We start from the raw sequence: 56919 nt of genomic DNA on the forward strand, positions 1-56919 counted from the left end.
CCGTCGCCCGGTTTGCTGGCTTTGCGTTGAAGCATTACTATCCGGCGCGGGCTTTTCGGTAACTGCGGCCCTTCCGGGCGCAGGCCGCCTGGCTGGTTCAGGCTGGTATCGATGCCCCATTCCACACAAAACGCCGCCAGGTTCTGGCTGGTGGACTCGCCTGGCTGACTTAAATACATGGCGGTATCAAAACCAATGCCGCCGCAGCCGATAATCGCCACCCGCTCGCCCACCGGCGCTTTGTCGCGCAACACATCGAGATAGGTCAGCACGCTCGGGTGATCGATGCCGGCAATCAACGGCACGCGTGGGGCGATGCCGCTTGCGAGGATAACCTCGTCGTAGCCGGTGAGCATTTCACCGTTTACCCGCTCGTTAAGCCGCAGCGCAACGCCGGTGACCTGCAACATGCGGCGGTAGTAGCGCAACGTTTCGTAAAACTCTTCTTTGCCGGGGATTTGCTTTGCGATATTGAACTGTCCGCCAATTTCGGCGGCGGCGTCGAAAAGCGTAACGCGGTGGCCGCGCTGCGCGGCGTTTACCGCAAACGCCAGCCCCGCCGGACCTGCACCCACCACCGCCAGGTTTTTCGGCTGCGCGGCGGGCGTCATCACCATCAGGGTTTCGTGACAGGCGCGCGGGTTGACGAGGCAGGAGGTCACCTTGCCTGCAAAGATCTGGTCCAGGCACGCCTGGTTGCAGCCGATGCAGGTGTTGATTTCATCCTCGCGCCCCTGCGCCGCCTTGCTAAGGAGTTCTGCATCCGCCAGAAATGGTCGCGCCATCGAGACCATATCGGCGTCGCCCGTTGCCAGAATCTGCTCCGCGACGGCGGGGTCGTTGATGCGGTTAGTGGTGACTAAGGGCAGCTTCACATGGCCGCGAAGCTTACGCGTCACCCAACTGAACGCCCCGCGCGGCACAGGCGTGGCGATAGTGGGAATGCGCGCTTCGTGCCAGCCGATGCCGGTGTTGATAAGCGTAGCGCCTGCCGCTTCGATAGCCTGCGCCAGCTGCGCGGTCTCTCCAAAAGTGGAACCGCCCTCAACCAGGTCGAGCATGGAAAGACGATAAATAATGATGAAGTCCTCGCCCGCCCGCTCACGCACCGCCCGCACCACTTCAACGGCGAAGCGCATCCGGCGCGCGTAGTCGCCGCCCCATTCATCCTCGCGTTGGTTCGTGCGCGCAGCGAGAAACTGGTTTATCAGATAGCCTTCAGAACCCATGATCTCCACGCCGTCATAACCCGCCTCGCGGGCCAGCAGCGCACACTGCGCAAAATCGTTAATCAGCGTCAGAATGTCGTCGTGCGTCAGCGCATGGGGTTTAAAGCGGTTGATAGGCGCCTGTAAGGCGGAAGGGGCGACCGGATGGGGCTGATAGCTGTAGCGGCCAGTGTGGAGAATTTGCAGGGCGATCTTTCCCCCTTCGCGATGCACCGCTTCCGTCACTACGCGGTGCGGCGCAAGCTGACTTGCATCGTTCAGCATCGCGCCGCCCTCCAGCGCTACGCCGCAAGCGGAAGGCGCCACGCCGCCGGTGACAATCAGCGCCACGCCGTGACGCGCGCGCTCGGCGTAAAAGGCCGCCAGCCGTTCGGCGCCGTCCGGGCGCTCTTCCAGACCGGTGTGCATGGAGCCCATCAGCACGCGATTTTTCAGCTGCGTAAAGCCAAGATCCAACGGGGCGAACAGCGAAGGGTAGCTCATCATTGCGCTCACTAATGTAAAATAATTGTTATGTGGTCGGATGAGTTAATGAATAATCGATCGTTGGATAAAAGGGAAAAGGGCGATCGAATCATTGTGATGGGATTCAAATTTCATCGCAAAGCGCTTGCCATGCAGGAAAGCATATAGACGGTGCGGTGAAGTGTTCCGTTCGCCTGCAAGTGCTCGAACAAGGGCATCTTCGCTTACGCGAACGTGCAAAGGGGCGCGACGCCGCCCCCTATGCAATCGTGGCGCGCGGCGGAAAAGCCGCCGCAGAAAAACGGTTCCCGGTTGCGTTATTTTTTGATTTTTAAAGGGCGGGTTAGCGAAGCGCCGCCCGCCATTCCTGCAAACGTTACGCCCGCGCCGCCGCCTGCTTCGGCGCCAGTCCCGGTGCGCGCCAGAGCGAGGTGGTAAGCCCGCTATCCACCAGCCCCAGCTGGTCGGCGTAGACTGCCTGCCACTTTCGCATCATCTGGTCGTAAAGGTCGCGATGCGCCGGGTTTGGCGTAAACTCGCGGCTCCACTGCACCAGCCGCTCGCCGGTGGCGGCAAGGTCGTCATACAGCCCGGCGCCCACGCCTGCGGCTATCGCGCAACCGAGCGCCGTCGCCTCTTTCACCTGGGGCACCCGCACCGGCAGGCCGGTCACGTCGCTTAAAATCTGGCTCCAGAGCGCGCCTTTTGCGCCGCCGCCGGCAAAGACCAGCGAATCAAACTTCACCCCGGAAAAGCCGGAGATCTGCGCGAGATTGCAGGCGGAAACGATCGCCGCGTTCTCTTCCAGCGCCCGGAACAGCGTGGCTTTGTTGCATTTCTCCGGGTCGATGGAAAGGTTAATGAACGACGGCGCGGCGTGGTACCACTCTTTAAAATGCATGGCGTCGGAGAATATCGGCATCACGCCGTGCGAGCCTGCCGGCACCCGGCTCGCCATCTCCTCCAGCAGGGCGTAAGTGTCTGTGCCGAGCCGCTCGGCAATCAGTTTTTCCTCGGCGCAGAAGGCGTCGCGGAACCAGCGCATGGTCAGCCCGGTGAAGAAACTTATCGATTCCGCCTGCACCATGCCGTGGATCACGTGCGGGTTGATGCGAATATTCATCTCCGGGTCGGTGCGGATGGCGGGCAGGTTGACCACCTGTTGCCAGAAGGTGCCACCAAGAATGGCCGTTTGCCCGGCGCGCACCACGCCCAGCCCCAGGCAGCCAAGCTGCACGTCGCCGCCGCCCATCACCACCGGTGTGCCTTCCCGCAGGCCGCTTTGCGCCGCTGCCTGCGCCGTGACGCGCCCAAGCACCGTGCCGGTCTCTTTTACCGGCGAGAGCATGTCCGCGCGCAACCCGGCCATATCGAGCAGGGCGGGGCGCCAGTCGCGGGTGTTGAGGTCGAGCATGCCGGTCGTGCCGGCATTGGAGGGGTCGACCGCCAGTTCGCCGGAAAGCTTCGCCGCCAGCCAGTCGCTTATCATGGTGACGGTGGCGGCCCGGCGATAAATGTCGGGGCGATGATGGGCAAGCCAGAGCAGGCGCGGCATGGCGCTTAAGGCGAGCGTCTGGCCGGAGACGTGATAAACCTCAGATTCAAACTGGTTATCGTGAAGCGCTTTCAGCTCCGCCACCTCCTGGCTTGCGCGGGCGTCGACGTTGGCGCAGGCCCAGATGGGCTCGCCGTTGCGGTCATAGAGCACAATGCCTTCACGCATGGAGCAGCAGGCGATAGAGGCGATATCGCTGGCGTTGAGGCCTGCCTGCTGCAACGCCTGGTGTACGCAGCGGCAGGCGAGCTGCCAGTTCGTGTCGAGGTCAAACTCCATGGAGCCCGGCACGTCCGCCACGCTCAGGTGCTTCCACTCCGCCTGACCGACCGCCACCTGGCGGCCTGAGAGGTCGAAAATTACGGCGCGGATGCTCCCTGTTCCGGCGTCTAACGCTAAAAGATAACTCATCGACTTGCCTCGCTGTTGTGGCGGCGCGGCAAGCCTCGGGCGTTTATTCCGCCAGGGCCAGCACAGCGCGCGCTGTCGCTTCTTCCGTCACCAGGCCGTTGATCCGCTGGCCTCGCAGTGCGGCGTAAATCGCTTCCGCTTTCTCTTCCCCGCCCGCCACGCCGATGATGGTGGGCAGCTGCGCCAGCTCGTCGAGCGTGACGCCGAGCAGTTCGCGGTGGATCTCAAGCCCCTCCACTTTCTGGCCGTCGGCCTGCAGGAAGTAGCCAAGAATGTCGCCCACCGCCCCTTTACGGGCGAACATCAGCTGTTCGCCTTCACTGATATAGCCCGAGCGTAAAATCGTGGCGTCGCGCTTCTGGTTGACCGAGCCGATGCCGACTACCGCCACATCCGCCGCCGTGGCCGCGAGGATCACGTCGCGCACGCTCGATTCGCGCTTGAGGATCCCGGCTACGTCGGCGGAAGAGACCCGCAGCGGCGCCGGGATCATGCTGACGCTGCAGGCAGCGTCGAGCTGGCCGATACCGGTCATATACGGCCCTACGCCGCCAGAGAGCGTCACCAGGCGGATCTGCTGCGATCCGATAAAGCCGCTTAGGTGCTGCAGGCAGCTCATGGTGGTTTCGCCAAAGCCCACCGCCAGCAGCTGGCCCGGCTGGAGCACGCCCATCAACGACTGCGCCGCGCCAATGCCGAGGCGAGTCGTCATCGGCGGCGTATTCAGCGCCGGCAGCACGCGGGCGAGCTTCAGCGCAAAGCGTTCCGCCAGCGCCGTTTCCAGCGCAAGGCAGCCCTCATAGCGCGAGTTTATCTGCACGCGGATCACGCCGGACTGCCGTCCTTTTTCCAGCAGGCGGGAGATCTTCAGCCTCGGCAAGCCAAGCCGCTCGCCGATGTCGTTTTGCGTCAGCCCGTCGTGGTAATAAGACCAGGCGACCCGCGCCAGCAGCTCTTCTTCCGCCATCGCCAGCCCGGCGAACTTTCCTTCTTCTGCTTTTTTCTCGCTCATAACTGAACTCTTATCAAAATTTAGATCATATGTTCGGCTCTGCCCGGTGAGAATTTGTGAAGCGCCCGGCAAAAAGATCATTTTGCTGGCGCGATTCCCGGAAGGCGATCTAATGCACGAAAGTGTGATCCCTGCACGGTTGTAAATATAGTTCACCGACTACGCTTTTGAACATTATTAAATTTAAAAATCTTTTGTTCAATGCGGAGCGAAGATGATCAATCCGATTCCCCTGCTTGAAGCGCGCGCCATCAGCAAGCAATTCTCCGGCGTTCCGGTGCTGAAAGGCATCGATTTTACGCTGCTGCCGGGACAGGTTCACGCGCTGCTTGGCGGCAACGGCGCCGGGAAGTCGACGCTGATGAAAATCATTGCCGGGGTGGAAACGCCGGATAGCGGCGAACTGGTGATTAACGGCAAAGCCTGGCCGCGACTGAAGCCTTCTCAGGCGCATGAGCAGGGCATTTATCTGGTGCCGCAGGAGCCAATGCTCTTTCCCAACCTCAGCGTAAAAGAGAACATTTTGTTTCGACTTTCGCAAAAGCCCGAGGTGATGACGCGCCTGAACGAGAAACTCGCGCAGCTTGACTGTCACCTGAACCTGCAGGCCAGCGCCAGCACGCTGGAGGTGGCGGACCAGCAGATGGTGGAGATCCTGCGCGGGCTGATGCGCGAGGCGAGAATCCTCATTCTCGACGAGCCCACCGCGTCGCTTACCCCGGGCGAAACCGAGCGGCTTTTCCGCCAGATCCGCGCCCTGCAGGGGCTTGGCGTCGGCATCGTCTTTATCTCCCACAAGCTTCCTGAAATTCGCGCGCTGGCAAGCCATATCTCAGTGATGCGCGACGGCGCGGTGGTGCTTGAGGGGGAAACCACCGCGCTCACCAATGAGCAACTGATTAACGCCATGACGCCCGTCAGCCGCGAGCGGCAGTTGAGCGACACGCAAAAGCTCTGGCTGGCGCTGCCCGGCAACCGCCGCACCCAGCCGCAGGATTTCCCTGTGCTGCGGGTGGAGTCGCTCACCGGCGAAGGGTTTCTCGACCTGAGCTTTGAGATTTACGCCGGCGAGATAGTCGGCCTGGCGGGCCTTGTGGGCTCCGGGCGCACTGAACTTGCCGAAACGCTCTACGGCCTGCGGCCCGCCCGCGCCGGGCGCATATGGCTTGAAAACCGCGAGCTTGGCCGCGACGCCACCAAAGCCCGCCTTGAGCGCGGGCTGGTCTATCTGCCGGAAGATCGTCAGGTCTCCGGGCTGTTTCTTGATGCGCCGGTGCGCTGGAACACCGTGGCGCTGAACGAACCTTCTCTCTGGCAGCAGCAGCAGCGCGAAGCGGCGGTGGTGGAGCGTTATCACCGCGCGCTCGGCATCAAGCTCAACCATGCCGACCAGCCGGTGCGCACGCTCTCCGGCGGCAACCAGCAGAAGGTGCTGCTGGCCCGCTGCCTGGAGGCGAACCCGCTGCTGCTGATTGTCGATGAGCCGACGCGCGGGGTGGATGTTGCCGCCCGCGCCGATATCTATCAGCTCATCAAAAGCGTCGCCGCGCAGAACGTGGCGGTGCTGATGATCTCAAGCGATCTCGATGAGTTTCCGGGGCTGGCGGACCGGGTGCTGGTAATGCATCAGGGGGCGCTCAGCGGGGAGCTTGCGAAATCGGCGGTGTCGGTAGAAAGGATGATGAAGCTCGCTTTTGGAGGAACTCACGCATGAAAACCCTGCTGCGCAACCGCGAGCTGAGCGCCTTTCTCGCCATCCTTGCGCTGTTTGTCGTACTGGTGGCGCTCAACCACAGCTACTTCAGCCTGCAAACGCTGTCGATGATTTTCAGCAGCGCGCAAATCCTGATTCTGCTGGCGATGGGCGCGGCGCTGGTGATGCTGACGCGCAATATTGATGTCTCTGTCGGCTCCACGCTTGGGCTGTGCGCTATCGCCGTCGGCGTGGCGCTCAATAATGGCTACAGCCTGCCGCTCGCCATGCTGTTCGCGCTTGGCATCGGCGCGCTGTGCGGCTTTTTTAACGGCGTGCTGGTGGTGGGGCTGCGCATCCCGGCGATTGTCGCCACTCTCGGCACGCTGGGGCTTTATCGTGGCGGCATGCTGCTGTGGACGGGTGGCAAATGGATAGAAGGGCTGCCGGCGAGCCTGAAATCGCTCTCTGAACCGCTCGCCTTCGGTATTTCGCCGCTCGGCGTGATGGTGCTGGCGCTGCTGGCCGTGGGCGCGTGGGCGCTCGCGAAAACCGCCTTTGGGCGCGATTTCTACGCCGTGGGCGATAACCTCGCCGCCGCGCGCCAGCTCGGCGTGGCGGTGAACCGCACCCGGCTGCTGGCCTTCACTTTCAACGGCATGCTGGCCGCGCTCGGCGGCATCCTCTTTGCCTCGCAGATTGGCTTTGTGCCAAACCAGACCGGCAGCGGACTGGAGATGAAAGCCATCGCCGCCTGCGTGCTTGGCGGCATTTCGCTGCTCGGCGGCACCGGCACGCTGATTGGCGCCTTTCTCGGCGCCTTCTTCCTCACGCAAATCGACACCGTGCTGGTGTTATTCAAGCTGCCCGCCTGGTGGAATGACTTTATCGCGGGCCTGGTGCTGCTCGGCGTGCTGGTGCTCGACGGCCGCCTGCGCCAGGCGCTGGCGCGCCATCAGCGGGCGCTGAAGTACAGCCGCTTTGTGCCGGGCAACACAGGGGTGAAAAACGTGACCCCGTTTCCCCGGCGCAAAAGCAAAAAGGAGGTGGCGTAAATGAAGCTTAACTGGGAAGGGGCGCTGCTCGCGCTGCTGGTGGTGGAGATCCTGCTGTTCGGCGCGTTCAACCCGCGCATGCTGGATCTCAACATGCTGCTTTTCAGCACCAGCGATTTCATCTGCATCGGCATTGTGGCGCTGCCGCTGACGCTGGTCATCATCAGCGGCGGCATCGATATTTCGCTTGGCTCCACCATCGGCCTGTGCGCCATCGCGCTCGGCGTGATGATGCAGGCGGGGTTGCCGATGATGGCGGCGGTGCCGTTAACGCTCGCGCTCGGCCTGCTCTGCGGGCTGCTGAACGCGGCGCTTATCCACTACACCGGCATCAGCCCGCTGGTGATAACCCTCGGCACGCTCTACCTCTACGGCGGCGGCGCGCTGCTGCTTTCGGGTTTCGCCGGGGCGACGGGCTTTGAGGGCATCGGCGGCTTCCCGGACGCCTTCACCGCCTTCGCCAACCTGACGCTGTTTGGCCTGCCGGTGCCGCTGGTGCTGTTCCTGATAATCACGCTGCTTTTCTGGGTGCTGGCGCATAAGGCGCGTTTCGGCCGCCATCTCTTTTTATTAGGGCAGAACCCGCGCGCGGCGCGCTACGCGGCGATGCCGGTGAACGGCATGCTGTATGGCGTCTATGGCCTGGTGGGGATTGCTTGCGCCGTCGCCGCGCTGGTGCTGGTCTCCTATTTCGGCTCGGCGCGCTCCGATCTGGGGCGCGATTTGCTGATGCCAGCGCTGACGGCGGCGGTGCTGGGCGGCGCGAATATTTACGGCGGTTCCGGCTCCGTCATCGGCACCGCGGTTGCGGCGCTGCTGGTGGGCTATTTGCAGCAGGGGCTGCAGATGGTGGGCATTCCCAATCAGGTGTCGAGCGCGTTGTCCGGCGCGTTGTTGATTGTGGTGGTGATTGGCCGTTCGGCGAGTTTGCACCGTGAAACCCTGCGTGCGGCCTGGCGCCGCTGGCTGGCGCGACGCGGTGCGGTTAACCAATCAGGAGCTTAATATGAAAACAGCAAAACGTGCCCTGCAACTGAGCGTGCTGGCGCTGGCGCTGGGCGTCGCCTCCGCGCAGGCGGCCGACCGCATCGCCTTTATCCCGAAACTGGTCGGGGTGGGTTTTTTCACTAGCGGCGGCAACGGCGCGATGGAAGCGGGCAAGGCGCTCGGCGTGCCGGTGACCTACGACGGGCCGACGGAGCCGAGCGTTTCCGGGCAGGTGCAGCTCATCAACAACTTCGTCAACCAGGGTTACAACGCGATTATCGTCTCCGCCGTGTCGCCGGACGGCCTCTGCCCGGCGCTCAAGCGCGCCATGCAGCGCGGCGTGAAGGTGCTGACGTGGGATTCAGACACCAAACCGGAGTGCCGCAGCATTTACATCAACCAGGGCACGCCGGAGCAGCTTGGCGGCATGCTGGTGGAGATGGCGCAACAGCAGGTGACGAAGCCGGACGCCAAAGTCGCGTTCTTCTATTCAAGCCCCACCGTGACAGACCAGAACCAGTGGGTGAAAGAGGCGAAGGCGAAAATCGCCAAAGATCATCCGCAGTGGCAAATCGTCACCACCCAGTTTGGCTATAACGACGCGACTAAATCGCTGCAAACCGCCGAGGGCATCCTGAAGGCTTACCCGGACCTCGACGCCATTATCGCGCCGGACGCCAACGCGCTGCCCGCCGCCGCGCAGGCCGCCGAAAACCTTAAGCGCACTAACGTGGCCATTGTCGGTTTCAGCACGCCGAATGTTATGCGCCCCTACGTTGAGCGCGGCACGGTGAAAGCCTTCGGCCTGTGGGACGTGGTGGAGCAGGGGAAAATTGCGGTCAACGTGGCGGATACGCTTCTGAAGAAAGGCGATCTGAACGTAGGCGACAGCATTGAGGTGAAAGATATCGGCACGCTGAAAGTCGAGCCTAACAAAGTGCAGGGCTACCAGTATGAGGCGAAGGGCAACGGCATCGTGCTGCTGCCGGAGCGCGTGGTCTTCACCAAAGAGAACATCAGCAAATACGATTTCTGAGGAGGGTGCATGGCGGATTTAGACGATATCAAAGACGGGAAAGATTTCGGCCTCGGGCGGCCGCAGCAGAACACGCCTTATACGCTTAAGGGCTGCGGGGCGCTGGACTGGGGCATGCAGTCGCGCCTGTCGCGCATCTTCAACCCGAAAAGCGGGCGCACCGTGATGCTGGCTTTCGACCACGGCTATTTTCAGGGGCCGACCACCGGCCTTGAGCGTATCGACCTCTCCATCGCGCCGCTCTTTGAAGAGACCGACGTGCTGATGTGCACGCGCGGCATTCTGCGAAGCCAGGTGCCGCCCGCCGCCAACCGGCCGGTGGTGCTGCGCGCCTCCGGCGGCAACTCTATTTTAAGCGAGCTTTCGCGTGAGAGCGTGGCGGTGGCGATGGAAGACGCGCTGCGCCTGAATGTTTGTGCGGTGGCGGCGCAGGTTTATATCGGCTCTGAATATGAGCACCAGTCAATCAATAACATCATTAAACTGGTGGATGAAGGTGCACGCTACGGCATGCCGACGCTTGCGGTGACGGGCGTGGGTAAAGAGATGACGCGCGACGCCCGCTATTTCTCGCTCGCCAGCCGCATCGCCGCCGAGATGGGGGCGCAGTTTATCAAGACTTACTTCGTGGAAGAGGGGTTCGAGAAGGTCACCGCGAGCTGCCCGGTGCCGATCGTTATCGCCGGCGGTAAAAAGCTGCCGGAGCACGAGGCGCTGGAGATGTGCTGGCGCGCTATCGATCAGGGCGCGTCAGGCGTGGACATGGGGCGCAATATTTTCCAGTCCGAAGCGCCGCTCGCCATGCTCAAGGCGGTGAAAAAGGTGGTGCATGAGAACCTGAGCGCCCGCGAAGCGTATCAGTTCTGGCAGGAAGAGAAAGCGCAGGGGGGAAGGGGATGAATGTGACGCTGGTGGAAATCAACATTAAACCCGAGCGGGTGGATGAGTTTCTGGCGGTGTTTCGCGCCAACCACGAAGGGGCGCTGAAAGAGCCTGGCAACCTGCGCTTCGACGTGTTGCAGGACCCGGAAACCCCGACGCGCTTTTTTATTTATGAAGCGTATAAAGACGAAGAGGCCGTACAGGCGCATAAAAAGACGCCGCACTATCTCGCCTGCGTGGAGAAGCTGGAGGCGTTAATGTCCGGTCCGCGCCAGAAGCGGAGTTTTATCGGGCTGCTGCCGGAGGTGGAGTAAGGAGAAGAGCAGGGCAGGTAAGCGAGGGGCGAACACGTGCGCGGAAAATAACCACTCTCTGAGGGCTTATGAGGCTCCGGCGGGTGGCGCTGCGCTAATCCGCCACACGGCGGCATCCGCCTGTTTGCCTAAGCGACACCCCAAAAACAAAGCCCCCTTAACGGGGGCTTTAACTTAGCGAGATGACTCAGAGGGATTCATTTTCTTCGGCGGTTGCCGCTTTGCTGCGGGCTACGCACAGACTCTCCATCGCCTTGCGCGCGGCGCTTAACACCTGTTCGCACTGCTCAATCGTTAGCGTAAGCGGCGGCTCGATGCGGATGGTTTTCGCGTTATTCAACGTGCCTGCCACCAGCACATGCTGGCGGAACATTTCGCTCGCGAACTGATAGCCGATTTCGTTATTGGTAAACTCAATCGCCATCAGCATCCCTTGCCCGCGCGCCTCCACGACCAGCTCCGGGAATTCCAGCGCCAGCTGGCGGAAGCCGTCGAGCAGCATGTTGCCTTTCTGCTCCGCCTGCTGCGGCAGGTTCTCTTCCAGCAGCACGTGAATGGTGGCGAGCGCCGCGGCGCAGGCCAGCGGGTTGCCGCCAAACGTAGTGGTATGCAGGAAGGGGTTATCGAACAGGACAGAGAAGACCTCTTCGGTTGCGACGGTCGCGCCAATCGGCATTACGCCGCCGCCCAGCGCTTTGGCAAGACAGAGAATGTCGGGATGCACATTCTCATGCTCGCAGGCGAACATCTTACCGGTGCGGCCCATGCCGGTTTGCACTTCGTCGAAAATCAGCAGCGCGCCGAATTCATCGCACAACTGGCGCACCGCAGGCAGGTAGCCCGGCGGCGGCAGGATCACGCCCCCTTCGCCCTGAATCGGCTCCAGGATCACGCCAGCGATGTCGTCTCCGGTTTTACGGCATTCGGTGAAAAGCTCGCGCATAGCCTCAATATCGCCGTAAGGCACATGGCGAAAGCCTGGCAGCAACGGCATAAAGGGCTTACGAAATGCCGCTTTCGCGGTGGCGGAAAGCGCGCCGAGCGATTTCCCGTGGAAGGCGCCGGTCGCGGCCACAAAGGTATATCTGCCGCGCGGGGCCTGGTACGCTTTGGCGAGCTTAAGCGCCGCCTCCACCGATTCCGTGCCGCTGTTGCAGAAGAAGCTATATTTCAGTTTGCCTGGCGTCAGCGTGGCGAGGGTTTTCGCGAGCATGGCGCGCAGTGGGTCGAGCAGCTCCTGACTATGCAGGGGTTGTTTGGCAAGTTGGTTCTGTACGGCGGAAACCACTGTTGGATTACGGTGCCCCACGTTAAAGATGCCGAATCCACCCAGACAATCGAGGAACTCCTGTCCCTGGGTGTCGACAAGCGTATTCAATCCTCCCGCTTGCCATTCTACGGCTCCGTAATCCCCGCCGGCGGTTACAGACTTGCGATATTCTAAGAACCCTGGATTGACGTGCTGCTGAAAGTAGTCGATGACCTCCCGGTTCAGTGCTTTCATCTCCTCATGCGAAAGCGTCTGCTTTTCGATGAGATTCAGTGCGTGCGCGGTACAGGCAAGAGCCGAGGCGCTGTTAGGTAACCTGTTCAAAATATGCTCCTGGGGATCGCGTATCACATGATACCGATTTAAGTATTGCAGTCTTTACGCCACATCGAAGGCGTTAACAAAAATCGGGATAAAAGCCAGGCGACGTCGCAAAAGTGCGAAACTTAATCGTCCCCATAAGCGATAAGCGAGCGTTAATGCTGCCCTTTGATTGACGAGGCGGCAGGAAAGCGTGGCGGGGGCGCATCATAAAAGCGCAGACTGCGCCAGGATGGTGCGTAATAACGCAGCGCGGCAATATATATTCACACATTGAATATTTGAGGATTAATTTAATTTCCATGTGAATTAATTATGCTGAAAATTGATTTCGTATATTTTCATCCCTGTATGGTGTCAGATGCGTTATTCTTTCCCTCTTCTTTATTTAATTAATACGCAGCGCTGTGAAAAAACGACGTGATGAAACGATGAATATTGCCGATTTGGATCTCGCTTTAATTGAATTAAGCACGGCGCAGAAAGCGCATTTTCAGTGGCTTGGAAAATTGCTGGAGCTTAGTTTGCTGGGCGGCGAGCCGGATGCAGAGCTCACCCATCCCCATGCGCATGAGCTGTGCCTCTTTAGCCACTGGCTGCGTCATGACCAGAACCGGCAGGCGCAGCACAGCGGCTACGTTTTTAACATCGAGTCTGCCCATAAAGTAATGCATGACCGCGCCCGCGAGTTGATGCTGGCTATCCATCAGCAGGCGGTTACCGCCAGCCTGCTGCGCCGTTTTCATCAGGCCCAGCAGGAATTTATGGGCCACATTGATAAATACCGTGAATGTTTGTTGGTGTTTCGCAATATGCACGACACCTTAACCGGCCTGCCGCTGCGCCATTTGCTTTATCAGGATTTTGATTTTATTCGCACCCGCTGTGAAAACAATCATCAGGCGTTATGGCTGCTTATGATGGATATCGATCGTTTTAAATCCATTAATGACAGCTGGGGACATAACGCCGGCGATGATGTATTACGCAGCGTGGCGGCAACATTTAAAACGTGCGCGCGGGAGAATGAACGTATTTATCGTTTCGGCGGCGAGGAGTTTATTATGCTGCTGGAAGTCACCGGTGAAAAAGAGGCGCAGCAGGCGGGCACGCGTATTTGCGATTATCTTTCACGTCATCCCATCATTATTAAAGAGAACGCTTTAACCGTCACCGTCACGGGAGGAATAACGCAGGTCGAAAGTAATGAAACGTTACATCAGGCCATCGGCCGCGCCGATAAAGCGATGTATTTTGGCAAAAATAATGGACGCAACCAGTGCGTGATGATTCGCCAGAATGGGGAGATGAGGCGGCTTGCGTAGACAAAACAGGGCCAGTTAAGCAGTAATAATAACTAACATAAATAATATACCTGCGTAATTATCCCGCTAATCCTCATGAAAAATGTGGCTGATAGCACAAATTGCGACCTGAAGCGGCCTTTATCGTTAAAGTAAATTTACGTCGCGCCGACATTACAAGGCAGAAAAATATATTAACAATTGGATAACCTGCCTAAGGACGCTGCTATGCCTTCACAGCCCTCCGTCACCCAGCGTGAGCTGATGCTGGATGACAATACCACCCTCATGTCCACCACCGATCTGCAAAGCTATATTACCCACGCTAACGATACCTTTGTGCAGGTGAGCGGCTACACGCTGCATGAACTGACCGGTAGCCCGCATAACCTGGTTCGCCATCCCGATATGCCGAAAGCGGCGTTCGCTGACATGTGGTACACCCTCAAACAGGGCGAGCCCTGGACCGGCATCGTGAAAAACCGCTGCAAAAATGGCGATCACTACTGGGTGCGCGCGAATGCGGCGCCGGTTGTGCGTAACGGGAAAACCACCGGCTATATGTCTATCCGCACGAAAGCCACGCCGGAGGAGATTGCCGCGGTCACGCCTTTATATAAAGCCTTAAACGAAGGCAAAGCGAACCGACGTCTTTATAAAGGGCTGGTGCTGCGCAAAGGCTGGCTCGGCAAGATGGCGACGCTGCCGCTGCGCTGGCGCGTGCGCGGCGTGATGAGCGGCATCTTTCTGGCATGGCTTGCCGCGATGCTGCTCGCCGGGCAGAGCGGCGGCGGCCTGCTGCTCTCCGGCATCGTCTGCGCGCTGGTGATGACGCTCGGCTGCGCCGCGTTTGAGTGGCAGATTGTCCGTCCGGTAAGCAACGTGGCGCGCCAGGCGCTGAGCGTAGCGACCGGCGAGCGCCAGAGCATCGACCAGCTTAACCGCGCCGACGAAATTGGCGTGACGCTGCGCGCCGTCGGGCAGCTTGGCCTGATGTGCCGCTGGCTGATTAACGATGTTTCAAGCCAGGTGATAAACGTGCGCAGCGGCAGCGAAACGCTGGCGCGCGGTAATGATGATTTAAACGAGCGTACCCGCCAGACGGTGGTCAACGTGCAGCAGACTGTCGCCACCATGAACCAGATGGCGGCCTCGGTGCAAAGCAACTCCGAAACGGCGGTTGCGGCGGATAAACTCTCCAGCGCCGCAAGCGAAGCGGCCCGCCACGGCGGGCAGGCGATGGAGACAGTGGTCAGCACCATGGACGAGATTGCCGACAGCACCCAGCGCATCGGTTCTATCACGTCGCTTATCAACGATATCGCTTTCCAGACCAATATCCTTGCCCTGAACGCGGCGGTGGAAGCGGCGCGGGCGGGCGAGCAGGGCAAAGGTTTTGCGGTGGTGGCAGGCGAAGTGCGCCATCTGGCGAGCCGCAGCGCCAACGCCGCCAATGACATTCGCAAACTGATTGAGGCGAGCGCCAGCAAGGTGGAGTCGGGCGCGGTGCAGGTGCACGCTGCGGGCCGCACGATGCAGGATATTGTCAATCAGGTGCAGAACGTCACGCAGCTTATCGGCCAGATAAGCCAGGCGACCTCCGAGCAGGCGGGCGGCCTTGCCGATCTCACCCGCGCCGTCACCGAGCTGGACGCCATTACCCAGAAAAACGCCGGGCTGGTGGAGGAGAGCGCGCAGGTCTCCGCGATGGTTAAACACCGCGCCACCCGTCTGGAAGATGCCGTAACCGTACTGCACTGATCCTGTCGCTACGTTCCCCCGGGCGGCGCTCCGCCGCCCTTATTTTCTTCTCTCCTTCTCTTATTTTTGCTGCTAATTCACGCAACGATACCGTTAATTGTGAACTTATTATTTTTACTTTGTTAATAATATATTAATAAAAAAAGTGGCGCTGAAAAAATAAGCGTGACGAAACATAAGCAATAATAAATGCACTGGTTTTAAGTCTGGCTAATTAATACTTAAATAACCCTTCATTGATAAGATAAATAGAGAAAGCGGTCGATCAATAATCAAAAATTAATAGTTTGCAGCTATCAAAGCGAAGCGATAAATAAGAAAAAAACGATCAAAAAGGTAAAGTCAGAGGCAATGTTACCGATAAACCTTCTGTCGCTCCCCTTGTTCGGCGAACTGCCGCCTCTCTGACTGCATGTCTTATGCGGCATTCCCGTTCCGTCAGCTTAATTAACCCGCTTTACGGAGAAAATATGTCTTTCCGCGATGTAAAAATAAGCACGAAATTAATACTAGCCTTCGCTTTCTTTATTATCTTGCTGATTGTGAGCGCCTCTCTTTCACTGCTGAGCCTCAGTCAGGCGAATAATAATATTCAGGGCATCGTTAATAAGGATTATCCCGCCACGGTAAAAGCCAACCAGCTAATAGAAACCTTCCAGAGTTTTGTCAGCACCCAACAACTTATGCTGCTCGATGAAAACCGCCGTTGGGCGCAGGATTCGGAAAAGCAGCTTAACGCTCTGAGCGCCCGCATTACCGCACTGCTCGCCGACCTGCAAAAGAGCCTGCCGGATGAAGCCTCGCAACGCGCGCTGGCGCAAATTCGCGAGATTCGCCAGCAATATATCGATTCCCGCATGCGCATCCTGACCGCCGTACAGAACAACAACCGCGACGCGGCGCTGGCGGAGATGATGTCCACCACGCTGAACCTGCAAATAAGCTACAAAGAGAAAGTGCAGGCGCTGATCGCCATTCAGAACCAGAACATGGCTGATGCGGGCAAGCATGTCGCGAAGAGCTATGGCAATAACCGCACCATGCTGATTGTCCTGGCGCTGATCTCCGTCGTGATCGGCACGGCTATCGCAGCGCTTATCATTCGCGCCATCACCGCGCCGCTCGGCCAGGCGGTAAGCTTTGCCGAAGCCATTGCCGAGGGGGATTTAACCCGTAACGTGGAAACCGGACGCCGTGATGAAACCGGCCTGCTGCTGACCGCGCTGATGGAGATGAAAATGCGGCTGCAGGCGATCGTTGAGGAGGTGCAGAACGGCGCGGAAACCATTTCGTCTGCCGCTTCGCAGATTGTCGCCGGCAACCAGGACCTGGCGGCGCGCACCGAAGAGCAGGCAAGCTCGGTGGAAGAGACCGCCGCGTCCATGGAGCAGATGACCTCGACCATTAAAAACACCTACGACAACACCAGCGTCGCCACGCAGCTCTCGACCGAGGCTGCTAACACGGTGAAAAATAATGGCCAGATGATGCGTCAGGTTACCGACAAGATGCGCCTGATTAACGAAACGTCTAACCGGATGTCGGAAATTATCAACCTGATCGACGCCATTGCTTTTCAGACGAATATCCTGGCGCTGAACGCGGCGGTAGAGGCGGCGCGCGCCGGAGAACATGGCCGTGGGTTTGCGGTTGTCGCAGGCGAAGTGCGCCAGCTGGCGCAGAAAAGCGCGGCTTCGGCGAGTGAAATTCGTACGCTGATTGAAAACTCCACCAACCAGACGCGTGAAGGGATGGGGCTGGTCGAGCAGGCGAGCGGGTTGATTAACGGCATGGTGACGAACGTGGAAGAGATGAACCACATCCTGCATGAAATCGCCCAGGCGAGCCGCGAACAGACCGACGGCATTACGCAAATCAACACCGCTATCGGCATGATTGATACCACCACCCAGCAGAACTCAAGCCTGGTGGAGGAGTCGGTCGCCGCCGCCGCATCGCTTAGCGATCAGGCGAATCAGCTCAAAACGCTGGTGAAAGTGTTCCGCCTGCGCGAGGCGTAAAAGCGAGGCGAAAACGCCGCCGTAGATGTAATGGCGCGGCGGCGTGACACATCAAAGGGGGGGAAACCCACGGGTTAATCGAGCTGCGAAATCTCCAGCGCCGCTTTATCGATAATCCCGACAATCTTTTTCAGCAGCGTGGGTTCGATGGGCGCCTGGTTTACTTTTAAATCCAGCACCGCCTTGAGGTTCTCCAGCGCTCGCTTCATCTCCGGGTTTTTACGCAGCTCGTGGCCGATAATGCGCGCCTTTACACGGGCATGGATATGCGCCAGATGGTCGCTGTTTTCTTCAAGCCAGGCGGTGCCCGCTTCGGTGATAACAATCTTCTTGCGTCCGCTTTCCTCTTCGCTCAGCGAGATAAACTGCTGCTCTTGCAGAAAATCGAGCGTCGGGTAGATAACGCCCGGGCTGGGCGTATAGTTGCCGCCGGTCAGCGCTTCTATCTCTTTGATTAACTCATAACCGTGGCTGGCGCCGCGGGTCAGAATGTCCAGCATCACCAGGCGCAGTTCGCCGTGGCCGAAAAAGCGTGGGCGGCGCGCGTGACCCTCTTCATGATGGCCATGCCCGTGATGGTTGCGGCGCATGCCGTGCGCGTCGCTATGGAGATCGTGGTAACGGTGAAAGTGTCGCATGGTCGTCTGCTCTCGCGATATTTAGATATATCTATATATATCGAATAGTAAGGATTTTGCAAAGCGCAAGCGGTAAAGAAAAATCATTAAACGGTCAATTTATTGATTTTTAATTCTTTTATACGGGGCGTTGTCATTCTGTGCCGCGGCGCCTGAATGCTATCTAAAAAAACTTGCATTCACGCTTAATAGCAACCATTATCATTTACGAAAATTTTAGATATATCGTAATTTCTTCACCTTCACACTGGCAGGTTGAACATGACTCAGGTCACTACTTATCCGCAGCGCGTGCGCAACGAGCTGCGTTTTCGCGAGTTAACCGTGCTCAGCAGCGAGCGCGTGAGCGGCTTTCAGCGTATTGTCTTCGGCGGCGAGTCGCTGACAGGGTTTACCTCCCGCGGTTTTGACGACCATATCAAACTCTTTTTCCCGACGCCGGGAACGGAATTTGTTCCGCCTCAGGTGACGGAAGAGGGCATTGTCTGGTCTGGCGATGTGCGCCCGCCGTCGCGCGACTACACGCCGCTCTTCAACGCCGCGCGTCAGGAACTGACCATCGATTTCTACGTGCACGAGGCTGGCGTGGCCAGCGACTGGGCGGTCACCGCGAAGCCTGGCGACACGCTCTGCATTGGCGGCCCGCGCGGCTCGCTGGTGGTGCCGGAAGATTACGGCTGGCAGCTCTATGTCTGCGATGAATCCGGCATGCCGGCGCTGCGCCGCCGCCTGGAAACGCTGAGCGCGTTGAACAAGGCGGTGAAGGTGAAAGCCCTTGTCACTATCCGCGATGAAGCGCTGAAAGGCTACCTGGCGCATCTGGCGCAGTTTGATATCGAATGGCTTGTCGGCCACAACGAGCAGGCGGTGGCGGAAAGGCTGGCAGCGCTGAAGCTGCCGCCGCAGGATTATTTCCTCTGGATAACCGGCGAGGGCAAAGTGGTCAAGCGCCTTTGCGAGCCGCTTGAAGGCAAAGTGGACGCCCGGTTGCTGCGCGCGCAGGCCTACTGGCACAGCAAAAACGAGTAATGCCGCAGCGGGAAAGAGCCGCACGCTTTTTCCCGTGAATACCCCTTCTTTTTTTGCCGCTTCCGGACGTATAATCGCCGCCCTTTGCTAATTTTTGACCACTTCCCGGAAGCACTATGAGTTCCCTTAGCCTCATCCAACCCGACCGCGATCTTTTTTCCTGGCCTCAATACTGGGCTGCCTGCTTTGGTCCGGCGCCGTTTTTACCCATGTCGCGTGAAGAGATGGATCAACTTGGCTGGGACAGCTGCGACATTATCCTGGTGACGGGCGACGCCTACGTCGACCATCCAAGCTTCGGCATGGCTATCTGCGGCCGCATGCTGGAGGCGCAGGGCTTTCGCGTGGGCATCATCGCCCAGCCGGACTGGTCCAGCAAAGAAGAGTTCATGCGTCTTGGCAAGCCGAACCTCTTTTTCGGCGTCACCGCCGGCAATATGGATTCGATGATCAACCGCTACACCGCTGACCGTAAGCTGCGCCACGATGACGCCTACACCCCGGATAACGAAGCGGGCAAGCGTCCCGACCGCGCCACGCTGGTCTATACCCAGCGCTGTAAAGAAGCCTGGCGCGACGTGCCGGTTATCCTGGGCGGCATCGAGGCGAGCCTGCGCCGCACCGCGCATTATGATTACTGGTCCGATACAGTGCGCCGCTCGGTGCTGGTGGATTCCAAAGCGGATATGCTGATTTTCGGCAACGGCGAGCGCCCGCTGGTGGAAGTAGCGCATCGCCTGGCGGCGGGGGAGCCGGTGAGCGAAATCCGCGACGTGCGTAACACCGCCATCATCCTGAAAGAGGCGCTGCCGGGCTGGGCAGGCGTCGATTCCACCCGCCTCGACACGCCAGGGCGCATCGATCCTATCCCGCATCCTTATGGCGAAGATTTACCCTGTGCGGATAAAGGCAAACCGGCGGTACAAAAGCAGGAGGCGAAAGCGGTAGTCGTACAGCCGCCGCGCCCGAAGCCGTGGGAGAAAACCTACGTGCTGCTGCCGTCGTTCGAAAAGGTTAAAGCGGACAAGGTGCTTTACGCTCACGCTTCGCGCATTCTGCACCATGAGACAAACCCTGGCTGCGCCCGCGCGCTGATGCAAAAGCACGGCGACCGCTACATCTGGATAAACCCGCCCGCTATTCCGCTCTCCACCGAAGAGATGGACAGCGTCTTTGCGCTGCCTTACCAGCGTGTGCCGCATCCGGCCTACGGTAAAAAGCGTATCCCGGCGTATGAGATGATCCGCTTTTCTGTGAACATCATGCGCGGCTGCTTCGGCGGCTGTTCGTTCTGCTCTATCACCGAGCATGAAGGACGCATTATCCAGAGCCGCTCTGAAGAGTCGATAATCAACGAGATTGAAGCCATTCGCGACTCGGTGCCGGGCTTTACCGGCGTTATCTCCGATCTTGGCGGCCCGACGGCCAATATGTATATGCTGCGCTGCAAATCGCCGCGCGCCGAGCAGACCTGCCGCCGCCTGTCGTGCGTTTATCCCGATATCTGCCCGCATATGGATACTGACCATACGCCGACGATCAACCTCTATCGGCGCGCCCGCGATCTGAAAGGCATCAAGAAGATCCTGATCGCCTCCGGGGTGCGTTACGATCTGGCGGTGGAAGATCCGCGTTACGTGAAGGAGCTGGCGACCCACCACGTCGGCGGCTACCTGAAGATTGCGCCGGAACACACTGAAGAAGGCCCGCTTTCTAAAATGATGAAGCCGGGAATGGGCAGCTACGATCGCTTCAAAGAGCTGTTCGACACCTATTCAAAGCAGGCGGGGAAAGAGCAGTACCTGATCCCGTATTTTATCTCCGCGCACCCCGGCACGCGGGATGAAGACATGGTGAACCTGGCGCTGTGGCTCAAGCAGCGCCGTTTCCGTCTCGATCAGGTGCAGAACTTCTATCCTTCGCCGCTCGCCAACTCCACCACCATGTATTACACCGGCAAGAACCCGCTCGGGAAAATTGGCTACAAGAGCGAAGAGGTGGTGGTGCCGCGGGGCGACCGCCAGCGCCGTCTGCATAAAGCGCTGCTGCGTTATCACGATCCGGCCAACTGGCCGCTTATCCGCGAAGCGCTGGAGGCGATGGGCAAGAAGCACTTAATCGGTTCACGCCGCGACTGCCTGGTGCCCGCGCCTACGCTTGATGAAATGCGCGAAGCGAAGCGCCAGAACCGCAACACCCGGCCTGCGCTGACGAAGCACACGCCGATGGCTCTCCAGCGCCAGAAGCCGGCGGTGAAGAAAGCGCGCCGCGATAAAACGCAGTAATAAAAAAACCCCGCTCCGGCGGGGTTTTTTGTGGGGTTAATACAGCCCGAGCAGCTTCCACCATGCAAGGCCGAGCGTCAGGAAAATCGCCTGGTTAACGAGGCTGATGATAAATCCGGTGCGCCACCAGACGCCGGTCGGCACATAGCCCGCGCCAAACAGGATCGGGCCGCGGGCGTGGGTGTACTGGGTAAGCGAGCAGTAAAGGCTGCTGGTGAAGGCGAGCATCAGCGCCATTGGCGCTGGCGGAATGTTAAGGTTCAGCCCCACTCCGAGGAACACCGCATACAGCGCGGCGATTTGCGCGTTGCCGCTGGCGAAAAAGTAGTGCGTATAGAAATAGGCGGCGTTCAGCAACAGCAGCACCAGCACCCAACTGGTGCCGTGCATCATGTGACCGATGCTGTCGCCAATCAGGTTGCCAAACCAGCTGGTGAAGCCGAGCTTTTTCAGCTGGTTCGCCATCATCAGCAGCGCGGCGAACCAGATAAGCGTATCCCACGCGCCTTTCTCGCTTTTCACATCCTCCCAGCTCAGCACCCCTGAGAGCAGCAACACCGACAGCCCGACAAACGACGCCGTGGTCGGGTCCACGCCGAGCTGTTCGCCAAAGATCCAGAGCACCAGCAGCACGACGACGGTGGCGAGCATCAGCCATTCGCCGCGGGCCATCGGCCCCATCTGCGCCAGCTCATCCCGGGCGATGCGGGGCGCGTCCGGCGTATGTTTGATTTCCGGGCGGGTGAGCCAGTAAACCAGCAGCGGCGCCAGAATCAGCGACGCCAGGCAGGGCAGGAGCGCGGCAAAAAACCAGCCGCCCCAGCTTATCGTCACGCCCGCATTGGCGGCGAGCTTCACCGCCAGCAGGTTGCCGGTGTAGCCGGTCATAAACAGCGCGGCGGTGACGTCGTTCACATTGCCGATGCAGGTGATAAGAAAGGTGCCGATTTTTTTACGCGACTCATCCTCCGGGCGGGAGTCGAAGCTGCGCGCCAGCGAGTCGGCGATAGGGTAAATCACGCCGCCGCAGCGCGCCGTGTTGCTTGGCATGGCAGGCGAGAGGATGAGATCGGCGAAGGCGAGGCCATAGGCCAGACCCAGCGTGCGCTTGCCGAGCAGGCGAATCATTTGCAGAGCGATGCGCCGCCCGAGGCCGGTTTTGATAAAGCCGCGGGCAATCATAAACGCCACTACGATAAGCCAGATAAGCGAGCTGTTCAGGTCGCTTAGCGCCGTGGCGATGGCGTCGCTGGCTTTGCTGTCGCCTGCGGCATAGGTCAGCGCGAACACGGTTATGCCGATAATGCCGACGGCGCCTATCGGCAGCACTTTAACGACAATGGCGGCGATGGTGCCGACAAAAATAATGGCTGAGCGCCAGGCCGGCGCGGTAAGCCCTTGCGGCGGCGTGAGTTGCCAGAGCGCCGCCACGCAGAGCGTAATCATGATTAACGGCAGCCAGCGTACGCCAGCCGGTGATGAGTGAGCCACAATCGTACCCCTATTCATGCAAGTTATTGGAAAGTGCTTAAAAATTCATTTCTTGAATAAGTCATTGTTTAATCAAGATTTTTCTATTTTGCGCCGCATCGCTTTCCAAATGCACATTTATTTTATGGTTTAAGAAAGTGGCTATTGAGCGGGAGGAAGGGTTAACCGGTTGTTATCGCTCTGCTTGCAGGTTTAAGCCTTTTTTACGATGGTTAAAATTTCGCCAGATTATAGAAATAGAAATATGTTGAACGGTTCCGGGCGAAACAAATGTACCTTTCATGGTGGTTAATCGCGCCGCTGCTGCTGGCGGTGGTGGTGCTCTTTAAAATGGTCTCCCGGCTCTCGCGGGAGGTAGATAAGCTGGAAGGGGAGCTGGAAGAGAGCAAAGGAAAAGTTGAACTCTTCCGGCAGTACGCCCATCGCTTCAAGCTGGTTAACCTGAAAATGGCGGCGGGGCTTGCGCAAATCAGAACGCTTTCCCACAACATGGCGGGCGGCGACGAGGCGGAAAAGGCGCGGCTGCTGGCGGAAATTGATGAGGCGTTGAAAAGGGCGACCGAAGAGGAGCCCTTTATAGACAGGCAGACACTGAACGCGCCTGCGCAAGAGGCGCCGACGGAACGAAAGCTTCAGCCTCAACAGGCGAGCAATTAACAGAAAAATAAAAAGCGCCGCCCGCGCATAACGGGCAGCGCTTTTTGCTGCGCTTAACCGCCGAACTGATCCGGATCCGGCCCCAGCCGTGTGCCTTTATCCAGCTTCGCAATCTCGCCCAGTTCATCTTTATCGAGGCGGAAATCCCAGACGTTGAAGTTTTCCACGATGCGCGCTGGCGTGACCGATTTCGGGATAACCACCAGCCCGCTGTCGAGATGCCAACGGATAACGATCTGCGCCGGGGTTTTGCCATATTTATCCGCCAGTTCACGGATAATTTTCTGATCAAACACCCCCTGGCCGCCCTGCGCCAGCGGGCTCCAGGACTCGGTCTGGATCTTATGGGTAGCGTTCCAGGCATGGAGCTGGCGCTGTTGCAGCAGCGGGTGCAGCTCAATCTGGTTGATAACCGGCGTTACGCCAGTCTCGTCAATGATGCGCTGCAGGTGATTTACCTGAAAATTACAGACGCCGATGCTTTTCGCCAGCCCCTGTTTTTGCAGCTCAATCATCCCCTGCCAGGCTTCCACATAGTGATCGATGGCGGGAACGGGCCAGTGCATCAGATAGAGATCCACATAGTCGAGCTGGAGTTTTTCCAGGCTCTCCTGCAGGGCCTCGTGAGGACGCTGCTGATCGTCATTCCACAGCTTGGTGGTAACGAAGATCTCTTCGCGCGGCACGCCTGCGCTTTTTAACGCTTTACCGACGCCTTCTTCGTTTTTATAGGCCGCTGCGGTATCAATGGAGCGATACCCCACTTCCAGCGCCTTGTGGATTGCGTTCACCACTTCTTCGTTGCCCGCTTTCCACACACCGAGGCCGAGCTGAGGCATGATAGTGCCGTCATGCAGCTTGATTACGGTCGGATTTGCCATGCATGTCTCCTTCTGAGCTAGCACGCCGGGGAAGCCCCGGCGAAAGTCACGTGAGATTAAGTCTGGACGAAATAGTCAAAAACGAAAGGCCGATGGCGAAAAGCTTAACGCGCCGCTTCGTAAATACGACGGCTAACCTCAAGCGTAATATCCTTGTGCTCGCCAAGCTGCGTCATGCCGTGCTCTTCAAGCTTGGCAAGCAGCGCCGGAATGGTGCTGCCGTCAAGGTCCCAGGCGGACAGGCGGGTCGGCGTGCCCATTTGTTCGAAGAAGTGACGCGTCGCGTCGATGGCGGCGTCGATGCGCGCCTCTTCGCCGCCTTCGCGGATGTTCCAGACGCGTTCGGCGTACTGCAACAGCTTCTCGCGCTTCTGCTCGCGTTTTTCGTTCAGCAGCGCAGGCAGCACGATTGCGAGCGTCTGGGCGTGGTCGAGGCCATGCATGGCGGTCAGCTCATGGCCGAGCATATGGGTCGCCCAATCCTGCGGCACGCCTGCGCCAATCAGGCCGTTCAGCGCCATGGTCGCCGCCCACATCACGTTGGCACGCACGTCATAATTTTCCGGCTCTTTAAGCGCTTTCGGGCCTTCTTCAATCAGGGTCAGCAGTAGCCCTTCGGCGAAGCGATCCTGCACCTTCGCATTAACCGGGTAGGTCAGGTACTGCTCGATGGTGTGAACAAACGCGTCCACCACGCCGTTCGCCACCTGGCGCGGCGGCAGGGTATAGGTGTAAACCGGGTCGAGAATCGCGAAGACCGGCTGCACGAAAGGCGATTTAAACGCCTGCTTGTCGCCTGTGGCGCGACGAGAGATAACCGCCCCCTGGTTAGATTCGGAGCCGGTGGCGGGCAGCGTCAGCACGGAGCCCATCGGCACAGCGGCGTTGATATCGCGGCCATAAGTTTGCAGGATATGCCACGGGTCGAGTTCCGCCGGATAGCGGGCCGCCGCCGCGATAAACTTGGTGCCGTCCAGCACGGAGCCACCGCCGACCGCCAGCAGAAACGTCACGTTTTCTTTACGCACTATGTCCACCGCTTTCATCAGCGTTTCATAGGTCGGGTTCGGCTCGATGCCGCCGAATTCCAGCACGTCAACGCCCGCCAGCGCCTGGTAAACCTGGTCCAGCACGCCGGTCTTTTTCACACTGCCGCCGCCCCAGGTAATCAGCACGCGGCTGTCTGCCGGGATCTGCGCGGGCAGGTCGGCGATGGCGTTTTTACCAAACAAAATACGGGTGGGCGTATGGAGATTAAAATTATTCATTAGCAGATACCCTCTTAACAGGTAAAGAAGTGGCGGCAAGGCGCAGCCTGATGACGGTTATTGTCCGCCCCGGCGGGCCGCGCGCTCAATGCTCATTTCTGCCTTTGTCTTGCCTGTTCCTCCTGGGCTCTGGAGAAAACGGCGATTTTTACGCACACTGTCAGCGCTGAAAAAGAGAAGCGGAGCAGCGCGAAATGAATCGTCAGGCAATCTGCCAGCAGCTGGCGGAGAAAATTAAACTATTGAAATTTAAAGATGCTATTCCGGATGGTCTGGCTTCAGAGGTGCGTTTACTCTATGGCACTGAGCCGCATCCGCGCACGCCGGTGATGTATCAGCCGGGCGTCATATTTCTCTTTTCCGGCCACAAAACGGGTTATCTCAATAACCGCGTTTTCCGCTACGACGCTAACGAGTACCTGCTGCTGACGGTGCCGCTGCCTTTTGAATGCGAAACCTTCGCCACGCCGCAGGCGCCGCTTGCCGGGCTGCGCATTAACGTTGATCTTTTACAGCTGCAGGAGCTGGTGATGGAGATTGGCGAGGATGAGCGTTTTCGTCCGGCTTCGTCGTCCAGCGGCATTAATTCCGCCACCCTTTCTGACGAAATCCTCTGTGCGGCTGAACGGCTGCTGGATGTGCTTGAACATCCGCTCGACGCCCGCATTCTCGGCAAACAGATTATTCGCGAAATCCTCTACCACGTGCTGATGGGGCCGCGCGGCGGCGCGCTGCTGGCGCTGATAAGCCGCCAGACGCACTTTAGCCTGATAAGCCGCGTGCTCCGGCGCATTGAATCGCAGTACACCGAAACGCTTTCGGTCGATCAGCTGGCGGCGGAGGCGAACATGAGCGTGTCGGCGTTTCATCATAACTTCAAAGCGGTAACCAGCACGTCGCCGTTGCAGTACATCAAAACCTTCCGGCTTCATAAGGCGCGAATGCTGATGCTGCACGACGGCATGAAGGCGAGCGCGGCGGCGCTGCGGGTCGGATATGAAAGCGCCTCCCAGTTCAGCCGGGAGTTTAAGCGCTACTTCGGCGTAACGCCGGGGGAGGATATTGCACGGATGCGGCTGTCGCCGGGGCTGGAGCTGCCGCCCCGTTAAGCAGCGCCCCGCGCGGTGAGGCGGGGCGGGAACATCAGGCGGCGCGTTTCTTCAGCACCACTATCACGGCGCTGAGCAGGCCGACGACCAGCAGCACGATGGGCAGCACCATCAGGAACGTCATCACTTCGTCTTCATGGCGCTTCACGAAAGGGATCATGCTCAGCGCATAGCCGAGGCTCGTTACCACACCGACCCACAGCAGAGCGCTCAGCCAGTTGAAAAGCTGAAAACGGCGGTTAGAAAGGCCGGAGATGCCCGCCATGGTGGGCAGCAGCGTGCGCACAAACGCGAGAAAGCGGCCAATCAACAGCGCCAGCAGGCCATGGCGGTCGAACATGCAGGTGGCCCGCTGATGATATTTTTGCGGCAACTGCGCAAGCCACCCTTTCACCAGCCGCGTATTGCCCAGCCAGCGCCCCTGCACATAGCTTAGCCAGCAGCCGAGGCTGGCGGCGGAGGTGAGGATAATCATGGTGGGGACAAAATCCATCACGCCTTTGGCTATCATCGCGCCCGCCAGCAGCAGCAGGCTGTCACCCGGCAGGAAAGAGGCCGGCAGCAGGCCATTTTCCAGAAACAAGGTCGCAAACATCACGAACCAGACAACGCCGACAATATGCGGGTCCGCCAGCGCGGCAAAATCGTGTTGCCAGAGCGCAGCGATAATATTTTGTATAACAGCCATGAATAATCCTGTGGAACAGCCTGTGTCGTCTTATTGTACTCGCAAACGCCCGCAACATCTTGATGCAGGCGTATTAAACGCCGGAAATTCCGTCAGCCTGGGTGTCCACATTCATTGAGAAATGTTATGCAATACGCTGGAAACCGGCTTCCAGATCGGCGATGAGATCGTCGACGTTTTCCAGACCTATATGCACCCGCACCAGCGTGCCGGTGAAATCCACGCCGCCTGCGGGGCGGAGCGCGGCTATCTCTTCCGGCTGGTTGGCTAGAATAAGCGATTCATAGCCTCCCCAGGAATAGGCCATGCTGAAATAGTGGAAATTGTCGAGGTAGCTCGCAAATTCCGTCTCGTTCAGGCGCTTTTTAAGAATGAATGAGAAGAGGCCACTGCTGCCGGTAAAGTCCCGCTTCCAGAACTCATGCCCTTTGCTGCCCGGCAGCGCCGGATGATTCACGCGCGCCACCTGCGGATGCTGCGAGAGCCATTCGGCAATTTTCAGACTGCTTTCCTCATGCTGGCGCAGACGCACGCCAAGGGTACGCAGGCCGCGGCTGGTCATATAAGCGGTATCGGCATCCAGCATCTGGCCCATCAGATAGGCGTTTTCACGAAGCTGCGGCCAGCAGCGCTCGTTAGCCACCGCGGTGCCCACCATGCCGTCGGAGTGGCCAATCAGATACTTGGTGCCCGCCTGAATGGAGATATCAACGCCGAAGTCGAGCGCGCGGAAAAGAATGCCGGCAGCCCAGGTGTTGTCGATCATGATGATGGCTTGCGGCGCGACGCGGCGCACCGCCTCAACAATCGCAGGGACATCATGCACTTCCATGGTGATGGAGCCGGGCGATTCCAGAAACACCACGCGGGTGTTGGGCTGAATAAGCGTGGCGATATCCGCGCCAATCAGCGGGTCGAACCAGCTGGTGGCGACGCCAAGCTTGCCGAGGATTTTAGTGCAAAAATCCTGAGTGGGCTCGTAGGCGCTATTGGTCAGCAGCACGTGGTCGCCTTGCTCGACAAACGCGAGAAGCGTATTGGCGACAGCCGCCGCGCCGCAGGGAAACAGCGCGCACCCCGCGCCGCCTTCCAGTTCGCACATCGCTTCTTGCAGAGAGAAGTGGGTGAGGGTGCCGCGACGGCCATAGAAAAGTTCGCCCTTAGCGCGGTTCGCCGCAGCGTGCTTCTTGGCTTCCACGCTCTCAAAAACCAGCGACGAGGCGCGCTGGATAACGCTGTTTACCGATCCCTGCGTGTAACGCTTACCGCGCCCGGCGTTTATCAGCGTCGTCTCGATGTGCTTTTCTGTCATGTGGCTTACCCTGTTTATACGTCTGGATGTCTAAACATACGTTACCACGGTTCATCGCCGCTGTTTCGTCCGACAGTAAAAAAAGCGGAAAAATCACCATCGGGCCTGCTTTACTGCGTGAGCGCAAAGAAATTTTCCCTTCGCCAGGGCATTCTGTAAATACTAATGAGAACTACTATCAATTCGACGTCGTTTTGGTATTATTACGACAGTTTTGGTGTTTTTTCGTCCTGGAGATGAAGAGTGGGAAATAATTTGATGCAGACGGACCTTTCCGTCTGGGGGATGTATCATCACGCCGATATCGTGGTAAAGATTGTCATGATCGGCCTGATTCTGGCGTCAGTGGTTACCTGGGCTATTTTCTTCAGCAAAAGCGCAGAGCTGCTGAGCCAAAAGCGCCGCCTCAAGCGCGAGCAGCAGCAACTGGCTGCCGCCCGCTCCCTGAACGACGCCTCAGAAATGGCGGCCTCCTTCCACAAAAAAAGCCTCAGCCAGCAGCTGATTAACGAAGCGCAAAACGAGCTGGAGCTTTCCGCAGGCAGTGAAGATAACGAAGGCATTAAAGAGCGTACCGGTTTTCGCCTGGAGCGCCGCGTGGCGGCCGTTGGGCGTCACATGGGCCGCGGCAACGGTTATCTTGCAACCATCGGCGCGATTTCGCCGTTTATCGGCCTGTTCGGCACCGTGTGGGGCATTATGAACAGCTTTATCGGCATCGCCCAGTCGCAGACTACCAACCTCGCCGTTGTGGCGCCAGGCATCGCCGAAGCGCTGCTCGCCACGGCGATTGGTCTTGTCGCCGCTATTCCGGCGGTGGTCATTTACAACATCTTCGCCCGCATGATCGGCAGCTATAAAGCCACCCTCGGCGACGTCGCCGCGCAGGTGCTGCTGCTGCAAAGCCGCGACCTGGACTTAGGCGCCAGCTCACAGGCTCATCCGGTGCGTCCGGCTCAGAAACTGCGCGTAGGTTAATGCCCCATGGCGATGCGTCTTAACGAAAACCTCGACGATAACGGCGAAATGCACGAAATCAACGTCACGCCGTTTATCGACGTGATGCTGGTGCTGCTGATTATCTTCATGGTAGCCGCGCCGCTTGCCACGGTGGATGTGAAGGTGAACCTGCCCGCCTCCACCAGTCAGCCGCAGCCGCGCCCTGAAAAACCGGTTTATCTGTCAGTAAAAGCGGATAAGACCATGTATCTCGGCAACGATCAGGTGACGAAAGACACCATGATTACTGCGCTGAACGCGGCCACCGCCGGCAAGAAAGATACCACCGTCTTTTTCCGCGCGGATAAAACCGTGGATTACGAAACGATGATGAACGTGATGGATACGCTGCATCAGGCGGGATATCTGAAGATTGGCCTGGTAGGCCAGGAAGTCACGAAGAAGTAATCGTGTGCAAAATGAAAAGGCGCGGCGAATGTCGCGCTTTTTTTATGGGCGCTTTTGGCGGTGGGGGTTGAGCGCGGACAGCGTTATCTGGTGGGTGGCGCTGCGCCTGCCGCCATGTTCGTCATATCCCTTAGCCGCAATGATAACCGCCCGTCACGCCGTGCACTTCAGCGGTCACGTAGCTTGATTCCTGGCTTGCCAGATAAACATAAACCGGCGCCACTTCCGCAGGCTGGCCGGCGCGCTTCATCGGCGTCGGCTGGCCGAAGCTGGGTATCACCTCCTGAGTCTGCCCGCCAGTCACCTGCAATACCGTCCAGATGGGGCCGGGCGCGACAATGTTCACGCGAATGCCTTTCTCCGCCACCTGCTTCGCCAACCCGCGGCTGTAATTCATGATAGCCGCCTTGGTCGAGGCGTAATCCAGCAGGTTGGGGTTCGGCTGGTAGGCTTCAATAGAAGAGGTGGTGATAATGCTGGCGCCCGGTTTCAGGTGCGGGATCGCCTCCTGGGTTATCCAGAACAGGGCGAAAACGTTAGTGGCGTAGGTGCGCTGGAACTGCTCGCTGGTCAGATCCGCAATACGGGTGACGGCGGTCTGCTTGCCTGCCACCAGCGCCATAATATCAAGCCCGCCCAGTTCCTGAACCGCGCGCTGCACCAGCTCGCGGGCAAACGCTTCCTCACAGATATCGCCGGGGATCAGTATCGCCCTGCGGCCTGCTTGCTCAATCAGCGCTTTGACCTGGTCGGCATCTTCCTGCTCTTCAGGCAGATAGTTTATCGCCACGTCCGCCCCTTCCCGGGCGAAGGCGATGGCGGCGGCGCGCCCGATGCCGGAATCGCCCCCGGTCACCAGCGCTTTACGGCCCGTTAATCTTTCCCGCCCCACATAGGTTTTCTCGCCGCAGTCCGGCACGGGACTCATTTTGGATTGCAGGCCCGGCGCGGGCTGCTCCTGGTTCGGATAGTCGCCGTTGAAGTATTGCGTGGTGGGATCCTGAATCTGCGTCTGGTCATTAGGCATACGGTGTCTCCACTTCTCAGAGTTTAAAAACGTCCTCTTAAGGGTAGTGTGTTATTCTGAGGTGGGTAGCATTGGTGGGTTATTATTATTTAGGTGTCGCTTAAGCCAGACGTTTGTTCTGAGAAGGGTTTTGCGGCGCGTTAATGAAAAAGGGGGCCTACCGCCCCCTTTATGTTGAACCGTTACCCGGCTGCAGGGCAGCGCGGGTTTTCAGTTGTTAGCTCAGGTGCTCGCCACCGGTTACGCCGTGCACTTCGGCGGTCACGTAGCTTGATTCCTGGCTTGCCAGATAAACATAAATCGGCGCCAGTTCCGCAGGCTGACCGGCGCGTTTCATCGGCGTCTGCTGGCCGAACTGCGGGATTTTCTCCTGCGGCTGACCGCCGCAAATTTGCAGCGGCGTCCAGATGGGGCCCGGCGCCACGATATTCACGCGAATGCCTTTTTCCGCCACCTGCTTCGCAAGGCCGCGGCTGTAGTTCAGGATAGCCGCCTTAGTGGAGGCGTAATCAAGCAGGTGCGGGCTTGGCTGGTAAGCCTGAATGGAGGAGGTGGTGATAATGCTGGCGCCCGGTTTCAGGTGCGGGATAGCCTCCTGGGTAATCCAGAACAGCGCGAAAACGTTGGTCGCGTAAGTTTTCTGGAACTGCTCGCTGGTTAGCTCGGAAATCTGCTCGACAGCGGTTTGCTTACCGGCGACCAGCGCCAGAATGTCCAGCCCGCCCAGTTCCTGAATGGCGCGACGCACCAGATCGCGGGCAAACTGTTCATCGGTTAAATCGCCCGGGATCAAGACCGCCTTACGACCGGCTTCCTCAATCAGCTTTTTCACCGCTTCAGCATCTTCCTGCTCGGCAGGCAGATAGTTGATGACCACATCCGCGCCTTCACGCGCGTAAGCGATGGCGGCGGCGCGTCCGATACCTGAATCACCGCCAGTAACCAGGGCCTTGCGACCTTTAAGGCGTCCGCTTCCGACGTAACTCTGCTCACCGCAATCCGGCACCGGATCCATTTTTGCCTGCACGCCCGGCGCGGGCTGCGTTTGTTTAGGATATTCGCCGGTGAAGAACTGGGTGGTAGGGTCCTGAATTTTCGTCTGATCGTTTGCCATTAGATCGCTCCTCTGTTTAAAAGACACCTCTTAAGGGTAGTGTCTTCTGCTGCGCTGTCGAAAATTCTCGGGATATTCCGGTTATTCGTCAGGCTGACGCATGTCTTCAGAAAAGAGAAGCCGCCGCTTAAGAGCGAAGAGAAAGGGGACTTTCAGCAGAGGTTACGGCTTTGACGGGGGAACTGGCGCAACCCGCGGCGGCGCGACAACCGGTTTTGAATAGGTGGCGCTCCAGGGCGCCTGAGGGGCAGGCTCTACGTTCGCAGGCGGCATCGCTTCAGGCGCGGCGGGTTCAGCGTGTGAAGGAACAACGGGCTGCGCGACCACCGTTTGCGGCGTAATCGCGGCGGCTGGCGGCGTTGCGCTGGCGGGCGCGGTGGGTTTAACCGTGGAGGTTTTACAGGTGCCTTCGGCGAGCGTTCGGCTTAACATCAGCGTCGAGGCTTCCTGCGCCTTAATCTGCTGATAATTCTCCTCTAACTGCACCATAATTTGCGATTTCAACTCGGGATAGCGGTTAATAATCTCCAGCAGCACTGCGCCGTATACCTCTTCTTTAACCCGCAGCGGATAAATTTCACGGCGATTTTGCCACTTAAGGTGCACCAGCGCGGAGGGAATCGTCACCATGGCTCGCGTATACTCGGCGATAGCCTGGTCGCGGGCATATATTAACGCCTGCTGGTTCTGACTTAAGATAAATTTCTGTTCAACCTGTTTATCTAAAGCGAAATAAATATCGTTATTGGTTATTTCGGCCACGCCCGTTAATCCTCGAACTGATAAAATAGCGGCGTCGCTTTTTCCCTGGTGATGAGATTAAGCCAAATTTTATTACCCGCTTCATTGATGTGCGCCGTTTTCGCCGCAATCAGTTCCGCCAGTTCTTCCGCGTTTATGGTTTTATCTTCGACCAGGCCGTTCAATACTTTAGCGAAAGTTTCGATTTTAACCACACAGAACAGGCGTTCTTTTATATGGCGATCATGTTCTTCAAGCAGCATGTTGCCGCTTTGCCCGGCTCGTGATTTACTGGTTAAAATATCACTTTCGTAATCGGCGAGCGTTGGCTTTCCTTTAGTTAAATTTTCACTGCTTTCATCAGTCGCCGGCTGCGTCTCAGGAGTGGGAATATGATAGCGCGCCGGCACAATATTGTCGGGCAACATAATAATATTTCCTTTAATTTCAGAAAGGTAAATTAGAAGGCAGGGCGGTTTGCGTTGACAATAACATGCCGCAAAATTAAAATCAAAGAAAACGGAGCCTGCGCATGAGCACTATTTTTTATTGTGTCATCACCTTGCTGTTACTTTTATGCGTCGTTCTTTTATTAATGAAAGAGAGTGAGCGCAATACTACCGAAAACAGTGAAGCCGCGAACCCATCCTCGCCGCAAAACCGACAAAAGGGTGAGGAACATTTCTCCGTATTGCTTAACGCCATTACGCCGGGCTGGTATTGGCGTGTCAATCATGAATATAGCGACTTTATTAACGCCACCATTAAAAAAATGAGTTTTGAAGAACTTAACGCAACGCCAGGTTTATTTGAGGCGCAGCGTCGGTGCAGCAATCTTAATTCCGCGGTGTATAAATATTACGATAATTTAAAAAAACGCTGTCTGAATGGCGAGCTGGTGATGTTTTCCGATATCGAAGTATTGAATTTACGTCATTGTTTCCATGAGTTTAGCATTGAGGCCTATCCGGCGCTGGTCGCCATCGTCTGGCCGCAGTATCAACGTCCACAGGTCTCCCTGTCCGACGTGTAGCGGCGGGCGTGGTTGCCAGCCGTCAACCTTTCTGCGTTATACTTAGCGTCTTTGGGTTAACTTCCAGGACGCTATGGAACGCTTTTTAGAAAACGCAATGTACGCCTCTCGCTGGCTTCTCGCCCCGGTCTATTTCGGTTTATCCCTGGCCTTGCTGGCGCTGACCGTCAAGTTCTTCCAGGAAATTTTCCACGTTCTGCCCAATGTGCTCACCATGGCGGAGGCCGATCTCATTCTGATGCTGCTGTCGCTGGTGGACATGACGCTGGTTGGCGGGCTGCTGGTGATGGTGATGTTCTCCGGCTATGAGAACTTCGTTTCACAGCTGGATATCGCCGACCATAAAGAGAAGCTGAACTGGCTTGGCAAAATGGACGCCACCTCGCTGAAGAACAAAGTGGCGGCGTCGATTGTCGCTATCTCTTCCATTCACCTGCTGCGGGTGTTTATGGATGCCAAAAACGTGCCGGACAATAAGCTGATGTGGTATGTCATTATCCACCTCACCTTCGTGCTCTCCGCCTTCGTGATGGGCTATCTCGACAAGCTCACGCGCCACGACCACTAAGCAAAACCCACGGCCCGCACCGTGGGTTTTTTTATGCGCAGCCTGCGTTTATTTATCCGACGACGCCTGCCAGAGGTTCAGCTCGCCATCGGCGACATGTTCGTCGATTTTCGCAAGCTCCTCAGTGCTGAACGACAGGTTCGCCAGCGCCTGCACATTCTCTTCAATTTGCTCGGGGCGGCTTGCGCCAATCAGCACCGAGGTGACGCGCGCATCTTTTAAGAGCCAGCTGAGCGCCATCTGCGCCATGCTCTGACCGCGGCGCTGCGCCATCTCGTTCAGCAGCCGCAGGCTGTTGAGGTTCTGCTCCGTCAGCATGTTTTCCGTCAGGCCGCGCGCTTTTTTGCCTTCATACTGCATGCGCGACCCTTGCGGAATGCCGTTGAGGTATTTACCGGTCAGCAGCCCCTGCGCCAGCGGGGTGAAGGCGATGCAGCCCGCGCCGTTGCGCTCAAGCGTCTCCAGCAGCCCGCTTTTATCCACCCAACGGTTCAGCAAGTTATAGGAAGGTTGGTGGATCAGCAGCGGCACTTTCCATTCGCGCAGCAACTCCGCCATCTTTTGCGTACGTTCCGGCGAATAAGAGGAGATGCCGACATAGAGCGCCTTGCCGCTCTGCACCGCCTGCGCCAGGGCGGCGGCGGTCTCTTCCATCGGCGTGCTTTCATCAACGCGGTGCGAGTAGAAAATATCGACATAGCCCAGCCCCAGGCGTTGCAGGCTCTGGTCGAGGCTTGCCAGCAGGTATTTACGCGACCCGCCGGCGCCGTAGGGGCCCGGCCACATGTCGTAACCCGCTTTGGTGGAGATAATCAGCTCATCGCGATAGGGCGCGAAGTCGGTTTTCAGCAGGCGGCCGAAATTCTCTTCTGCGCTGCCGGGCGGTGGGCCGTAGTTGTTGGCGAGGTCGAAATGGGTAATGCCCAGGTCAAACGCTTTATGCAGCAGCGCGCGCTGGGAATCCAGCGTGCTGCCGTGGCCGAAGCTGTGCCACAGGCCAAGCGACAGCGCAGGCAGTTGCAGCCCGCTGCGGCCGCAAAAACGGTATTGCATCCGCTCGTAGCGGGCAGGGTCGGCAAGGTACGGCATGGTTTCTCCTTCTTCCAGAGTTATTATTTGAAACGTTGTTTCTATATTAGCGAGTCGCCGGGAGAGGACAAGCGCGCGGCATCATACATTTGGCTGATAATGCGCCGCGTCTTTAGGTAATTTCCTGCGCGTGTGCTTCGCTTATAGGGCCGAATCGTACTGAAAGAAGGGAGCGCCCATGACCCGCCTGACCGCTAAAGATTTTCACCAGCAACTGCTCGATTACTACGACTACTACGCCCACGGCAAAATCACCAAGCGTGAATTTTTGCAGCTGGCGGCGAAATATGCCGTCGGCGGCATGACGGCGCTGGCGTTGTTCGACCTGCTCAAACCCAACTACGCGCTGGCCCAGCAGGTGGAGTTCACCGACCCGGATATTTATCCGCAGTATATTCACTACCCATCGCCCAACGGCCACGGACAGGTGCGCGGCTATCTGGTGTTGCCGAAGAAGGCAAACGGCAAAGCGCCCGCCGTGGTGGTGGTGCACGAAAATCGCGGTCTGAATCCCTACATTGAAGATGTGGCGCGCCGTGTGGCGAAGGCGGGTTTTATCGCGCTGGCGCCGGACGGTCTTTCTTCCGTGGGCGGCTATCCGGGCAACGATGATGAAGGGCGGGAATTGCAGCAAAAAGTCGATCCGCAAAAGCTGATGAACGACTTTTTCGCCGCCATTGAATTTATGATGCAGCACGAAGGGGCGTCCGGAAAGGTAGGCATTACCGGCTTCTGCTATGGCGGCGGCGTGGCGAATGCGGCGGCGGTGGCGTATCCTGAACTGGCCGCCGCAGTGCCTTTTTACGGACGACAGCCGCCCGCGCAGGATGTCGCGAAAATTAACGCGCCGCTGCTGCTCCATTATGCTGAACTCGATACCCGCATCAACGAAGGCTGGCCTGCTTACGAGGCGGCGTTGAAAAAAGCCGGGAAAACCTACGAAGCTTATATCTACCCTGGCGTTAATCACGGTTTTCATAATGATTCCACGCCGCGTTATGACAAGGCGGCGGCGGAACTCGCCTGGAACCGCACCATCGCGTGGTTCCATAAATACCTTGCCTGAAATATCTCACCTCGCGCCTGTCATATAACCGAAACAGGCGCGAAATAATTACGTGACGTTATTATGACAATCCTGCGTTTCTGCCTGGAATAAGCCGAGTCTCAACGGCAGGCAAATCGCATTGTCTATACTGAAAGGCGCGTTTGGCCTGAGTTTTATATTTTTCATTAAGGGAGAACAGAATGGAGATACTTCAGCAAACCAATTTTATACGGTTACTGACCTCGCCGTCATTCTGGACCAATGTGTTGCTGGTTGTCGTTATTACAGCGGTGACCTACTGGGTGGCGAATAAGATCCTGGCGGTGCTGCATAAAAGAATCGCCAACTGGACGAAAGACCATGAGAGCGCCGCGCTTTACCACGTTTTTCTCGACGTTATCAGTAAAACCCGCAAAGCGTTAATTCTCATCGCCGCCTTCTTATTCAGCCTTCAGTTTGTCACGCTGTCTGACCGGCTGCACAGCCTGATATCCCACGCCTGGTTTCTGGTGCTGGCGCTGCAAATCGCCATGTGGCTCGATCAGGCCGTTCAGTCGTGGATGCGCCATTCGCTGCTGCGGCCCGGCCTGCACCGCAACCCGGTTACGCTGATTATTCTTGGGTTGATGATCCGCGCGCTTATCTGGTCCATTATGCTGCTTTCTATTCTGGCCAATGCCGGAGTGGATATTACCGCGCTGGTGGCAAGCCTCGGGGTTGGCGGTATCGCCATTGCGCTGGCGGTGCAGACGGTATTAAGCGACGTATTCGCCTCGCTCTCTATCGGTTTTGATAAACCGTTTGAAATTGGCGACTTTATTGTCTTTAACGATGTTTCCGGCACCATTGAACATATCGGTTTAAAAACCACGCGTATTCGCAGCTTAAGCGGCGAACAAATAGTTTGCGCTAATGCCATTCTGCTCCAGCAGACAATTCACAACTATAAGCGCATGCAAACTCGCCGAATTGTTTTCACCTTCGGCATTGCCTATTCCACGCCGCCGGAAAAAATCCGTAAAATTGGCCCGATGGTAAAAAATGTTATTGAAAGTATTAAAGAGACGAAATTCGACCGCGCCCACTTTTCGGTATTCGATCAGGATCGCCTGACCTTCGAAGTGGTGCATATTCTTAATACGGCCGATTACAATAAATATATGGATATTCAGCAGGAAATTAACCTGCGTATTATGGAAGAGCTGGAAGCGTTGGGTGTGAAGCTCGCTATTCCGAGCCGAATTATTATTCCAGCCGAACAGCCGGAAGATGAGCCGCAGGAGCAGGAACGCCTGCGCGCTTAAAACATGAAGGGCGGCAATCCGCCGCCCTGTTTATTCCGCCAGCGCCACGCCGTTTTTCCCGGCGTGTTTTACGCGGTACATCGCCTCGTCGGCGTGGCGCAGCGCCTCGTTAAAATCCTCATCCCGCCGCACTTCATAAATGCCAATCGATGCGCCAATCTGCGCCGTGCCGTTATCCAGCTCAAAGGGCGTAAGCGCGGCGTCCAGGCAGCCGCGCGCGGCGGTGTCGGTCAACGGATGGCGCAGGCTGAAGGGCAGCAGCAGGATAAATTCGTCGCCGCCGAGCCGGCCGATTTCTACCCCCGGCGGGCAGGCTTCGCGCATGCGCTGAGCAAGCTGAATAAGCACCACGTCGCCGCTGCGGTGGCCGAGCGTGTCGTTCACATGTTTAAAGTTATCCAGATCGATAAACGCCACGCTGAGCGGCCCCTGCGGCTGTAAAGCGTCAAAGCGGCTTTGCAGCGCGTGACGGTTGGCGAGGCCGGTTAGCGGATCGTGGTTCGCAAGCTTCGCCAGCTGCGCTTCATACTGTTTTTCTTTGGTCATGTCGATATGCGTGCCGGTCACTTTCAACGGGCTGCCTTCGGCATCCCACTCGGTGACGCGCCCGCGATCGAGCACCCAGGTAACGGTGCCGTTTTTATGCTGCATGCGGTGCAGCGCTTCATAAAAAGGGGCTTTACCCTCAAGGTGGTTATAAAACGCCGCCAGCACCATCGCCCGGTCTTCCGGGTGCAGGTGCTCGCGCCAGACGTCAAAGTGGGCGCTCAGCTCTTTAGGCTGATAGCCGAGCATCGAGCCCCAGCGGCGGTTGTAGATAATCAGCTTGCCGCTGGGAATATCCAGTTGCCACAGGCACAGGCCGGTGCCGTCCAGCGCCGCGCTAAGCTTGTGGCGGGCGTCATGGGCGATTCGCTTTAACCGGGCGTTGTGTTTTTTCAGGTTCTGGATCTGCTGTTTAAGCGCGAGTTCGGACATCGATAAGCATTGTGAATAAATAATGCCCATTTTTGGCAGGAGTGATTGAGCTTGTAAATATGGCGTGAAAAATAAGATACCCCCGCCCGCAGGCGAGGGTCAGGCGCGGACGTGACGCTCTCTGGCGACCGTCAGCGCCAGTAGGATAAGCAGCGCGCCGCCTACCTGCGACAGCGTCATCACTTCGCCATACCACAGCGCCGAGAAAACAGCCGCCCACACCGGCTCCATCAGCATGATGAGCCCGCCGTTGGGCGTATAGGCCAGCCGCTGCGCATAGTTTTGTAAAAAGAAGCGCAGGCAGGTGGGAATGAGAATGCTGAGCGCAAGCCATGTCCAGGCGGGGGCATTGAGCGCGGTGGGCCACGGCTCGAGCCACAGGCTCACCGGCAACGCCAGCAGGCCCACCGCCATCATCTGCATGGCGGCGAACAGCACCACCGGCTGGTCGGCAGCGAAGCGGTTATTCAGGCTGAAGTAAAAGGCGAAAATCGCCGCCGCGCCAAAAAACCAGAGCTGGCCCGCCTCGAACTGCCACTGGAGAAAGCCGTTACCCACCAGCAGCGCAATGCCGGGCAGGGCGAGCAGCAGGGCGAACCCGATGCGCTTCGACAGCGCCTGGCGGAACAACAGCCACCCTGCGAACGGCACCAGCAGCGGCCCGAGGCAGGTGAGAAACGCGCCAACGCCCAGCGCGGTCGTGAGATGCAGCGCCACAATCCAGCACATCATCGAGCCGCAAATCAGGCTGCCGATGGCGAAGGCGGGCCACAGGCTGCGCCGCCATTCGCGCCGGTCGGCGGCGGGCGCCGCCAGGCCCAGCAGCAGGCCGCCCGCCAGAAAGCGCACGGCGATAAAAAAGACCGGCGGCAGCGCGCCGAGCGCCTCTTTGGAGAAGATCCAGCCCGCCCCGGCGCAGAGCGTCACCAGCAGCAGCAGGCTTTCGCTTTTGCGCGCAGGCAGCATGGCCGCGCCGCTTCGCGCCATCATGCGAGCGCGTCGCGCAGGAACGCAATGCTCTGGCGCATCGGCTCAAGCGGCTCCTGCCAGTAGCGCCCGCCGGCTATCTCAAGCGACAGCAAACCGTTATAGCCGCCTTCGCGAAGGGCGCTGAGGTAGCTTTTCAGCGGCAGGTTGCCGTCGCCGAGCGCCAGATGGCCCGCAGGGGTGCCGTCGATAAAATGGCAGTGGCGCAGCTTCGGCCCGAAGGCGTTGAGGTAATCCGTCACGCTGTCGCCGCCCACCGCCATGCCGACGATATCCAGCGCCGCGTCAAGCGCAGGCGAACTGACTTCGTTAACCAGAGACGCCAGTTCATGCACAGTGCTGGCGAGGTTACTCTCGCGCGGCTGCAATACCTCCAGCACCAGCGTCACGCCGCGGCTTTCCGCAAGGTGCGCCAGCTGCGCCAGGGCGTCCACCGCGCGGCTGCGCGCCGCGGCGGGCTCATCCTCTTCATAACCCCAGCCTGGGGTCATAAACAGCAGCGGCGACCCAAGGCTTTCGCATATCTCCAGGCTACGGCGGAAATAGTTAATGCTGTACTCCCGCTGCTGCGGGTTTTCGGCGGCGATATTGACCGGGTAGACGCACTGCTCCGGCGTGAAACAGGCGAGCTTCAGTTCGCGCGCCGCCAGTTCCCGCCTGAGTGTTTGCAGGTCCGCTTCCTGCACGGTGTCGATATGCAGGTGCGGCGCAACGCCCCACAGTTCAAACCACTGCACGCCGAGCGCGGCGACATCGTCCAGGCAGTGGTTCAGCCGGTAGTGCGAATAGGTAAAGTTGGTGGCGCAGATATGGCTGGCGTTAAGCATGATTATTCCTCGCTGATGGGGTTGAGCACGCGTTGTAAAAACTCGCGGGTGCGCGGGTGGGAAGGATTGGTCAGCACCTGGCGCGCCGGGCCTTCTTCGGTCACCACGCCGCCATCGATAAACACCACGCGGTCGGCCACTTCGCGGGCGAAGGCGATTTCGTGGGTTACCACCACCATCGTCATCCCCTGATTCGCCAGCTCGCGCATCACTTTCAGCACGTCGCCTACCAGTTCCGGGTCGAGCGCCGAGGTGGGTTCGTCGAACAAAATGGCCCGAGGGCGCATCGCGAGCGCACGGGCTATCGCCACGCGCTGCTGCTGGCCGCCGGAGAGATCCTGCGGGTATGAATGCGCCTTGTGGTCCATCCCCACCTGTTTAAGCAGCTCCATGCCATATTCCCGGGCGGGGCCGGGGCGCTCGCCTTTGACGTAAATCGGTCCTTCGGTGACATTCTCCAGCACCGTGCGGTGCGGGAAGAGGTTAAAGCGCTGGAAGACCATCGCCACCTCGCCGCGCACCTGGCTTAGCGCGCGCTCGCTGCCGTCCACCCGCACGCCGTCGAAAATAATCTCGCCGCTCTGGTAGTTCTCAAGCCCGTTGATGCAGCGCAGCAGGGTCGACTTGCCGGAGCCGGAAGGGCCGATGATGCAAACCACCTCCTGGCGGTTGATGGTTAAGTTGATGCCGTTCAGCACGTGCACCGCGCCGTAACTTTTATGGACGTTGCGATATTCAATCATCAGTGGCTCCGACGCTTGTTCATGGCGTGTTCCACCCGGCGGCACAGCCACATCAGCGGCCAGCACATCACCAGATAGAGCAGGGCGACCAGCGTGAAAACGGTGGTGTTCTGGAAGGTCGCCGAGGCGAGCAGCTTCCCTTGCAGCGAAAGTTCCGCCACGGTGATGGTGGAGGCGAGCGAGCTGTCCTTGAGCATCATCACCATGGTGTTGCCGTAGGAGGGCCAGATAATCTTGATGGCCTGCGGCAAAATAACGCGGCGCATCATCAGGCGCTTCGACATGCCAAGCGTCTGCGCCGCCTCGATCTGCCCCTTGTCGATAGCCTGAATGCCGGCGCGGAAATCCTCCGCCTGGTAAACCGAATAGGCGATGCCGAGGCCGATAATGGCGGCGGTCAGCGCCGACATCTCGATACCGATATCGGGCAGCACAAAGTAGATATAGAAAAGCTGAACCAGCATCGGGATGCCGCGCAGCACGTTAACCACCGCGCCGCTCACCAGGCGCAGCGGACGGTGGGCCGAAAGGCGCATCAGCGCCCACGTCAGCCCGAGCAGGGTCGAGAGGATAAGCGAACAAAAGGTAACCAGTACCGTGTATTTCACCCCCTCCACCAGGATGGGGAGGGCGGTGGCGCTGAAGGTAAAAAAGTCGTTCATCGCGGTTCCTGTCACGGGGTATCAGGGGCTGCGCCCCCTTGTTTTAATTAAGCTTCCACTTTTCCAGCAGCGCCGTAATCTCACCGTTGCTCTGCATGGTGGCGATGGCTTCGTTAAGCTTCGCCAGCTGCTGCGCTTCGTCCTTGCGCACGCCAAGCCCGAGCGAGCCAGGCAGCACCGGCTTGTAACTTTTCACCAGCCGCACGTTGGGATATTCGCCAAGCGAGAGGTAATAGGCCATGGAAGGGGTATCGCCAAAGCCCGCTTTGATGCGCCCGGCGTTCACGTCTTTCATGATGCCGGTGAGGGTGTCGTAAGCTTTCACATCCTTGAAGATGTTGGCCTGCTTGAGCGGCTCGATAAAAATCGTGCCCATCTGCGCGCCCACTACCGCGCCCGGCAACTCTTTAAAGGAGGTGTAGTCTTTGGTGTCCTCTTTACGCACGATCATCCCTTCGCCGTAGCTATACACTGGCGTGGTGAAATCGATCACTTTTTTGCGCGGCTCGGTGATGTACATGCCGGTGGCGATAAGGTCTATCTTGCCGGTGCGCAGCGCCGGAATAAGCGCCGAGAAATCCATCGCCTTAAATTCCACCTCATAACCCGCGTGCTTTGCGGCCTGGCGGGCGATATCCAGCATAAAGCCGTCCAGCTCATGGGTTTTCGGGTTCAGAAAGGAGATGGGAATGCCGTTGGCTTCGGTGCCGACCACCAGCTTTTCGGCGGCCCCGGCGGGTAAGGCAAGCGAGAGTGCGGCCAACAGCGCTACTGAACAGGCTAAGGTTTTCATCTTCATGTCTTGCTCCACGTAAAAAAGGTTGGATTGCAGCCCGCCTGCGGCGGCGCGTTATGGCATTGCGACTACGGTTGTTGTTTTGCCTCCGGCGGCAACGGCGTTAGCGGCACGCCGCTGCCGAATGCGCCGAGGCGTTCGCAAACCCGCGCCGAGGCGAGAGCCGCATCGTGCGCGGCGTCGGCAAGCGTCGCCCCCTGGCCAAGCTTCACCAGCAGCGTGGCGATAAACGCATCCCCCGCGCCGAGGCTGTCGACAATCTGCGTCGGCAGCGCGGGCTGGCGGTGGCGTTCGCCCCGGTGGCTGATAATCGCGCCGTCCGCGCCCTGCGTGACCAGCACGGTGGCGACGCCCGCCGCGTGCGCGTTGGCAATCAGCGTTTCAATCGCCTGCGGCGTGCTGCCGCTGCGCGAAAAGGTGGCGACCTGCACCCAGCGAAGCAGCGGCTCGGCCCAGGCGTCGTCGCGCGAGCCGAAGTCGAACGAGAGCGGCGCGCAGGCGGCAAGCTGGGGAAGCTGCGCTTCCAGCCCGCTGTAATCGCTGGTGTGCAGCAGGTCGAAGCCCGCAAGCCACGCCAGGTCCGCCTCGCTCAGCCGCAGCTGGTAAGGCGGCGGCACGGAGCCGACGAAAAAGCGGTTGCCTTCGGCGTCGATATCGATTTGCGAAAGCGCGTTAAAGCTTTCGTTGATCCGCACGCGGCTGATGTCCACCCCTTCAGCGCAAAGCGCGTGGCGAATCACGCCCGCCGGAATATCGTTGCCGGTGATGCCGAGGTAGGCGGCCTGCGCCCCGGCCTGGCGGCCAAAAACCGCGAAGTTGAGCGCATTGCCGCCCGCGAACATCAGGTCGCAGTGCAGGTAGCGGTCAATCACGTTGTCACCCACTCCACAAATTCGCATAGCTATCAATATTCCACTTTGTACATGTAACGGCGGTCGTCGAGAGAGTGGCCGGTGTGATGCTCCAGGTGATCTGCAAGACGCGTGCCCATCAGGCCCAGCGCGATGGCGGCGAAGCGCGCTTTCACTTCTGGCACCGCGCCCGGCAGGGTAAAGCCAGCGGCGTCAAACACATGGACGTTTTCGGTGTAGCGGCGGGCGAAGTCGATGGCGCGCTGCGTCATGGCGCGGCTGTCGTCATCGGCGTGGAACACCACCAGATGCGCGCCCGGCAAAATCATCTCAAACGGGCCGTGGCAGAAATCCCCCGCCAGCACCGGGGTGGCGTTGCGCCACTGCATCTCCATCAGGTAGCAGTAGGAAAGCGTGTAGGCCGCGCCGTAGTTCGCGCCAGCGGCGGTAACGTAAATATCGCCGCCCTTCGCGATGGATTTCGCAATGGCGTCGCCGACGGCTTCTTGTTTATCGAGGTACTGTTGCAGCGCCGCGGGCAGCGCGGGCAGGGCGGCGCGCCAGGCGCTGACGTCCACGTTATCCACGCGCTCCAGCAGTTCAATCACCAGTTGCAGCAGCAGAAGCTGTTTGCCTGGCGTCACGGTGCGCGGGCTGTGGTAAACCAGCGCGGTGTCGGCGGTATTGGCGAGCGGCGTGTTCAGCTCCTGGCTTAGCGAAACCACATACGCGCCGTAAGATTTTGCAAAGTCTGCCGCCTGCGCCGTTTCCGGCGTGGCGCCGGAGTGCGAGGAGAGGATCACCAGCGACGACGCCCCCAGACGAGCAGGCGGCAGCGCCATAAACTCCGCCGCGTTCAGGTTCCACGCCTGAAGCGTTTTACTGTGGCGGCAGAGCAGGGCGTGGGCATGCACAGAAGAAGAGAATGAGCCGCCGCAGCCGACAAAATAGATATCTTTCAGCGGGCGGGAGGCGACCGCCTCTGCGATGCCGGCGATGGCGTTTTTCTGCGCCAGCACTTTCTCAAGCGTCGGGATGAAGTCCGCTTCCAGCGGGCGCAGCGGCAGTGAAGCTGTGGTGTTTTGCGTCATGTTGGTTTACCTGTCCGTCTCGGTTGTTATGGGTGTGATAACGTTATCAGTCCGTCTGCAAAATAAACCCGCGATTTACAGCAGCGGGTGGATTATCCTAAAATGAGAGAACGTTATCACACGGTGAATAATTCGCCGGTGTTAAAAAATTGTCAATGATCTTTTTCTTATGATTTCGCCGGAAATCGATAACCTCCGGGAACAGAAAAGCGGAGCAGACAAGACGTCTTATGAACAAGAAAAATAACCGAATCACCGTGAAAGACGTGGCGCGCAAGGCGGGAGTTTCCACCGCGGCGGCGGGCCGGGCGCTGGGAGGTTACGGCTACGTCAGCGAGGAGCTGCGTGAAAAAATCATGCGCGCCGCCGAAGAGCTGGGCTATGTGGCAAACCAGGTGGCGCGGGCGATGATCACCGGCAAAAGCCAGACTATCGGCGTCGTGGGCGCGGACATCAGCAACCCCTTTTTCGCCGAGGCGCTGCGCGGCATCAGCGATATCGCTCGTCGCCACGAGTTCGGCGTGCTTATCACCAGCAGCGACGAAGACGTGCCGCGCGAGCAGGAGGCGGTGCGCATTCTGCTGGAGAAACAGGTGGACGGGCTTATCGTCTCGCCTGCCGACATCAACAATTGCCGCCACCTCGACCAGGCCATCGCCCAGGGCATTCCGGTGGTGCTGCTCGACCGTAAGCTGCCGACGCTCGCCGCCGACGCGGTGCTTATCGATAACGTGCACGCCAGCCGCGAAGCCACGCGCTACCTGCTAAGCTGCGGCCATCGCCGCATCGCCATCATCACCGAGCTAAGCTCGGACTACGATACGCAACTGGCGCTGGAGCCGGAGAAGTTTGCGACGATCAACGCCGACCGGCTTAACTCCAGCGGCGCGCGCCTGCTCGGCTACCTGCTGGCGCACCACGAAGCGGGCGTGGCGGTGGAGAAAACCTTAATCCGCCGCACCGGCAAATACTGCGCCCAGCGCGCATTTGAAGAGACGCTGGCGGTGCTGGACGACGCCGCGCCCACGGCGGTTTTCGCGGTGGATAACGTCATGACCCAGGGCGCCTGGCGCGCGGTGCGCGAGCGCGGCATCGCCGTGCCGCAAAAGCTCTCTTTCTTCGCCTTCGACGAACTCGACTGGCTGACGCTCACCACCCCGCGCATTTCCACCGTCGCGCAGCCGATTCACCACATGGGCGTGCATGCCGCCGAGCTGCTTTTCAGGCGCATACGTGAGACAGATTTGCCTGTCTCATGGCAAACGTATCAGGTGGAGATGAAGCTGCGCGAGTCGGTGGCGACGATCGCGGTGAAAGTAAAAGGATAACGTTCTCCGACGCGCTTAGCGCCGGTGCGTATTCACCACCTGGCCGATGCCTTCGCCTTCCAGCGCGTGCGCCGGGTCGGCGAAGAAGTCGATGTTGAAGTACGTCTCATCTGTCAGCAGCTCGATGCGGTGCCAGTACTGCGGCGGGCTGATGCCGAAATGTCCGGCTTCGATAACCACTTCGATTTCCGGCGTTTCGTCATGCTGGTGGTGAAAACCGATGTATTTCACCGCGCCTGCCATCACCGAAAGACGGCCGTAAACCCCTTTTTTGGTGTTGTGGTGGGTAAGCAGCGCCTGCGGCACCGTCTCTTTGTTCCAGAACGGGGTGGAACGGGTGTGACGAAAGTGGAAGGGAATTTGGTGTGCCATAATTTTCTCCTCGGGAAAGGCCCTGCATGAAGCCGCAGGGCAAGCTGTGCTGCGCCTTTCGACGCAGCGAGGTTTTTACGGTTTCAACTCTCTGAGCAGGGCGAAGGCCTGCGGCATGCACGCTTCGCTCACCACGAAGGCCCTGAGCCTGCCCTCGCCGTCAACGCCTTTCGCCACCATGCCCTCGCCGCCGAGCGCGATATGCCAGGCGAGATCCGCGCTTCGCGTATCGCCCGCCAGGTGCAGCGGCAATTCCGGCGTTTTTACTTTCACCAGCATCGCCGGCAGGGTGAGGGGCTGGCTGCCGCCCGCGAGATTTTTCGCCGCCGTCATGGCGCTTAGCTGAATGGGTTGCAGAAACGGCAGCAGCTGACCGTTGATTTCCGCGCAGTCGCCCAGCGCGTAGATGTGCGGGTCGCTGGTCTGCAACTGGCTGTTGACCACAATGCCGCGGTTCACCGCCAGCCCTGCCCGGCGGGCAAGGTCAATATTCGGGCGCAGGCCGATGGCGGCGATGGCGGCGTCCACTTCCAGCGTGCGGCCGCTGGCGAGCGTCGCCTGGAGACCGCTTTCGCCCAGGCGTAAGGCTGTAAGCTGCTGGTTCAGCGCCAGCTCCACGCCCAACTGCGTTAATTTGTATTGTAATCGAGCGCTCATTTCCGGCGGCATCAGCGAGGCGAGCAGGGAGGCGGCGCTGTCCACTACCGTCACCTGTTTCCCGGCGCGCTTGAAATCCATCGCCAGCTCGCTGCCAATCAGTCCGCCGCCCAGCATCAGCACCCGCTGCGCGTCCCGCAGTTGTGATTCGCACGCCTGATACTCCTGCTGGCTGTTGAGGGTCAGCATCAGCTCGCGCCCTTCTACCGGCGGCGTAATGGCGCTGGCGCCGGTCGCCAGCACCAGCTGGTCGTAGCGCCAGCTTTGCGTCTGGCTTTTCACGATGCGGGCCTGCGGGTCGATTTCCGTCACCCAGGTAGCGGGGAAAAGGCGCAGCTGATATTGCTCAGCAAACTCCCCGGCGCGCTGGCGGGTTAAGTCATCCGCCCGCTGCTGCTGGCTGATGACATGGCTCAGGTCCGGCTTGTTGTACTCGTCCATGCTGTCGGCGGCGATAAGCGTTATCGTCACCTTCGGGTCTTGTTTGCGCAGGTTTTTCACCAGCTGACGGGCGGCGAAGCCCGAGCCGATAATCACAATGCCATCGCTCATACCGCCTCCACCGCCAGCGCTTCAAACACCTCTTTGCCCAGCGAGCATTCCGGGCAGAGGAAGCTCTCCGGCACCTCGCTCCACGGCGTGCCGGGCGCGACGTTCTGCATCGGTTCGCCTTTTTCCGGGTCGTAGATCCACTGGCAGACGCTGCACTGCATGCAGCAGCCGGTGTCGGCGCTTTCCGCCTGTGGGGCGGCAGCTTGCGGGGCGGCAGCCTGAAGCGGCGGGGCGTCAGTCGTAACGGGCCGCGCTTTTGTCGGCAGCGGCGAGAGCGCCCACTCGCGGGCGATTTTCCGCCCATGTTCGCGGCATGCTTCCAGCGCGTTAAGGTCCGGACGCCATTTAGCTTTCAGGCTCAGCGACATCTCGAAACCTGCGTCCTGCAGGCGCGTGGAGAGACGGTCCACCGCGCCGCCGCTCCAGCCATGCGAGCCGAAGGCGCTGGCGCGCTTGTTGCGAAAGCGCAGGCCGGTTATCTCTTCCACCAGGCCTGCGATTTTCGGCATCATCACGTTGTTCATGGTGGAGGTGCCGACCAGCACGCCTTTGGAGCGGAAAACGTGAGTGAGGATCTCGTTTTTATCGCTGCGGGCGACGTTGAAGATTTTCACCGCAACGCGCGGGTCCACTTCCGCGATGCCCTGGGCGATGGCGTCCGCCATCATGCGGGTGTTGTTGGACATGGTGTCGTAGAAAATCGTGATGCGGTCTTCCTGATAGTCCGCCGCCCATTTCAGGTAGAGCTCGACGATTTGCGTCGGGTTGTCGCGCCACACCACACCGTGGGAGGTGGCAATCATATCCACCGGCAGGTTAAAGCCGAGAATTTCGGTGATTTTCGGCGTCACCAGGCGGCTGAAGGGGGTGAGGATGTTGGCGTAGTAGCGCTGGCACTGCTCGAACAGTTCCGCCTGATCCACTTCGTCATTAAACAGGTGCTCGTCGCAGTAGTGCTGGCCGAAGGCGTCGTTGCTGAAGAGCACCGCGTCGCCGGTGAGGTAGGTCATCATGCTGTCTGGCCAGTGCAGCATCGGAGTTTCAACGAATATAAGCTGTTTGCCGTTGCCGATATCCAGCGTGTCGCCGGTTTTCACCACGTTGAAGTTCCATTCCGGGTGATGGTGGTGACCGTTGATGGAGTCGATGCCGTTGGCGGTGCAGTAGATGGGCGTATCCGGGATGCAGTTCATCAGCTCAGAAAGCGCGCCTGCATGGTCCTCTTCGGCGTGGTTAATAACGATGCAGTCGATATCGGCAAGGTCGATTTCCGCACGCAGGTTCTGCACAAAATCGCGGCTGAACTTATGGTCAACGGTGTCGATTAATACGTTTTTCTCTTCGCGAATAAGGTAGCTGTTATAGCTGCTGCCCTTGAGCGTCTTATATTCGGTGCCGTGAAAATCGCGTACTTCCCAGTCGCGCTGCCCAACCCAGTAGATGTTGTTTTTAACGTGAATAGTCATTTGTGTTTCTCCGCAAAATGTAAGCTTGAAATGACTATTACAAGAGGCGTGCCAGTTTTTTATCTTGTTGATTAAATTATAAATTAATGAGTTGGCGGTTTCTTTGTTTGTCTTTTTGACTATTAATTTATTTGTCTTTTTGACACTGCTGAAAGTCATTTTGACAAATTTTTATGAGAGAAGAGAATGACGATGTTGTGTTTTTTAACCGTTGAGGCTTACTAAATCTGGTAGGCGCTTTTCCGGGGGAAACAGGCTAAGTTGAAAGGTGACTTTGCGTCATTAGTAACACAAGAAATAATAACTTACCGAAATTTATTACTCCGGCCTCAACCGGATTTTTGATGTAGTTGCTCACAGCAAAGATTTGAGGGATTTATGTGGACCGCCATTATCACTGTTTTGGTTGTGCTGTATATTATTGATGCCGTCTCTGGCAAAAAAAAAGCTCCCACTGTACCGCCCTCTGCAAAAAAAAATTCTGCTTCATTACCAAAAGATTCTGATGCTACGTCACGGTCCCGTTCTGGTCCACAGGTGATTACGCAGCAACAAAAAACTACTGCAACGCTCTTTGATGAGGTAATAAAAAGAGATACGTCGATTCCTTCAGAGGAAGGGGCGTTAACTCTTGAACAGGCGGAAATATTATTAGCAAATACGGCAGGGCTAAAAGATTTTTTATTAACGCGCTACGCATTAACAGGCTCTACCCGAATTTATCCCGCGCTGGGGTCGGATCTGCATCACGCGTTTTTGCGATTATTCAACGGAGAAGCATCCGTTAGTTTTTTAAGGTTAAATCACTTTAACTGGGACCGCGCATTACATTTTGATGAACATACGCGGAAAGACATCCGCGGCTTGTACCATTTTACTTCGCTTTCAAACCTTAAAAGTATCCTTGACCGCGGTATCTTAACCCGCAGTGCACTGGAGAAGAGTGAAATTAGCTTTTCTTACAATGATCAACTGCGGTTAGAGGGGGTTAAAGATTCGGTTTCATTATCTTTGGGGCATGTAAATAACAAAATGCTGTATAAATACAGCATGGGATTAAGTGATACTAACTGGGTGATTCTTAAAATCCGTACGGAATTATTAGCAGGACCGAATCAGCTCTCCTTCGACCATGTTTCGTTACTAAATCAAAATCTGTTTTGTGCCAGCAACGCGGCTTCGGCCCAGGTCACTGCATTAAGCTTGCAACAGCGGCAAAACCATAGCGCGTTTCTGGCGATGTTTTCCAGACCCGGCAGCCCGGATAATATTCATTATCCTGTTGATGTTCAGGCAGAGATTTTGCATCTTGGCAACATTCCGTCGTCTTTTATCAGTGAGCTTATTTTTATGTCGGAGCAATCTATCCCGCACTGGCTGGATAAAGAAAAAACTACCGTCACTGTTAATCCAGCTGAATTTTCATATCGGGAGATGTATGGCTAACCGACCGGTTTTTGTCCCTCGTCATGATGGCGAGACGCTTGTCGACATCATTAATATTGAGTTCGACTGGCATCCCGGCCTCGCTGTTTCGCAGAAGCAAAAGTCTGTTGCTTCTCTGCATAACCATTACCGTGAGCAAACCGGAGCGTGCGCCATTCTGGAGGTATCAAGTAAATCCACAGAGGAATTAGGCTCGCAGCTGAGTGCGTTTAACATGGGCTTGCAGAGTAAGCGTGGTCATTTTTTTAGCGTGGAAGCGTTATTCCAGTCTTCAAAAGTGTTTGAAGATAACGGAAAGGTTAACGGACCTTTTCGGGAAATCATGTATTTATCGTCGGCGGAAGCAAAGCGCTACGACAAGTTAAAATCATCCGGCAATATCGCCTGCTTTTCGTACCAGCCCAACACAGCCAGACCGGCAGTGATATGGCAGCTTGAACCGAAAACAGCCTTTTATGACTGGCTCTATATCAATGCGTTACACATTTCGCCATGGAAAGAGAGGGTTATGGAGTACGAAGCGTTTACCGATATTGAATTTAACCCTAAAAAATCTGTTAATTGTCAGGCTTATTCAGTCGCGCTTTATCAGGCTTTACGAGTAAGAGGCTATCTCAGGGGCGCTGTCCCTGCCCAGGATGAGTTTTTAACTATCCTTAAGCGCTTTGTTTTGAAAAATAGCAGCGATAAAAGTGACATGAATTTCTCTTTGCTTTAACCGTAAAATGACCTGAGGAAATGCAATGAATAACAAAATTTCTTTACCTCATTCTCCACAGGCGTCCAGTCCTGCAGGCGCTAGCGCAGATTGCAAAAAAACCGATTCTCAACATTCGAGCCTGTCTCCTGAGGTTAAAAAAAAGATCCAGGATGAGGTGTTGAATGATTATTTTGCACAGTTAGATGCGCTAAAAAAAGAAATTGAAGGTTATAAAGCCGGGCTGTCTCTCAGTGAAAAAGAAATTTTTGACAAGGAAATGGTTTTGTTTATTGCAAGGCATAAAGGGTAAGTGATGATGTCTGAAAAGAAAGCCGCCGTCTCTTCTTCAAACAGAATTTTATCGCAATTAAATCAGTCGCTGGAAAAAATAGGGAATAAGGCTGATGAGTATGTCTGGCGAATGGCGTTGCAATCTCCTTTAGATATTGAGATCTACCTGCTCAGAAGTGCTTTTGAACAGGCCAAGGACAACGTGGAAAAGCTCCGCACATTTGAGACGATGTTGCCTGAACAAAAGCGCATATACAGCGAGGCTGAAGCGCGCGTTAAGGCGGTGATATCGACAAAGCACAACGCTTCTTCAGGAAAGAGATGACTGGCTCCTGCGTTAAACTTCACAGTTGCACCCATGAAGGCGTCGGTTCTTACTTTTATGACCTTCGCAAACGCATTATTCGCTCAATCTGCCTGTCATGCCAGCGGCCCAGCGCAAAGACGGTGAACATGGCGCCCAGCAGCGCGCAGAGCATATCCGCCTGCGTATCCCACTCGTCGCCCTGGGTGCCGAGGAAGTCATCCGCGTCCTGACCAAGCAGCAATGCCACCCACCACTCAATCAGCTCGTAAAAGGCGCTGATGGCGAGCGTGATGCAACAGACGATAAAGGCCAGCATTTTTCCCCCGCGCACGCGGTTGTCGCGAACCAGCACCTCCCGCGCCGCCAGCGACACCACCAGCCCCTGCAATACATGGCCGATTCTGTCGTAAGGGTTGCGTTCAAGCCCCAGCCACGCCTGTATATGAAAGCCGGCGGGCACCCGGGCGTAGGAGTACATGCCGCCGACGATGAGCGAGGCGCAGCCGACAAAGATAAACGCATAGAGCAGGGGCGTGAGTGGGTAGCGCTTTGCCGTCGCCCAGAGGATGGGCGCGACGATAAACACCGGCAGCACTTCCATCAGCCAGGTAAGCTTACGGGCGGTGGCGATGCCGGTAATGATAAGCAGCAGCGCCAGTAGCGCAACGCCTGCGGAAAAATAGAGCGGACGGGTTTTCATCAGCGATCCTTCACTCAGGTAAAAGTACTGTTTAGTTGAAACGCGTGAAAAAACAACGTGGATGAAGCGCAGAAAAGTCCTCCTGACGGCTTGCTAAGCGTCGATGGAACGAAATTGATCGTGTTAATTTTAGATGCACTACTGCTCGGGCTCATGATTAAACAGGCGTTAAGCGCGAACGAACCCCGGGGCGTCTGGTGAGAGAGCGTTATGCAGGGAGAAGGCGTTGGCCGTACGCGAGACAAGTGGATTTACTGAATATCGTTTCGGGTTAAGCCGCTTAGAAATAAAAAACGGGGCCGTACGCGGCCCCGTTGGTTTATCTGCGTTAGCGCTTAGAACGATTTGTTCAGGCGCAGGCTGAAGGTGTGCGCCTGGTAACGTTCGCCCGCCTGCAGGTCGTAACGGGCGTCAATGCTCAGGTCGCTGACGTTATACAGCGCGCTGCCCACAGACAGACCCGCCATGTCCTCAACCGGAGACGCGCCTTTGGTGGTGAATTGCGTTTCACCCAGGGTGTCGGCGGCGTAAGAGGCGGTGTTGCTCATACGGCGGTTGTCGTACTGGTGGATCCAGGAAAGCTGTGCGAACGGCGTCAGGTTGCCAAGCGCGGTGTCGAAGGTTTTCTCTACACGCGCGCCAAGGTCGCTGATAACCGACTGCGAGTGTGAGGCGCCAACGTTAAGCGCCATGCCGTTGCCGCCGCTCTCTTTATAGTCATCCACGTGCTGATAGCCGTAAGCCAGGCTTGCCAGCGGCGTGATGACAACGTCAGCAGGCAGCGTGAACGGGTAGCCGAATTCGCTTTGCAGCGTGACGGACTGACCGTCGAACTTGCCGTGCGCCGCGCCGGAGAAGCCGGTGAAATCGGCGCGACGGACAGACTCATAGTTCTGACGGGTCAGCGCCGCCGACAGGTTCACAAACCACGGCTCGCCGGAATAGCCCGCGTAACCAATCACGCCATAGTTATCGGCGGTGGAGGTGTTGCCATTCAGGTTATCTTTGCCGTGTACGGAGGTGTTGCTGTAGTTCAGGGCCGCACCTACACGCCAGTTGTCGGCGACCGCGCGGTCAGCGCCAAACAGCAAGCCGCCGAATTTCGCGCTGTAACCGCTCACGTCGTCGCTGCTGTCCTGACGGGCATAGCCGCCGTAAGGACGAGCCCAGACTATCCAGTCGTTGTACGCGTCGCCCGTCGCCACGCCGCTCAGGCCTGCGGTCTGCGGGTTGCGCAGGGTATCCAGGTGGGTGCCGACCACGGACATCGCCGTTGAGGTCGCCACGCCGCTTGCCGTGCTGGCGCTGATATTCTGGCCGGTTGACAGACGTTCGCCCACGCGGTTGGCTTCTTTTTTGCCTTCAATCGCCAGCGAGGCGTTGTACAGCTCAAGCAACTGCGGGGAGATGCCGGAGTAGCTGCTCAGGCCGCCCAGCGACGCGGTGGCGTTCCGGATGGTCGCACGGCCCGGTTTGGTCACCGGCGTGGTCGGCGCGGTTGGCGGCGTTTCGACGACTGGCGGCGTTCCGACCACAGGCGGCGTTTCGACTACCGGCGGGGTTTCGACTACCGGCGGCGCTTCCGTCAGCGTAACAACCAGCGCGCTGTTGGTGTCGTCAACATAGGTTGAGCCGGTCACCTGGCCGTTGTAGCCTGCGGCGCTGTAATTAAGCTTATCGGCGTTGTAGTTGGTACCCATGCTGTTGGCATCAATCACCACATAACGCTGACCTGCGGCAAACTGGTAGGTGTTGCCGGTACGGGCAAGCGATACGGTAGAGCCTGCGTCCACGTTAGCCGAGCCGGTAACCGTCAGACGACCATAGCCGGTATCCGCCGCTTTGTCGCCATTGGCGACCGCCGTGTCGTTAACGCCCAGAATCAGCGATGCCGCTGCGTTCTGCTGGTAGTTGCCGGTGATGGTCAGCGGGTTATTAACCTGCAGTCTGGCGGCGTCGTTAATCACGGTGCCGACAGGGGCGGTCGTGCTATCAGAATCGCTGCTGTCATCGCTCATAAGGCTGTTGAGCATCATGACGTTGCGGATGTTGATGTTGTCGTTCAGCAGCATGGAGCCGGAGCGGAAAATCACATCGCCAGTGCTGGAAATCGTCCCCACGCCGTTAGCGCCTGAAGCGGTATCTTGATCGCTGACGCTCGCGATATTTATCACTTCGCTCGTACCTGTCAGCACGCCCTGCTTATCCGTACCGCCAATAAATTCGAGGATGGCGCCATTATCGGCGGCAATAGTGCCTTCAATGGTGCCGGTGTTAGTGATAGTCAGCGTAGAGTCGTTGTTGCCGCGGCTATATATAGCGAAGGTATTACCGGTGATCGTGCCGTTATTGGTGATGTCTATCGTGGAGCTGCCGCTGCCTTCGTCGTAAACGCCATAATTGGTTCCGTTAATGGTGCCGTTATTAATCAGCGTCGTGTGATAGGCATCGGAATAATAATTCGCAGTGTAAACGCCATAGGTGCCGCTGATGGTGCCATTGTTAATAATGGTACTGGTTGACCCTAAGGTATTATCCGAATAGTTGCGGTTGAAAACACCAACGACAGAGCCTGTAATATCACCATTGTTAGTCAGCGTATCGATTTGGCCAATGTTATATACGCCAAAATAAGAGCTGGTAATGGTGCCGTCGTTTGTTAAGTCTTTAATCAGGCCGGTGCTGTTATTGTAAATGGCAGAATCGCTGTAATGATTGGTGCTGTTATTGCTGGCGATAGTGCCGGTATTATGCAGCGTATTAATGGTGCCGGTATTATAAATAGCGCCAGTGTTATAGTAATATCCAGTGTTGTTATTATTTGTCGAGTTGATTATCCCGTCGTTTTCCAGAACGTCAATATTGCCGCGGTTATTAACCCCGGTTCTGCCTGAAATCACGCCTGTCGTCACGTTCTTTAACGTGCCCAGGGTGCCGCTGTTGCTAATGCCGCCGCCCTGTTCGTAGCCAGTATTGCTGTAATAGGTACCAGCGGCTGGCCCGGAGATAGTTCCGCTGTTAATCAGCGTACCGACAGTGCTGGTCGCAGTCAGGTTAATAGCGCTGCTGGAATAATTACCGTTTTCGCCAGTAATTGTAATGCTGCCCTTATTATCGATGATATCGATGGCGCCCTGGTTTTGCAGGCCATAAAGGTAAGTATTGGAAAGCTCGCCGTCTCTCGCCGTAATTATCCCATCGTTAGTCAATGACGTCAGGGCACCATCCTGGCCGACATTCAGCGCGGTTTCTCCGTCACCGGTTGCGGTGCCTTCGCTGGTGACATGCACTGTCTGATATTCAGCGGGGATCTGAACGTTATATTGCTGGCTGGAAATGACATAGTCGCTGGGAACCGCGAAGGCATAGGGTGCCAGCAGTCCTTGCGCAGAGGTTAACGCTACCAGCAAGGTTCCTTGCTGGCTAAACCGTGATTTCTTCATGATGTACCGTGCGATGTCGCGCTTGGGGTTAACGAAAAGAGCCGTTATATGTTACGTTCAGATTTATCTGATTACATTTCGTTTCGAAATATACATCTGCTTGCAAAGAAAACAATCAGCGAAGCTAAATTATTTTCGGCTCAGGCCGCGCGGAACTTTAGAGTTTCACTTAAATAAAAGTGTGAAGAGCGAATGAAAAAGACAAAAAAAACCCTGACCTTTACGTGTGTAATATTGATTAGTATGACTTTTTTGTTAACGGGATGTGTCGGCAAAAATCCGCGTGAAAGCGCCGATATATTGGCGAAACAAAGTGGTCTTACCAGTGAAAATTTTTCTGCGAACGGAATATATTTTCGCACCTGGCATCGTATTACGCCGTCGGTTACGCTTTTGCGGGTTTATGTGGAAGGGGACGGATTCGCCTGGGTGAGCCGTACGCGTCCTTCAGACGACCCAACGCCGCACAATCCCGTTGGCCTTGCGTTAGCCGCGGCGGATCAATCCGCTAACATCCTTTACCTTGCGCGACCGTGTCAGTTTATCGGGCCGCCGTTGCCCGCCGCCTGCAATGTCCATCTCTGGACAGATAAGCGCTTCTCATCAAACGTTATTCAGGCGATGAACGAGGTATTAAGCCAGGTAATACAACGCTATCCGCAGGTGAAAGTAGAGCTGGTGGGGTATTCAGGCGGCGGCAACATTGCCGCGCTGCTT

General features: G+C 57.7%; 52 protein-coding genes and 1 pseudogene (2 of these 53 only partly in view). 25 read left to right on the forward strand and 28 right to left on the reverse strand.

The window, feature by feature from the left end:
* The 3 genes from MT962_RS10525 to lsrR all read right to left on the reverse strand — a co-directional run.
* Window positions 1-1715: the 5' portion of an NADPH-dependent 2,4-dienoyl-CoA reductase gene (locus tag MT962_RS10525; RefSeq protein WP_281732687.1), read on the reverse strand. Its footprint begins 307 nt before the window's first position; only the first 1715 of its 2022 coding nucleotides appear in the window; its start codon is at window positions 1713-1715; the stop codon falls past the left edge of the window.
* Window positions 1716-2070: 355 nt separating this feature from the next.
* Window positions 2071-3660, reverse strand: coding sequence for an autoinducer-2 kinase (gene lsrK, locus MT962_RS10530; protein WP_024556504.1), 1590 nt, complete (start codon window positions 3658-3660; stop codon window positions 2071-2073).
* 43 nt (window positions 3661-3703) lie between these two features.
* Entirely contained in the window at window positions 3704-4672 is a 969-nt protein-coding gene (lsrR, locus tag MT962_RS10535) for a transcriptional regulator LsrR (protein WP_024556505.1), read from the reverse strand.
* A 214-nt stretch (window positions 4673-4886) separates the two neighbouring features.
* Here lsrR and lsrA point away from each other — a divergent pair, with 214 nt between their 5' ends.
* Genes lsrA through lsrG form a run of 6 tightly spaced genes read left to right on the forward strand, consistent with a single transcriptional unit; the run spans window position 4887 to window position 10639 of the window.
* Complete coding sequence (gene lsrA / locus MT962_RS10540) at window positions 4887-6386, forward strand: autoinducer 2 ABC transporter ATP-binding protein LsrA (RefSeq protein WP_247365551.1); 1500 nt, start codon at window positions 4887-4889, stop codon at window positions 6384-6386.
* Complete coding sequence (gene lsrC, locus MT962_RS10545) at window positions 6383-7420, forward strand: autoinducer 2 ABC transporter permease LsrC (RefSeq protein ID WP_024560791.1); 1038 nt, start codon at window positions 6383-6385, stop codon at window positions 7418-7420. Before lsrA ends, lsrC begins: the two co-directional genes overlap by 4 nt.
* Window positions 7421-8425 (forward strand): autoinducer 2 ABC transporter permease LsrD, encoded by a 1005-nt coding sequence (gene lsrD, locus MT962_RS10550; RefSeq protein WP_024556508.1) that lies wholly within the window; start codon window positions 7421-7423, stop codon window positions 8423-8425.
* A gap of 1 nt (window position 8426) precedes the next feature.
* Window positions 8427-9443 carry an autoinducer 2 ABC transporter substrate-binding protein LsrB gene (gene lsrB, locus MT962_RS10555; protein ID WP_029697666.1) on the forward strand — a complete coding sequence of 339 codons (1017 nt, stop codon included), beginning with the start codon at window positions 8427-8429 and terminating at the stop codon, window positions 9441-9443.
* 9 nt (window positions 9444-9452) lie between these two features.
* Window positions 9453-10343, forward strand: a complete 891-nt coding sequence (lsrF, locus tag MT962_RS10560; RefSeq protein ID WP_024556510.1) for a 3-hydroxy-5-phosphonooxypentane-2,4-dione thiolase — start codon at window positions 9453-9455, stop codon at window positions 10341-10343.
* Window positions 10340-10639, forward strand: a complete 300-nt coding sequence (lsrG, locus tag MT962_RS10565) for a (4S)-4-hydroxy-5-phosphonooxypentane-2,3-dione isomerase (protein ID WP_024556511.1) — start codon at window positions 10340-10342, stop codon at window positions 10637-10639. The genes lsrF and lsrG overlap by 4 nt, the downstream gene beginning before the upstream one ends.
* Window positions 10640-10826: 187 nt before the next feature.
* Here lsrG and ygjG read toward each other — a convergent pair whose 3' ends face one another.
* Complete coding sequence (gene ygjG, locus MT962_RS10570) at window positions 10827-12233, reverse strand: putrescine aminotransferase (RefSeq protein WP_024556512.1); 1407 nt, start codon at window positions 12231-12233, stop codon at window positions 10827-10829.
* A 404-nt stretch (window positions 12234-12637) separates the two neighbouring features.
* On the opposite strand from ygjG, the gene MT962_RS10575 reads away from it, so the two are divergent.
* The 3 genes from MT962_RS10575 to MT962_RS10585 all read left to right on the forward strand — a co-directional run bounded on the left by MT962_RS10575 (window position 12638) and on the right by MT962_RS10585 (window position 17316).
* A complete protein-coding gene (locus tag MT962_RS10575; RefSeq protein WP_338463982.1) occupies window positions 12638-13555 on the forward strand; it encodes a diguanylate cyclase in 918 nt (305 codons plus the stop codon).
* A gap of 207 nt (window positions 13556-13762) precedes the next feature.
* Entirely contained in the window at window positions 13763-15295 is a 1533-nt protein-coding gene (locus MT962_RS10580; protein ID WP_024556514.1) for a PAS domain-containing methyl-accepting chemotaxis protein, read from the forward strand.
* A gap of 470 nt (window positions 15296-15765) precedes the next feature.
* On the forward strand, window positions 15766-17316 hold the full coding sequence (locus MT962_RS10585; protein ID WP_188723791.1) for a methyl-accepting chemotaxis protein: 1551 nt from the start codon (window positions 15766-15768) through the stop codon (window positions 17314-17316).
* A gap of 74 nt (window positions 17317-17390) precedes the next feature.
* Here the strand turns inward: MT962_RS10585 and MT962_RS10590 are convergent, their stop codons facing one another.
* Window positions 17391-17954: a PadR family transcriptional regulator gene (locus tag MT962_RS10590; RefSeq protein WP_188723792.1), complete on the reverse strand. Its 564-nt coding sequence runs from the start codon at window positions 17952-17954 to the stop codon at window positions 17391-17393.
* Between the two features lie 261 nt (window positions 17955-18215).
* On the opposite strand from MT962_RS10590, the gene MT962_RS10595 reads away from it, so the two are divergent.
* Together MT962_RS10595 and MT962_RS10600 are read left to right on the forward strand one after the other, a co-directional pair.
* Window positions 18216-18983 carry a siderophore-interacting protein gene (locus MT962_RS10595; RefSeq protein ID WP_247365553.1) on the forward strand — a complete coding sequence of 256 codons (768 nt, stop codon included), beginning with the start codon at window positions 18216-18218 and terminating at the stop codon, window positions 18981-18983.
* Window positions 18984-19099: 116 nt separating this feature from the next.
* Complete coding sequence (locus tag MT962_RS10600) at window positions 19100-21268, forward strand: YgiQ family radical SAM protein (RefSeq protein ID WP_247365555.1); 2169 nt, start codon at window positions 19100-19102, stop codon at window positions 21266-21268.
* Between the two features lie 36 nt (window positions 21269-21304).
* Here the strand turns inward: MT962_RS10600 and MT962_RS10605 are convergent, their stop codons facing one another.
* On the reverse strand, window positions 21305-22759 hold the full coding sequence (locus tag MT962_RS10605) for a DASS family sodium-coupled anion symporter (protein WP_348773177.1): 1455 nt from the start codon (window positions 22757-22759) through the stop codon (window positions 21305-21307).
* A 270-nt stretch (window positions 22760-23029) separates the two neighbouring features.
* Between MT962_RS10605 and MT962_RS10610 the strand changes: the two genes are divergently transcribed.
* Window positions 23030-23416 (forward strand): hypothetical protein, encoded by a 387-nt coding sequence (locus tag MT962_RS10610; protein WP_024556519.1) that lies wholly within the window; start codon window positions 23030-23032, stop codon window positions 23414-23416.
* Between the two features lie 53 nt (window positions 23417-23469).
* Here the strand turns inward: MT962_RS10610 and dkgA are convergent, their stop codons facing one another.
* On the reverse strand, window positions 23470-24297 hold the full coding sequence (dkgA, locus tag MT962_RS10615; protein ID WP_024560432.1) for a 2,5-didehydrogluconate reductase DkgA: 828 nt from the start codon (window positions 24295-24297) through the stop codon (window positions 23470-23472).
* Window positions 24298-24401: 104 nt separating this feature from the next.
* On the reverse strand, window positions 24402-25565 hold the full coding sequence (gene yqhD, locus MT962_RS10620; protein WP_024560431.1) for an alcohol dehydrogenase: 1164 nt from the start codon (window positions 25563-25565) through the stop codon (window positions 24402-24404).
* A 194-nt stretch (window positions 25566-25759) separates the two neighbouring features.
* On the opposite strand from yqhD, the gene MT962_RS10625 reads away from it, so the two are divergent.
* Window positions 25760-26674, forward strand: coding sequence for an AraC family transcriptional regulator (locus MT962_RS10625; protein WP_188723796.1), 915 nt, complete (start codon window positions 25760-25762; stop codon window positions 26672-26674).
* A gap of 34 nt (window positions 26675-26708) precedes the next feature.
* Here MT962_RS10625 and yghB read toward each other — a convergent pair whose 3' ends face one another.
* Window positions 26709-27362: a DedA family general envelope maintenance protein YghB gene (gene yghB / locus MT962_RS10630; protein ID WP_024556878.1), complete on the reverse strand. Its 654-nt coding sequence runs from the start codon at window positions 27360-27362 to the stop codon at window positions 26709-26711.
* Window positions 27363-27486: 124 nt separating this feature from the next.
* The gene (metC, locus tag MT962_RS10635; RefSeq protein WP_024556879.1) at window positions 27487-28674 is read right to left on the reverse strand and encodes a cystathionine beta-lyase; all 1188 of its coding nucleotides are present in this window, start codon (window positions 28672-28674) and stop codon (window positions 27487-27489) included.
* Window positions 28675-28917: 243 nt separating this feature from the next.
* Between metC and exbB the strand changes: the two genes are divergently transcribed.
* Together exbB and exbD are read left to right on the forward strand one after the other, a co-directional pair.
* Complete coding sequence (exbB, locus tag MT962_RS10640) at window positions 28918-29652, forward strand: tol-pal system-associated acyl-CoA thioesterase (protein ID WP_024556880.1); 735 nt, start codon at window positions 28918-28920, stop codon at window positions 29650-29652.
* Window positions 29653-29658: 6 nt separating this feature from the next.
* The gene (gene exbD, locus MT962_RS10645; protein ID WP_024556881.1) at window positions 29659-30081 is read left to right on the forward strand and encodes a TonB system transport protein ExbD; all 423 of its coding nucleotides are present in this window, start codon (window positions 29659-29661) and stop codon (window positions 30079-30081) included.
* Between the two features lie 130 nt (window positions 30082-30211).
* On the opposite strand, the gene MT962_RS10650 is transcribed toward exbD, so the two are convergent.
* From MT962_RS10650 to MT962_RS10665, 4 genes and pseudogenes are all read right to left on the reverse strand, one after another.
* A complete protein-coding gene (locus MT962_RS10650; RefSeq protein WP_048887981.1) occupies window positions 30212-31108 on the reverse strand; it encodes an SDR family oxidoreductase in 897 nt (298 codons plus the stop codon).
* A 217-nt stretch (window positions 31109-31325) separates the two neighbouring features.
* Window positions 31326-32222 (reverse strand): SDR family oxidoreductase, encoded by an 897-nt coding sequence (locus tag MT962_RS10655; protein WP_024556883.1) that lies wholly within the window; start codon window positions 32220-32222, stop codon window positions 31326-31328.
* A gap of 378 nt (window positions 32223-32600) precedes the next feature.
* Window positions 32601-32984, reverse strand: a pseudogene (locus MT962_RS10660) (cytoplasmic protein); the annotation flags it as partial.
* Window positions 32985-32989: 5 nt separating this feature from the next.
* Complete coding sequence (locus MT962_RS10665; RefSeq protein WP_024556885.1) at window positions 32990-33391, reverse strand: hypothetical protein; 402 nt, start codon at window positions 33389-33391, stop codon at window positions 32990-32992.
* 104 nt (window positions 33392-33495) lie between these two features.
* Here MT962_RS10665 and MT962_RS10670 point away from each other — a divergent pair, with 104 nt between their 5' ends.
* Complete coding sequence (locus MT962_RS10670) at window positions 33496-33996, forward strand: hypothetical protein (protein ID WP_024556886.1); 501 nt, start codon at window positions 33496-33498, stop codon at window positions 33994-33996.
* Between the two features lie 73 nt (window positions 33997-34069).
* On the forward strand, window positions 34070-34564 hold the full coding sequence (locus MT962_RS10675; RefSeq protein WP_024560003.1) for a TIGR00645 family protein: 495 nt from the start codon (window positions 34070-34072) through the stop codon (window positions 34562-34564).
* A 48-nt stretch (window positions 34565-34612) separates the two neighbouring features.
* Here MT962_RS10675 and MT962_RS10680 read toward each other — a convergent pair whose 3' ends face one another.
* On the reverse strand, window positions 34613-35653 hold the full coding sequence (locus tag MT962_RS10680) for an aldo/keto reductase (protein ID WP_247365557.1): 1041 nt from the start codon (window positions 35651-35653) through the stop codon (window positions 34613-34615).
* A gap of 178 nt (window positions 35654-35831) precedes the next feature.
* Here MT962_RS10680 and yghX point away from each other — a divergent pair, with 178 nt between their 5' ends.
* The gene (yghX, locus tag MT962_RS10685) at window positions 35832-36719 is read left to right on the forward strand and encodes a YghX family hydrolase (RefSeq protein WP_247365559.1); all 888 of its coding nucleotides are present in this window, start codon (window positions 35832-35834) and stop codon (window positions 36717-36719) included.
* A gap of 182 nt (window positions 36720-36901) precedes the next feature.
* Window positions 36902-38005, forward strand: coding sequence for a mechanosensitive ion channel family protein (locus tag MT962_RS10690; protein WP_024556890.1), 1104 nt, complete (start codon window positions 36902-36904; stop codon window positions 38003-38005).
* Between the two features lie 30 nt (window positions 38006-38035).
* Here MT962_RS10690 and MT962_RS10695 read toward each other — a convergent pair whose 3' ends face one another.
* The 8 genes from MT962_RS10695 to MT962_RS10730 form a co-directional block, all read right to left on the reverse strand.
* Window positions 38036-38983 (reverse strand): sensor domain-containing diguanylate cyclase, encoded by a 948-nt coding sequence (locus tag MT962_RS10695; RefSeq protein WP_188723799.1) that lies wholly within the window; start codon window positions 38981-38983, stop codon window positions 38036-38038.
* 99 nt (window positions 38984-39082) lie between these two features.
* Entirely contained in the window at window positions 39083-39973 is an 891-nt protein-coding gene (locus MT962_RS10700; protein WP_035896645.1) for an EamA family transporter, read from the reverse strand.
* The gene (locus MT962_RS10705; RefSeq protein ID WP_029696845.1) at window positions 39970-40797 is read right to left on the reverse strand and encodes a TIM barrel protein; all 828 of its coding nucleotides are present in this window, start codon (window positions 40795-40797) and stop codon (window positions 39970-39972) included. The genes MT962_RS10700 and MT962_RS10705 overlap by 4 nt, the downstream gene beginning before the upstream one ends.
* 2 nt (window positions 40798-40799) lie before the next feature.
* Window positions 40800-41540 (reverse strand): amino acid ABC transporter ATP-binding protein, encoded by a 741-nt coding sequence (locus MT962_RS10710; protein WP_024556894.1) that lies wholly within the window; start codon window positions 41538-41540, stop codon window positions 40800-40802.
* Window positions 41540-42202 (reverse strand): amino acid ABC transporter permease, encoded by a 663-nt coding sequence (locus MT962_RS10715; protein ID WP_003031955.1) that lies wholly within the window; start codon window positions 42200-42202, stop codon window positions 41540-41542. The genes MT962_RS10710 and MT962_RS10715 overlap by 1 nt, the downstream gene beginning before the upstream one ends.
* A gap of 43 nt (window positions 42203-42245) precedes the next feature.
* On the reverse strand, window positions 42246-43001 hold the full coding sequence (locus tag MT962_RS10720; RefSeq protein WP_024559997.1) for an ABC transporter substrate-binding protein: 756 nt from the start codon (window positions 42999-43001) through the stop codon (window positions 42246-42248).
* Between the two features lie 65 nt (window positions 43002-43066).
* Complete coding sequence (locus tag MT962_RS10725; RefSeq protein WP_024559996.1) at window positions 43067-43897, reverse strand: PfkB family carbohydrate kinase; 831 nt, start codon at window positions 43895-43897, stop codon at window positions 43067-43069.
* 5 nt (window positions 43898-43902) lie between these two features.
* The gene (locus MT962_RS10730) at window positions 43903-44940 is read right to left on the reverse strand and encodes an SIS domain-containing protein (protein WP_247365561.1); all 1038 of its coding nucleotides are present in this window, start codon (window positions 44938-44940) and stop codon (window positions 43903-43905) included.
* 230 nt (window positions 44941-45170) lie between these two features.
* On the opposite strand from MT962_RS10730, the gene MT962_RS10735 reads away from it, so the two are divergent.
* The gene (locus MT962_RS10735) at window positions 45171-46268 is read left to right on the forward strand and encodes a LacI family DNA-binding transcriptional regulator (RefSeq protein WP_024559994.1); all 1098 of its coding nucleotides are present in this window, start codon (window positions 45171-45173) and stop codon (window positions 46266-46268) included.
* A 15-nt stretch (window positions 46269-46283) separates the two neighbouring features.
* On the opposite strand, the gene MT962_RS10740 is transcribed toward MT962_RS10735, so the two are convergent.
* The 3 genes from MT962_RS10740 to norV all read right to left on the reverse strand — a co-directional run bounded on the left by MT962_RS10740 (window position 46284) and on the right by norV (window position 49315).
* A complete protein-coding gene (locus tag MT962_RS10740) occupies window positions 46284-46640 on the reverse strand; it encodes a DUF1971 domain-containing protein (protein WP_024559993.1) in 357 nt (118 codons plus the stop codon).
* Window positions 46641-46715: 75 nt separating this feature from the next.
* Window positions 46716-47849, reverse strand: a complete 1134-nt coding sequence (norW, locus tag MT962_RS10745; RefSeq protein WP_247365563.1) for an NADH:flavorubredoxin reductase NorW — start codon at window positions 47847-47849, stop codon at window positions 46716-46718.
* Entirely contained in the window at window positions 47846-49315 is a 1470-nt protein-coding gene (norV, locus tag MT962_RS10750; RefSeq protein ID WP_247365565.1) for an anaerobic nitric oxide reductase flavorubredoxin, read from the reverse strand. Before norV ends, norW begins: the two co-directional genes overlap by 4 nt.
* Before the next feature lie 378 nt (window positions 49316-49693).
* Here norV and MT962_RS10755 point away from each other — a divergent pair, with 378 nt between their 5' ends.
* Genes MT962_RS10755 through MT962_RS10770 form a run of 4 tightly spaced genes read left to right on the forward strand, consistent with a single transcriptional unit; the run spans window position 49694 to window position 52077 of the window.
* Window positions 49694-50761, forward strand: coding sequence for a DarT ssDNA thymidine ADP-ribosyltransferase family protein (locus MT962_RS10755; RefSeq protein ID WP_247365569.1), 1068 nt, complete (start codon window positions 49694-49696; stop codon window positions 50759-50761).
* Window positions 50754-51479 carry a hypothetical protein gene (locus MT962_RS10760; RefSeq protein ID WP_247365571.1) on the forward strand — a complete coding sequence of 242 codons (726 nt, stop codon included), beginning with the start codon at window positions 50754-50756 and terminating at the stop codon, window positions 51477-51479. The genes MT962_RS10755 and MT962_RS10760 overlap by 8 nt, the downstream gene beginning before the upstream one ends.
* A 25-nt stretch (window positions 51480-51504) precedes the next feature.
* The gene (locus MT962_RS10765) at window positions 51505-51771 is read left to right on the forward strand and encodes a hypothetical protein (RefSeq protein WP_247365573.1); all 267 of its coding nucleotides are present in this window, start codon (window positions 51505-51507) and stop codon (window positions 51769-51771) included.
* Window positions 51772-51774: 3 nt separating this feature from the next.
* Window positions 51775-52077 (forward strand): hypothetical protein, encoded by a 303-nt coding sequence (locus tag MT962_RS10770; protein ID WP_247365575.1) that lies wholly within the window; start codon window positions 51775-51777, stop codon window positions 52075-52077.
* Window positions 52078-52132: 55 nt separating this feature from the next.
* Here the strand turns inward: MT962_RS10770 and MT962_RS10775 are convergent, their stop codons facing one another.
* A complete protein-coding gene (locus MT962_RS10775; RefSeq protein ID WP_029697691.1) occupies window positions 52133-52759 on the reverse strand; it encodes a DUF2238 domain-containing protein in 627 nt (208 codons plus the stop codon).
* Between the two features lie 335 nt (window positions 52760-53094).
* A complete protein-coding gene (locus MT962_RS10780; RefSeq protein ID WP_247365577.1) occupies window positions 53095-56202 on the reverse strand; it encodes an autotransporter outer membrane beta-barrel domain-containing protein in 3108 nt (1035 codons plus the stop codon).
* 192 nt (window positions 56203-56394) lie between these two features.
* Here MT962_RS10780 and MT962_RS10785 point away from each other — a divergent pair, with 192 nt between their 5' ends.
* Window positions 56395-56919, forward strand: the 5' portion of a protein-coding gene (locus MT962_RS10785) for an alpha/beta hydrolase (protein WP_247365579.1). The gene runs 321 nt beyond the window's last position; 525 of the gene's 846 nt are visible here — the first part of the coding sequence; it begins with the start codon at window positions 56395-56397; the stop codon falls past the right edge of the window.

Source organism: Franconibacter sp. IITDAS19 (genome assembly GCF_023079515.1).
Classification (GTDB): Bacteria; Pseudomonadota; Gammaproteobacteria; order Enterobacterales; family Enterobacteriaceae; genus Franconibacter; species Franconibacter pulveris.

Bases quoted from the DNA above. Each gene is read 5' to 3' on its own strand.
- MT962_RS10585 (WP_188723791.1), top strand. From the start codon at position 15,766: ATGTCTTTCCGCGATGTAAAAATAAGCACGAAATTAATACTAGCCTTC.
- MT962_RS10700 (WP_035896645.1), bottom strand. From the start codon at position 39,973: ATGATGGCGCGAAGCGGCGCGGCCATGCTGCCTGCGCGCAAAAGCGAA.
- exbD (WP_024556881.1), top strand. From the start codon at position 29,659: ATGGCGATGCGTCTTAACGAAAACCTCGACGATAACGGCGAAATGCAC.
- yqhD (WP_024560431.1), bottom strand. From the start codon at position 25,565: ATGAATAATTTTAATCTCCATACGCCCACCCGTATTTTGTTTGGTAAA.
- MT962_RS10735 (WP_024559994.1), top strand. From the start codon at position 45,171: ATGAACAAGAAAAATAACCGAATCACCGTGAAAGACGTGGCGCGCAAG.
- norV (WP_247365565.1), bottom strand. From the start codon at position 49,315: ATGACTATTCACGTTAAAAACAACATCTACTGGGTTGGGCAGCGCGAC.
- lsrD (WP_024556508.1), top strand. From the start codon at position 7,421: ATGAAGCTTAACTGGGAAGGGGCGCTGCTCGCGCTGCTGGTGGTGGAG.
- MT962_RS10595 (WP_247365553.1), top strand. From the start codon at position 18,216: ATGACTCAGGTCACTACTTATCCGCAGCGCGTGCGCAACGAGCTGCGT.
- MT962_RS10730 (WP_247365561.1), bottom strand. From the start codon at position 44,940: ATGACGCAAAACACCACAGCTTCACTGCCGCTGCGCCCGCTGGAAGCG.
- lsrK (WP_024556504.1), bottom strand. From the start codon at position 3,660: ATGAGTTATCTTTTAGCGTTAGACGCCGGAACAGGGAGCATCCGCGCC.
- MT962_RS10670 (WP_024556886.1), top strand. From the start codon at position 33,496: ATGAGCACTATTTTTTATTGTGTCATCACCTTGCTGTTACTTTTATGC.
- lsrA (WP_247365551.1), top strand. From the start codon at position 4,887: ATGATCAATCCGATTCCCCTGCTTGAAGCGCGCGCCATCAGCAAGCAA.
- MT962_RS10655 (WP_024556883.1), bottom strand. From the start codon at position 32,222: ATGGCAAACGATCAGACGAAAATTCAGGACCCTACCACCCAGTTCTTC.
- MT962_RS10695 (WP_188723799.1), bottom strand. From the start codon at position 38,983: ATGTCCGAACTCGCGCTTAAACAGCAGATCCAGAACCTGAAAAAACAC.
- MT962_RS10675 (WP_024560003.1), top strand. From the start codon at position 34,070: ATGGAACGCTTTTTAGAAAACGCAATGTACGCCTCTCGCTGGCTTCTC.
- MT962_RS10720 (WP_024559997.1), bottom strand. From the start codon at position 43,001: ATGAAGATGAAAACCTTAGCCTGTTCAGTAGCGCTGTTGGCCGCACTC.
- MT962_RS10740 (WP_024559993.1), bottom strand. From the start codon at position 46,640: ATGGCACACCAAATTCCCTTCCACTTTCGTCACACCCGTTCCACCCCG.
- lsrG (WP_024556511.1), top strand. From the start codon at position 10,340: ATGAATGTGACGCTGGTGGAAATCAACATTAAACCCGAGCGGGTGGAT.
- MT962_RS10625 (WP_188723796.1), top strand. From the start codon at position 25,760: ATGAATCGTCAGGCAATCTGCCAGCAGCTGGCGGAGAAAATTAAACTA.
- MT962_RS10680 (WP_247365557.1), bottom strand. From the start codon at position 35,653: ATGCCGTACCTTGCCGACCCTGCCCGCTACGAGCGGATGCAATACCGT.
- MT962_RS10650 (WP_048887981.1), bottom strand. From the start codon at position 31,108: ATGCCTAATGACCAGACGCAGATTCAGGATCCCACCACGCAATACTTC.
- MT962_RS10755 (WP_247365569.1), top strand. From the start codon at position 49,694: ATGTGGACCGCCATTATCACTGTTTTGGTTGTGCTGTATATTATTGAT.
- MT962_RS10770 (WP_247365575.1), top strand. From the start codon at position 51,775: ATGATGTCTGAAAAGAAAGCCGCCGTCTCTTCTTCAAACAGAATTTTA.
- MT962_RS10780 (WP_247365577.1), bottom strand. From the start codon at position 56,202: ATGAAGAAATCACGGTTTAGCCAGCAAGGAACCTTGCTGGTAGCGTTA.
- MT962_RS10760 (WP_247365571.1), top strand. From the start codon at position 50,754: ATGGCTAACCGACCGGTTTTTGTCCCTCGTCATGATGGCGAGACGCTT.
- MT962_RS10715 (WP_003031955.1), bottom strand. From the start codon at position 42,202: ATGAACGACTTTTTTACCTTCAGCGCCACCGCCCTCCCCATCCTGGTG.
- lsrF (WP_024556510.1), top strand. From the start codon at position 9,453: ATGGCGGATTTAGACGATATCAAAGACGGGAAAGATTTCGGCCTCGGG.
- MT962_RS10690 (WP_024556890.1), top strand. From the start codon at position 36,902: ATGGAGATACTTCAGCAAACCAATTTTATACGGTTACTGACCTCGCCG.
- MT962_RS10775 (WP_029697691.1), bottom strand. From the start codon at position 52,759: ATGAAAACCCGTCCGCTCTATTTTTCCGCAGGCGTTGCGCTACTGGCG.
- metC (WP_024556879.1), bottom strand. From the start codon at position 28,674: ATGACAGAAAAGCACATCGAGACGACGCTGATAAACGCCGGGCGCGGT.
- MT962_RS10600 (WP_247365555.1), top strand. From the start codon at position 19,100: ATGAGTTCCCTTAGCCTCATCCAACCCGACCGCGATCTTTTTTCCTGG.
- MT962_RS10580 (WP_024556514.1), top strand. From the start codon at position 13,763: ATGCCTTCACAGCCCTCCGTCACCCAGCGTGAGCTGATGCTGGATGAC.
- MT962_RS10765 (WP_247365573.1), top strand. From the start codon at position 51,505: ATGAATAACAAAATTTCTTTACCTCATTCTCCACAGGCGTCCAGTCCT.
- dkgA (WP_024560432.1), bottom strand. From the start codon at position 24,297: ATGGCAAATCCGACCGTAATCAAGCTGCATGACGGCACTATCATGCCT.
- MT962_RS10590 (WP_188723792.1), bottom strand. From the start codon at position 17,954: ATGCGACACTTTCACCGTTACCACGATCTCCATAGCGACGCGCACGGC.
- yghB (WP_024556878.1), bottom strand. From the start codon at position 27,362: ATGGCTGTTATACAAAATATTATCGCTGCGCTCTGGCAACACGATTTT.
- norW (WP_247365563.1), bottom strand. From the start codon at position 47,849: ATGAGCGATGGCATTGTGATTATCGGCTCGGGCTTCGCCGCCCGTCAG.
- MT962_RS10705 (WP_029696845.1), bottom strand. From the start codon at position 40,797: ATGCTTAACGCCAGCCATATCTGCGCCACCAACTTTACCTATTCGCAC.
- lsrC (WP_024560791.1), top strand. From the start codon at position 6,383: ATGAAAACCCTGCTGCGCAACCGCGAGCTGAGCGCCTTTCTCGCCATC.
- MT962_RS10710 (WP_024556894.1), bottom strand. From the start codon at position 41,540: ATGATTGAATATCGCAACGTCCATAAAAGTTACGGCGCGGTGCACGTG.
- yghX (WP_247365559.1), top strand. From the start codon at position 35,832: ATGACCCGCCTGACCGCTAAAGATTTTCACCAGCAACTGCTCGATTAC.
- MT962_RS10610 (WP_024556519.1), top strand. From the start codon at position 23,030: ATGTACCTTTCATGGTGGTTAATCGCGCCGCTGCTGCTGGCGGTGGTG.
- lsrR (WP_024556505.1), bottom strand. From the start codon at position 4,672: ATGAGCGAGAAAAAAGCAGAAGAAGGAAAGTTCGCCGGGCTGGCGATG.
- MT962_RS10725 (WP_024559996.1), bottom strand. From the start codon at position 43,897: ATGCGAATTTGTGGAGTGGGTGACAACGTGATTGACCGCTACCTGCAC.
- lsrB (WP_029697666.1), top strand. From the start codon at position 8,427: ATGAAAACAGCAAAACGTGCCCTGCAACTGAGCGTGCTGGCGCTGGCG.
- MT962_RS10665 (WP_024556885.1), bottom strand. From the start codon at position 33,391: ATGTTGCCCGACAATATTGTGCCGGCGCGCTATCATATTCCCACTCCT.